Annotated in this window: 60 protein-coding genes, 5 tRNA genes and 2 rRNA genes (2 of these 67 cut by a window edge); 58 read left to right on the forward strand and 9 right to left on the reverse strand. The window is 52.0% G+C overall.

Going from position 1 to position 56324, the window contains the following annotated elements; translation table 11 throughout:
• Together ACJJJB_RS21580 and rrf are read left to right on the forward strand one after the other, a co-directional pair.
• A 23S ribosomal RNA gene (locus ACJJJB_RS21580) occupies positions 1–2348 on the forward strand (it extends 530 nt beyond the left edge of the window).
• Positions 2349–2551: 203 nt separating this feature from the next.
• A 5S ribosomal RNA gene (gene rrf / locus ACJJJB_RS21585) occupies positions 2552–2667 on the forward strand.
• Between the two features lie 909 nt (positions 2668–3576).
• Here rrf and ACJJJB_RS21590 read toward each other — a convergent pair.
• On the reverse strand, positions 3577–4533 hold the full coding sequence (locus ACJJJB_RS21590) for a hypothetical protein (protein WP_444945758.1): 957 nt from the start codon (positions 4531–4533) through the stop codon (positions 3577–3579).
• 189 nt (positions 4534–4722) lie between these two features.
• Here ACJJJB_RS21590 and ACJJJB_RS21595 point away from each other — a divergent pair, with 189 nt between their 5' ends.
• From ACJJJB_RS21595 to tuf (ACJJJB_RS21715), 25 genes are all read left to right on the forward strand, one after another.
• Positions 4723–6147 carry an alpha/beta hydrolase gene (locus ACJJJB_RS21595; protein WP_445365477.1) on the forward strand — a complete coding sequence of 475 codons (1425 nt, stop codon included), beginning with the start codon at positions 4723–4725 and terminating at the stop codon, positions 6145–6147.
• The gene (locus ACJJJB_RS21600) at positions 6140–6892 is read left to right on the forward strand and encodes an ABC transporter ATP-binding protein (protein WP_444945756.1); all 753 of its coding nucleotides are present in this window, start codon (positions 6140–6142) and stop codon (positions 6890–6892) included. The genes ACJJJB_RS21595 and ACJJJB_RS21600 overlap by 8 nt, the downstream gene beginning before the upstream one ends.
• Entirely contained in the window at positions 6889–8082 is a 1194-nt protein-coding gene (locus ACJJJB_RS21605) for an ABC transporter permease (protein ID WP_353377276.1), read from the forward strand. The genes ACJJJB_RS21600 and ACJJJB_RS21605 overlap by 4 nt, the downstream gene beginning before the upstream one ends.
• Before the next feature lie 25 nt (positions 8083–8107).
• The gene (gene alr / locus ACJJJB_RS21610) at positions 8108–9220 is read left to right on the forward strand and encodes an alanine racemase (protein ID WP_445365478.1); all 1113 of its coding nucleotides are present in this window, start codon (positions 8108–8110) and stop codon (positions 9218–9220) included.
• A 5-nt stretch (positions 9221–9225) separates the two neighbouring features.
• Positions 9226–10227 (forward strand): bifunctional biotin--[acetyl-CoA-carboxylase] ligase/biotin operon repressor BirA, encoded by a 1002-nt coding sequence (gene birA / locus ACJJJB_RS21615; protein WP_245556634.1) that lies wholly within the window; start codon positions 9226–9228, stop codon positions 10225–10227.
• Complete coding sequence (locus ACJJJB_RS21620; protein WP_444945755.1) at positions 10224–10973, forward strand: type III pantothenate kinase; 750 nt, start codon at positions 10224–10226, stop codon at positions 10971–10973. Before birA ends, ACJJJB_RS21620 begins: the two co-directional genes overlap by 4 nt.
• 14 nt (positions 10974–10987) lie before the next feature.
• Positions 10988–11677: an SPOR domain-containing protein gene (locus ACJJJB_RS21625; protein ID WP_445365479.1), complete on the forward strand. Its 690-nt coding sequence runs from the start codon at positions 10988–10990 to the stop codon at positions 11675–11677.
• 194 nt (positions 11678–11871) lie between these two features.
• Positions 11872–11947: transfer RNA gene (locus tag ACJJJB_RS21630), tRNA-Thr, on the forward strand.
• Positions 11948–12057: 110 nt separating this feature from the next.
• Positions 12058–12141: transfer RNA gene (locus ACJJJB_RS21635), tRNA-Tyr, on the forward strand.
• Between the two features lie 60 nt (positions 12142–12201).
• Positions 12202–12275: transfer RNA gene (locus ACJJJB_RS21640), tRNA-Gly, on the forward strand.
• A gap of 69 nt (positions 12276–12344) precedes the next feature.
• Positions 12345–12419, forward strand: a tRNA-Thr gene (locus tag ACJJJB_RS21645).
• A gap of 129 nt (positions 12420–12548) precedes the next feature.
• The gene (tuf, locus tag ACJJJB_RS21650; RefSeq protein ID WP_020411101.1) at positions 12549–13742 is read left to right on the forward strand and encodes an elongation factor Tu; all 1194 of its coding nucleotides are present in this window, start codon (positions 12549–12551) and stop codon (positions 13740–13742) included.
• Between the two features lie 101 nt (positions 13743–13843).
• Positions 13844–13919: transfer RNA gene (locus ACJJJB_RS21655), tRNA-Trp, on the forward strand.
• A 117-nt stretch (positions 13920–14036) separates the two neighbouring features.
• The gene (gene secE, locus ACJJJB_RS21660) at positions 14037–14405 is read left to right on the forward strand and encodes a preprotein translocase subunit SecE (RefSeq protein WP_020411128.1); all 369 of its coding nucleotides are present in this window, start codon (positions 14037–14039) and stop codon (positions 14403–14405) included.
• Positions 14406–14415: 10 nt separating this feature from the next.
• The gene (nusG, locus tag ACJJJB_RS21665) at positions 14416–14949 is read left to right on the forward strand and encodes a transcription termination/antitermination protein NusG (protein ID WP_026304859.1); all 534 of its coding nucleotides are present in this window, start codon (positions 14416–14418) and stop codon (positions 14947–14949) included.
• 158 nt (positions 14950–15107) lie between these two features.
• Positions 15108–15539, forward strand: coding sequence for a 50S ribosomal protein L11 (gene rplK, locus ACJJJB_RS21670; RefSeq protein WP_020411126.1), 432 nt, complete (start codon positions 15108–15110; stop codon positions 15537–15539).
• Positions 15540–16235, forward strand: coding sequence for a 50S ribosomal protein L1 (gene rplA / locus ACJJJB_RS21675; RefSeq protein ID WP_020411125.1), 696 nt, complete (start codon positions 15540–15542; stop codon positions 16233–16235).
• 280 nt (positions 16236–16515) lie between these two features.
• Entirely contained in the window at positions 16516–17010 is a 495-nt protein-coding gene (rplJ, locus tag ACJJJB_RS21680; protein ID WP_020411124.1) for a 50S ribosomal protein L10, read from the forward strand.
• Positions 17011–17087: 77 nt separating this feature from the next.
• Positions 17088–17456, forward strand: coding sequence for a 50S ribosomal protein L7/L12 (gene rplL / locus ACJJJB_RS21685; RefSeq protein ID WP_020411123.1), 369 nt, complete (start codon positions 17088–17090; stop codon positions 17454–17456).
• Between the two features lie 297 nt (positions 17457–17753).
• Positions 17754–21827 (forward strand): DNA-directed RNA polymerase subunit beta, encoded by a 4074-nt coding sequence (gene rpoB / locus ACJJJB_RS21690; protein WP_020411122.1) that lies wholly within the window; start codon positions 17754–17756, stop codon positions 21825–21827.
• 131 nt (positions 21828–21958) lie between these two features.
• The gene (rpoC, locus tag ACJJJB_RS21695; protein WP_445365480.1) at positions 21959–26188 is read left to right on the forward strand and encodes a DNA-directed RNA polymerase subunit beta'; all 4230 of its coding nucleotides are present in this window, start codon (positions 21959–21961) and stop codon (positions 26186–26188) included.
• Between the two features lie 249 nt (positions 26189–26437).
• A complete protein-coding gene (gene rpsL, locus ACJJJB_RS21700; protein WP_020411120.1) occupies positions 26438–26812 on the forward strand; it encodes a 30S ribosomal protein S12 in 375 nt (124 codons plus the stop codon).
• Positions 26813–26922: 110 nt separating this feature from the next.
• On the forward strand, positions 26923–27393 hold the full coding sequence (rpsG, locus tag ACJJJB_RS21705; RefSeq protein WP_020411119.1) for a 30S ribosomal protein S7: 471 nt from the start codon (positions 26923–26925) through the stop codon (positions 27391–27393).
• 90 nt (positions 27394–27483) lie between these two features.
• Positions 27484–29589: an elongation factor G gene (gene fusA / locus ACJJJB_RS21710; protein WP_020411118.1), complete on the forward strand. Its 2106-nt coding sequence runs from the start codon at positions 27484–27486 to the stop codon at positions 29587–29589.
• A 75-nt stretch (positions 29590–29664) separates the two neighbouring features.
• Positions 29665–30858 carry an elongation factor Tu gene (gene tuf, locus ACJJJB_RS21715; RefSeq protein ID WP_020411101.1) on the forward strand — a complete coding sequence of 398 codons (1194 nt, stop codon included), beginning with the start codon at positions 29665–29667 and terminating at the stop codon, positions 30856–30858.
• Positions 30859–31005: 147 nt separating this feature from the next.
• Here the strand turns inward: tuf (ACJJJB_RS21715) and ACJJJB_RS21720 are convergent, their stop codons facing one another.
• A complete protein-coding gene (locus ACJJJB_RS21720) occupies positions 31006–31515 on the reverse strand; it encodes an aminoacyl-tRNA deacylase (RefSeq protein ID WP_020411383.1) in 510 nt (169 codons plus the stop codon).
• A gap of 142 nt (positions 31516–31657) precedes the next feature.
• Here ACJJJB_RS21720 and rpsJ point away from each other — a divergent pair, with 142 nt between their 5' ends.
• The 30 genes from rpsJ (at position 31658) to ACJJJB_RS21870 (ending at position 46896) form a co-directional block, all read left to right on the forward strand.
• Positions 31658–31969, forward strand: coding sequence for a 30S ribosomal protein S10 (gene rpsJ / locus ACJJJB_RS21725; protein WP_010133849.1), 312 nt, complete (start codon positions 31658–31660; stop codon positions 31967–31969).
• Positions 31970–32079: 110 nt separating this feature from the next.
• Entirely contained in the window at positions 32080–32715 is a 636-nt protein-coding gene (gene rplC, locus ACJJJB_RS21730) for a 50S ribosomal protein L3 (RefSeq protein WP_353377120.1), read from the forward strand.
• An 18-nt stretch (positions 32716–32733) separates the two neighbouring features.
• On the forward strand, positions 32734–33348 hold the full coding sequence (gene rplD / locus ACJJJB_RS21735; protein ID WP_020411385.1) for a 50S ribosomal protein L4: 615 nt from the start codon (positions 32734–32736) through the stop codon (positions 33346–33348).
• Positions 33345–33641, forward strand: a complete 297-nt coding sequence (gene rplW, locus ACJJJB_RS21740; protein WP_020411386.1) for a 50S ribosomal protein L23 — start codon at positions 33345–33347, stop codon at positions 33639–33641. The genes rplD and rplW overlap by 4 nt, the downstream gene beginning before the upstream one ends.
• Before the next feature lie 14 nt (positions 33642–33655).
• Positions 33656–34480 (forward strand): 50S ribosomal protein L2, encoded by an 825-nt coding sequence (rplB, locus tag ACJJJB_RS21745; protein ID WP_020411387.1) that lies wholly within the window; start codon positions 33656–33658, stop codon positions 34478–34480.
• Positions 34481–34517: 37 nt separating this feature from the next.
• Positions 34518–34796 (forward strand): 30S ribosomal protein S19, encoded by a 279-nt coding sequence (rpsS, locus tag ACJJJB_RS21750; protein ID WP_020411388.1) that lies wholly within the window; start codon positions 34518–34520, stop codon positions 34794–34796.
• Between the two features lie 15 nt (positions 34797–34811).
• Positions 34812–35144 carry a 50S ribosomal protein L22 gene (rplV, locus tag ACJJJB_RS21755; protein ID WP_020411389.1) on the forward strand — a complete coding sequence of 111 codons (333 nt, stop codon included), beginning with the start codon at positions 34812–34814 and terminating at the stop codon, positions 35142–35144.
• Between the two features lie 19 nt (positions 35145–35163).
• The gene (gene rpsC, locus ACJJJB_RS21760) at positions 35164–35844 is read left to right on the forward strand and encodes a 30S ribosomal protein S3 (protein WP_020411390.1); all 681 of its coding nucleotides are present in this window, start codon (positions 35164–35166) and stop codon (positions 35842–35844) included.
• An 11-nt stretch (positions 35845–35855) separates the two neighbouring features.
• Complete coding sequence (gene rplP / locus ACJJJB_RS21765; RefSeq protein WP_020411391.1) at positions 35856–36269, forward strand: 50S ribosomal protein L16; 414 nt, start codon at positions 35856–35858, stop codon at positions 36267–36269.
• Positions 36269–36460, forward strand: coding sequence for a 50S ribosomal protein L29 (rpmC, locus tag ACJJJB_RS21770; protein WP_020411392.1), 192 nt, complete (start codon positions 36269–36271; stop codon positions 36458–36460). Before rplP ends, rpmC begins: the two co-directional genes overlap by 1 nt.
• Positions 36461–36462: 2 nt before the next feature.
• Positions 36463–36726, forward strand: coding sequence for a 30S ribosomal protein S17 (gene rpsQ / locus ACJJJB_RS21775; RefSeq protein WP_020411393.1), 264 nt, complete (start codon positions 36463–36465; stop codon positions 36724–36726).
• 46 nt (positions 36727–36772) lie between these two features.
• Positions 36773–37141 carry a 50S ribosomal protein L14 gene (gene rplN / locus ACJJJB_RS21780; protein ID WP_020411394.1) on the forward strand — a complete coding sequence of 123 codons (369 nt, stop codon included), beginning with the start codon at positions 36773–36775 and terminating at the stop codon, positions 37139–37141.
• Between the two features lie 20 nt (positions 37142–37161).
• Positions 37162–37473 (forward strand): 50S ribosomal protein L24, encoded by a 312-nt coding sequence (gene rplX / locus ACJJJB_RS21785; protein WP_020411395.1) that lies wholly within the window; start codon positions 37162–37164, stop codon positions 37471–37473.
• 31 nt (positions 37474–37504) lie between these two features.
• Complete coding sequence (rplE, locus tag ACJJJB_RS21790) at positions 37505–38044, forward strand: 50S ribosomal protein L5 (protein ID WP_020411396.1); 540 nt, start codon at positions 37505–37507, stop codon at positions 38042–38044.
• A 9-nt stretch (positions 38045–38053) separates the two neighbouring features.
• The gene (gene rpsN, locus ACJJJB_RS21795; RefSeq protein ID WP_020411397.1) at positions 38054–38359 is read left to right on the forward strand and encodes a 30S ribosomal protein S14; all 306 of its coding nucleotides are present in this window, start codon (positions 38054–38056) and stop codon (positions 38357–38359) included.
• 40 nt (positions 38360–38399) lie between these two features.
• Positions 38400–38792 (forward strand): 30S ribosomal protein S8, encoded by a 393-nt coding sequence (rpsH, locus tag ACJJJB_RS21800; RefSeq protein WP_020411398.1) that lies wholly within the window; start codon positions 38400–38402, stop codon positions 38790–38792.
• A gap of 13 nt (positions 38793–38805) precedes the next feature.
• Complete coding sequence (gene rplF / locus ACJJJB_RS21805) at positions 38806–39339, forward strand: 50S ribosomal protein L6 (RefSeq protein ID WP_020411399.1); 534 nt, start codon at positions 38806–38808, stop codon at positions 39337–39339.
• Positions 39340–39352: 13 nt separating this feature from the next.
• Positions 39353–39703 (forward strand): 50S ribosomal protein L18, encoded by a 351-nt coding sequence (rplR, locus tag ACJJJB_RS21810; protein WP_020411400.1) that lies wholly within the window; start codon positions 39353–39355, stop codon positions 39701–39703.
• Between the two features lie 10 nt (positions 39704–39713).
• Positions 39714–40220, forward strand: a complete 507-nt coding sequence (gene rpsE / locus ACJJJB_RS21815; protein WP_020411401.1) for a 30S ribosomal protein S5 — start codon at positions 39714–39716, stop codon at positions 40218–40220.
• Between the two features lie 38 nt (positions 40221–40258).
• Positions 40259–40444, forward strand: a complete 186-nt coding sequence (rpmD, locus tag ACJJJB_RS21820) for a 50S ribosomal protein L30 (protein WP_020411402.1) — start codon at positions 40259–40261, stop codon at positions 40442–40444.
• Position 40445: 1 nt separating this feature from the next.
• A complete protein-coding gene (rplO, locus tag ACJJJB_RS21825; protein ID WP_020411403.1) occupies positions 40446–40880 on the forward strand; it encodes a 50S ribosomal protein L15 in 435 nt (144 codons plus the stop codon).
• Between the two features lie 11 nt (positions 40881–40891).
• Positions 40892–42238 (forward strand): preprotein translocase subunit SecY, encoded by a 1347-nt coding sequence (gene secY / locus ACJJJB_RS21830; protein WP_020411404.1) that lies wholly within the window; start codon positions 40892–40894, stop codon positions 42236–42238.
• Between the two features lie 41 nt (positions 42239–42279).
• Entirely contained in the window at positions 42280–42396 is a 117-nt protein-coding gene (rpmJ, locus tag ACJJJB_RS21835; protein WP_010133825.1) for a 50S ribosomal protein L36, read from the forward strand.
• 341 nt (positions 42397–42737) lie between these two features.
• Positions 42738–43094, forward strand: a complete 357-nt coding sequence (gene rpsM / locus ACJJJB_RS21840; RefSeq protein WP_020411405.1) for a 30S ribosomal protein S13 — start codon at positions 42738–42740, stop codon at positions 43092–43094.
• Positions 43095–43181: 87 nt separating this feature from the next.
• Positions 43182–43571 (forward strand): 30S ribosomal protein S11, encoded by a 390-nt coding sequence (gene rpsK, locus ACJJJB_RS21845; protein WP_020411406.1) that lies wholly within the window; start codon positions 43182–43184, stop codon positions 43569–43571.
• Between the two features lie 15 nt (positions 43572–43586).
• Positions 43587–44207, forward strand: coding sequence for a 30S ribosomal protein S4 (gene rpsD, locus ACJJJB_RS21850; RefSeq protein ID WP_020411407.1), 621 nt, complete (start codon positions 43587–43589; stop codon positions 44205–44207).
• 44 nt (positions 44208–44251) lie between these two features.
• Positions 44252–45256 carry a DNA-directed RNA polymerase subunit alpha gene (locus tag ACJJJB_RS21855; RefSeq protein ID WP_026304886.1) on the forward strand — a complete coding sequence of 335 codons (1005 nt, stop codon included), beginning with the start codon at positions 44252–44254 and terminating at the stop codon, positions 45254–45256.
• A gap of 123 nt (positions 45257–45379) precedes the next feature.
• Positions 45380–45766 (forward strand): 50S ribosomal protein L17, encoded by a 387-nt coding sequence (gene rplQ, locus ACJJJB_RS21860; RefSeq protein WP_020411409.1) that lies wholly within the window; start codon positions 45380–45382, stop codon positions 45764–45766.
• Positions 45767–45840: 74 nt separating this feature from the next.
• Entirely contained in the window at positions 45841–46095 is a 255-nt protein-coding gene (locus tag ACJJJB_RS21865; protein ID WP_353377123.1) for a YeaC family protein, read from the forward strand.
• 165 nt (positions 46096–46260) lie between these two features.
• Positions 46261–46896 carry a hypothetical protein gene (locus ACJJJB_RS21870; protein ID WP_020411411.1) on the forward strand — a complete coding sequence of 212 codons (636 nt, stop codon included), beginning with the start codon at positions 46261–46263 and terminating at the stop codon, positions 46894–46896.
• A 57-nt stretch (positions 46897–46953) separates the two neighbouring features.
• On the opposite strand, the gene ACJJJB_RS21875 is transcribed toward ACJJJB_RS21870, so the two are convergent.
• The 7 genes from ACJJJB_RS21875 to uvrA form a co-directional block, all read right to left on the reverse strand.
• A complete protein-coding gene (locus ACJJJB_RS21875; RefSeq protein WP_020411412.1) occupies positions 46954–48408 on the reverse strand; it encodes a pectin acetylesterase-family hydrolase in 1455 nt (484 codons plus the stop codon).
• A gap of 408 nt (positions 48409–48816) precedes the next feature.
• Positions 48817–49794, reverse strand: a complete 978-nt coding sequence (locus ACJJJB_RS21880) for a 5-oxoprolinase subunit C family protein (RefSeq protein ID WP_445365481.1) — start codon at positions 49792–49794, stop codon at positions 48817–48819.
• Positions 49791–50555 (reverse strand): 5-oxoprolinase subunit PxpB, encoded by a 765-nt coding sequence (gene pxpB / locus ACJJJB_RS21885; RefSeq protein ID WP_282951740.1) that lies wholly within the window; start codon positions 50553–50555, stop codon positions 49791–49793. The genes ACJJJB_RS21880 and pxpB overlap by 4 nt, the downstream gene beginning before the upstream one ends.
• Complete coding sequence (gene pxpA / locus ACJJJB_RS21890) at positions 50552–51301, reverse strand: 5-oxoprolinase subunit PxpA (RefSeq protein WP_020411415.1); 750 nt, start codon at positions 51299–51301, stop codon at positions 50552–50554. Before pxpA ends, pxpB begins: the two co-directional genes overlap by 4 nt.
• Positions 51302–51357: 56 nt before the next feature.
• Positions 51358–51966: a hypothetical protein gene (locus ACJJJB_RS21895; RefSeq protein ID WP_020411416.1), complete on the reverse strand. Its 609-nt coding sequence runs from the start codon at positions 51964–51966 to the stop codon at positions 51358–51360.
• 141 nt (positions 51967–52107) lie between these two features.
• Complete coding sequence (locus tag ACJJJB_RS21900) at positions 52108–52392, reverse strand: hypothetical protein (protein ID WP_445365482.1); 285 nt, start codon at positions 52390–52392, stop codon at positions 52108–52110.
• A 127-nt stretch (positions 52393–52519) separates the two neighbouring features.
• The gene (gene uvrA, locus ACJJJB_RS21905; RefSeq protein WP_353377125.1) at positions 52520–55345 is read right to left on the reverse strand and encodes an excinuclease ABC subunit UvrA; all 2826 of its coding nucleotides are present in this window, start codon (positions 55343–55345) and stop codon (positions 52520–52522) included.
• Between the two features lie 159 nt (positions 55346–55504).
• Between uvrA and ACJJJB_RS21910 the strand changes: the two genes are divergently transcribed.
• On the forward strand, positions 55505–56324 hold the 5' portion of the coding sequence (locus ACJJJB_RS21910; protein ID WP_353056942.1) for a mannose-1-phosphate guanylyltransferase/mannose-6-phosphate isomerase. Its footprint extends 587 nt past the window's final position; only the first 820 of its 1407 coding nucleotides appear in the window; the start codon lies at positions 55505–55507; its stop codon lies off the right edge, out of view.

Consider the following 56324-nt stretch of genomic DNA (forward strand, 5'->3'; position numbering starts at 1 on the left):
TTCGGGGTGACTGCGTACCTTTTGTATAATGGGTCAGCGACTTATTGTCTGTAGCAAGGTTAACCGCTTAGGGGAGCCGTAGAGAAATCGAGTCTTAATAGGGCGTTTAGTTGCAGGCAATAGACCCGAAACCCGGCGATCTATCCATGGGCAGGTTGAAGGTTGAGTAACATCAACTGGAGGACCGAACCCACTAATGTTGAAAAATTAGGGGATGACCTGTGGATCGGAGTGAAAGGCTAATCAAGCCGGGAGATAGCTGGTTCTCCTCGAAAGCTATTTAGGTAGCGCCTCGCGTCTCACCCTCGGGGGTAGAGCACTGTTTGGGCTAGGGGGTCATCCCGACTTACCAACCCCATGCAAACTCCGAATACCGAGGAGTGCAATCGCGGGAGACACACGGCGGGTGCTAACGTCCGTCGTGGAAAGGGAAACAACCCAGACCGCCAGCTAAGGTCCCAAATACCAATTAAGTGGGAAACGATGTGGGAAGGCCCAGACAGCTAGGAGGTTGGCTTAGAAGCAGCCATCCTTTAAAGAAAGCGTAATAGCTCACTAGTCGAGTCGGCCTGCGCGGAAGATATACCGGGGCTAAATTGGTAACCGAAGCTGCGGATGCCTTCGGGCATGGTAGAGGAGCGTTGTGTAAGCCGTTGAAGGTGGATCGGGAGGTCTGCTGGAGGTATCACAAGTGCGAATGCTGACATGAGTAACGATAAGGGAGGTGAAAAACCTCCCCGCCGGAAGACCAAGGGTTCCTGTCCAACGCTAATCGGGACAGGGTTAGTCGGCCCCTAAGGCGAGGGCGAAAGCCGTAGTCGATGGAAAACAGGTTAATATTCCTGTACTCGCTATTGCTGCGATGGAGTGACGGAGAAGGCTAGGCCAGCATGGCGATTGGTTGTCCATGTTTAAGGTTGTAGGCTGGGGACTTAGGCAAATCCGGGTCCCTAAGGCTGAGAACTGATGACGAGTCTCTTTTAGAGACGAAGTGGTTGATGCCCTGCTTCCAGGAAAAACTTCTAAGCTTCAGGCAATAGTGAACCGTACTCTAAACCGACACAGGTGGTCAGGTAGAGAATACCAAGGCGCTTGAGAGAACTCTGGTGAAGGAACTAGGCAAAATGGTACCGTAACTTCGGGAGAAGGTACGCCGGTTTTGGTGATGGGACTTGCTCCCTAAGCTGAGGCCGGTCGAAGTGACCAGGTGGCTGCGACTGTTTATTAAAAACATAGCACTCTGCAAACACGTAAGTGGACGTATAGGGTGTGACGCCTGCCCGGTGCCGGAAGGTTAATTGATGGGGTTAGCTTCGGCGAAGCTCTTGATCGAAGCCCCGGTAAACGGCGGCCGTAACTATAACGGTCCTAAGGTAGCGAAATTCCTTGTCGGGTAAGTTCCGACCTGCACGAATGGCGTAACGATGGCCACGCTGTCTCCACCAGAGACTCAGTGAAATTGAAATCGCTGTTAAGATGCAGTGTACCCGCGGCTAGACGGAAAGACCCCGTGAACCTTTACTACAGCTTTGCACTGAACTTTGAGCCTATTTGTGTAGGATAGGTGGGAGGCTTTGAAGCAGCGACGCTAGTTGTTGTGGAGCCGTCCTTGAAATACCACCCTGGTATGTTTGAGGTTCTAACTCTGGTCCGTTATCCGGATCGAGGACAGTGTATGGTGGGTAGTTTGACTGGGGCGGTCTCCTCCCAAAGAGTAACGGAGGAGTACGAAGGTGCACTCAGCATGGTCGGAAATCATGCAATGAGCATAATGGTATAAGTGCGCTTGACTGCGAGACAGACATGTCGAGCAGGTACGAAAGTAGGTCATAGTGATCCGGCGATTCTGTATGGAAGGGTCGTCGCTCAACGGATAAAAGGTACTCCGGGGATAACAGGCTGATACCGCCCAAGAGTTCACATCGACGGCGGTGTTTGGCACCTCGATGTCGGCTCATCACATCCTGGGGCTGAAGCCGGTCCCAAGGGTATGGCTGTTCGCCATTTAAAGTGGTACGCGAGCTGGGTTTAGAACGTCGTGAGACAGTTCGGTCCCTATCTGCCGTGGGCGTTGGAGATTTGAGAAGAGTTGCTCCTAGTACGAGAGGACCGGAGTGAACGAACCTCTGGTGTTCCGGTTGTCACGCCAGTGGCATTGCCGGGTAGCTATGTTCGGACGGGATAACCGCTGAAAGCATCTAAGCGGGAAGCCTCCTTCAAGATAAGATCTCCCTGGGAACTTGATTCCCCTAAAGGGCCGTGGAAGACTACCACGTTGATAGGCTGGGTGTGGAAGCGTTGTGAGGCGTTGAGCTAACCAGTACTAATTGCCCGTGCGGCTTGACCATACAACAGAGATGGTTACTAACGACTAGCTAAGCTAGCGGATTGTGAGTTAGAGACATACGATCGCTTGCGGTGTATTACTACAGATTGTTTTACCGACTTATTTGGGGTTATCGCCGGTCAACAACATGACCGAGGCAAACAGCGATAACACGGCAGGCCAAGCACATTGCTTATAAGACCAGCGCCAACCCAAGCCAGTTTGCCTGACGACAATAGAGTTGTGGAACCACCTGATCCCTTGCCGAACTCAGAAGTGAAACGCAACATCGCCGATGGTAGTGTGGGGCTTCCCCATGTGAGAGTAGGTCATCGTCAGGCTTCTAATCCGAAAGGGCCACCCAATGGGTGGCCCTTTTTTTATGTGTAAAAAAATACCCGTGAAGAGCCGCAAAGAAGAAAAGCAAAAACTTGGAAGTTAAAAATAAAAAGAAATCAAAAATAAAAAGAAGGCAAAGATGAAACGAAGAAAAATTAAAAAAGAAAAGCTAAAAATAAAAACTAAGAAAATAATGTGACAAAGAAACCCCTTGAAAAATTTAAACAGGAAAAACCCCGCTAAAAAGTCGAACACGTTTACGCGGCTGTAAATAAAGAGTTCTCCTCGCGGCTTTCTCTCCTGAAAAAAATTGAGCGCCCAGCTATTTTTTACTGCAACCTTCCCTGGAATGGCATTCCCAAATAATTTACCGCAGTACTACTAGTAGTCTTCCCGGAAAAAATCTTCCCAATAAAGAAATTATCTCCGCTGTAAAAAAGGGCCTGACAGGGATAAAAGTGACACAAAAATACCAACGAAAAAGCCGGTGATTTTTTGTGCGCTCGCGCAATGTCACACAACTGTAAGGCTGGCAGCGGATATACCACAGTTATACACAAGTCTATCCAGCCATTCTGTTAATAACGGCCGACCTGTGGAAATCACCCTAGAATCAGTGGTGTTTTTTTACCCATTAAAAGACCCCCTATGGAAACAAAGGCCTGAAAGTGGATATCCCGGAGTTATGCACAGGTCTATCCATGGATTCTGTTAGTAACCGTCTCTTCATCCGCTTGTCATCAGTTATAAACAACTACCTGTTTAGACAGAGATGTCAGTTTTATTAAAGGTGGCACGGAAGTCTTTGTGATCGAAAGTTTGGCTTGGGTGGAATAAGAGGGAAATAAAAAAGCCCCTCTGAGTGGGGCTTTTTTATTTAGGTTGTGCTGAAGTATGCAGAAGATAGTTTGCTATGGTTCATAGGCATTTTCTGGGACCAGATCGTAATTCATTTCTTTTAGGCTCAGCTCATCAAGAGGAACCAGCTGTGCGGGAAGAGAAAAGCTACGTAGTGGCTTACCCTGGGCCCAGTCCAGGATAGTAATTGTTTCTGTTTCTTCTTGGAGCTGGTGTAGTAGGCCCTTTAGTGCGATCGCATTAGCTGAAGATAAGAAGTGATACTCATGCTCTCCCTCCAGCTGAACGAAACGGGACTCCTTGTCAGCTTCTTCAATACGAAGCCATGCTGTGCCTTTATCCACACCCTCTTCACCGAGAACCATAGGCCCAAGTGAGTCCTCATAGATCGAGGTTAAGTTGTTAACTATTGGAGGGCGTAATGTGCCAACCCAAACCCAACCAGAGAGACTTATACGACTTAACTGCCATTCACACAGCCAGACTGTCTGATCATCATCGATGCGAAACTCACGATACTCTCGCTGCCCAAGATAGCTGTCAAAACTAACTTCCTCGTTGGGGTTATCCCGACGGAAGCTGTGTAGCTGCTGGGTCATCTCATAATTGACTTCCCAGTGTTTTCTTAAGCGCCACTGCATAGGGTATTGACCCCACTCGACGATATATTCTTCCCGCTCGCGGATAGTTTCTACAACCCGCCAGAAGGCGCCATCAATCAAAATGCAGGTATCGCCAATTTTACAGCCTGGAGCGATGATGCTGCATTCCGGTGACGCCTCTGAAGCGCTGACAATATGTTCAGCGCGCCCTTCGATTACATCGTACCAGGGGAATCCATGGCGCAAGGGCGGAGGGAATGCGAGTGGTGGTCGACCACCGAGTAGGCGACGAAAAAGTACCGACTTCTCAATTTCCAGGTCAGAGAGAGTATAACCTTCCTGTTGGGTGATCTGGCCCCAGGCAAAGGCGGCTCGGATTAGGTGTTTTTCACGGTCTGAAAAGCTCATGGGTGCAGTCATGGGCAAACTAAAACGGAAACCTTACCACTGTGGGGAGGAGGGTGCTAATGCAATTCATTGACATGGGATGGCAAAGGACAGGTTTACTTGAGCTTAGATACACTGGGGTACTCGACAAATAGATTAGGAGAAGCTGTCGTGGTATGGATGCGGAGGTTATATTTCGGTTGTTTAGTAATGGTTTTTTTTATCGCCCATGGTGCTATGGCAGCCGAAGGAAATGGTGGGGCTGACGATTGCTATCTTGATGGATGGCAATACTCATTGCAGTGTTCTCGGATTACAGTTGGGAAAGAGGACACACAAGTTAAACTGGCCGTAATGGTTTCTCCCGCGCTGGATGAAAGCGGAGAAGAGCCTCTCTATCTACTCGCGGGGGGGCCTGGGCAGGCGGCGAGTGATCTTGCAATCCTGCTGAACAAGTTTCGTAAAATAAACCAAACGCGTGCAATCGTATTGGTGGATCGCCGCGGTGCAGGATTATCCCGCCCATTTAGCTGCGGTATTGATCGCAATACGCCAAACGAATTGGAAGTGATCTCAAAATCACTGGCAGATTGCTACCTGCAACAAACAACATTTGCCAATTCACTCAGTAGCCGCCAGACCATTGAAGACCTTGAACTGGTGCGGAAACATTTCGGCCACGAGAAGATTTCCCTGTGGGGTGGTTCCTGGGGAACACGGACAGCTTTACTTTATCAGCAGTGGTATCCGGACAGTTTAACTGCCTTGGTACTAGATGCGGTAGCACCTATAGATACAAAGGTGTTTTTAGGGGCTTCGGCTGCTGAGCATGCCTTGCAAACTTTAGTGAGAGACTGTCAATCCGATTTAGCCTGCTCCCGGTTTGGTGATTGGCGGGGAGAATTGGAACAATTGCTGATTAACTGGGATGACTCCGCTGCGAAAAAATTTCCGGATCCAGTTACGGGGAGAATATCCGAGCAACCCATGTCACTCTGGGCCTTGCAAAGCATGATCCGGGCGGCTTTGTACTCTCCCGAAGCGTCTGCGCAACTGCCATTTGCAATCACTGAAGCAGGCTCAGGTAATTACTTGCCATTGGCCGGTATAGCGGGATTTTTTTCAGATACAACAACGGGAATGTCCCTGGGCCTGACTTTCTCTGTTGCCTGCTCAGAGGAGTTACATCGAATCAGCGAGGAAGAAGTTGCTGCGGATATTGCTGGTGCTTTTATTGGCAGGGCTTTTCTTGAGTTTTTTTCTCGTGGCTGTGATGTATGGCCTGTGCCTAAAAGGCTTTATAGCAAACCTGAACCCCGTCACCATCCAGTATTGTTAATATCGGGTGAAGCGGATCCGATCACGCCGCCAATCTATGCACAAAAGGATCTTGATTATCTCTCCAATAAGCAGCACCTGGTAGTAATGGGGGGAGGACATATTAATTCCATTCGAGGTTGTATTCCTGATTTGATTGATAAATTTCTTACTTCACCTGAAGTGAAGCTGGATCAAGCTTGTGTGAAGGATATTCACAGACCGCCGTTCATGATTGGAGCTTATGGACCAGAGTTGGATCGGAGAGGCGGTTCTGATTCAAAAGGAATGGAACAGGGGGGGAGCGGCAGTGATTAGAGTTAATTCGGTTAGTAAGCAGTTTTCGGGAACCCCTGTACTGAAGAACCTGAACTTTTCTATTGCTGATGGGCAGATAACAGCCTTACTGGGTGCCAATGGTGCGGGCAAAACGACATGTCTTCGCATTATTACCGGTTTACTAAAAGCAGATAGTGGGCATGCTTATGTTGGTGGCCTGGAGGTTTCAAAGTATCCGAAGGAAATACGTCGGCAGTTAGGCGTGGTTGGAGACCGGGAGGGACTTTATGAACGTCTTACCGTAGCGGAGTATTTGTCCTTTTTCGCCAGTGCCCAAGGGTTGGCTGGAGATAAATTAGAATTTGCATTGCAATCTGTGCGAGAAGAGTTAGAGCTATCCAGCCTTTGGAATCGTCGAACAAAAGGGTTTTCTCAAGGGGAGAGAATGAAGGTGTCTCTCGCTCGGGCGCTAGTACATCGGCCCTCCCATCTGATTTTGGATGAGCCCACCCGTGGTTTAGATGTGCTTGCTGCCAGGTTACTGCGTAGAACTCTTTTAAACTTGAGGTCAGAGGGAACAGCAATTTTATTTTCGAGCCATATTATGGCTGAGGTTGTAGAGCTATCCGATACTGTTTTAATCATGGCAAATGGCGCTATTGTCGATAGTGGAACCCCGGGCGAACTCAATACACGTTCAGGTAGTAACAGCCTTGAGGATAGTTTCGTGAAGCTTGCTTATGGTCAAAGGGCAGGGAAGCGTCAGCAGGGAGAGGTAGCATGAGTATTGTCGATAATGTTTTATCACAGCAATTCCAAGCACTGGTTCTAAAGGAGCTTCTTGAAGTTTGGCGTGATCGGCGGGCTTTAATGATTGCATTGGGTTTTACCCTTTTATTTCCAGCAATAATGATTGGAAGTGGTGCCCTATCTTTTAAGGTAGTGTCCGAAACCAATTTAAATATTGCCATTGTAGGTAGTGACTATGCCCCTTTATTAGAGAATCAATTACATGGAACTGGTTTCCGGATTGATCAGTTAAGGGAGGGGATTCCACGTGAACTTCTTGAGGATAAATATGATGCTGTCCTACAAATAGGCAAAGAATTTGAGACAGACTATCGCAATCTCCTGTCTCCCAAAGTCTATTTGTATGTTGATGGTTCAAGTAAATCTGGTGGGCGAGGTATTCAGCTTATACAGGAGCGCCTGGGTACCCTACAGAAAACAATTATGCAGCAGCGTTTATCAGCACGTGGTATTGCGCCTCAGGTTCTTACTCCCTGGCAGTTACAAATAAGGGACGTTAGCACTCCGTCCAGCCGGGGGTTAGCTATTTTAGGAATTATGGTGCCAGTGCTATTGATTATGGCGTTGATGGTATGCAGCGCAGCTCCATCTATCGACACCTCTGCGGGAGAGCGGGAGCGCATGAGTATCGAAACCTTATTGCAGCAACCCTTGAATGGTTGGCAGATTATTGTGGCGAAAGTGCTCGCCGTAACCAGTATCGGTTGGTTTGGGTCACTTCTTTCGCTCGCAGTTTTAACGCTATCATTTACTCTTTTACCACTGGCGGAAATTGGAGTGCAGTTTTCTGCAGGAATAGCCGAGTTGGTGGCTATGAGTTTTTTGTTATTGCCACTGGCATTGCTGGTTGCTGTTCTCCAGATTCTTTTGGCCCTGCGCTCCCAGTCCTTTAAAGATGCACAAATCCAGCTGAGCATTTTGCAGGGATTACCTGTCGCATTGCTGATGATAGTAAATCTATCTGACATTAAATTGGACTCACCCGCTTGGCAACTGACCCCCTTAATCGGGCAGCAACAATGGCTCAGCCTGTTAATGGCAGGTGAGGCGATACCTGTACCCTTGGCTCTTGCTGGCTCCTTGGTCACCCTATCTTTGGTTGGGCTGTGTATATTAGTAGGTGCACGTGCTTTGAGTCGTGAGAGCCTGCTTGGGGCTACCTAGCTGATGAATTGAGAGTTGTATTGGCATGAATGACTTCCGCGAGGGGCTGCTGAGTATTAATTTGCAGTCAATTGCTGATAACTATCTAGATCTGACCGAGAAGTTGGCTGGTGGCGCCCGCTGTGGCGCTGTGGTCAAGGCGGATGCCTATGGCCTAGGTATGACCCAGGTAGCGCCGACCCTCTACCGGCAAGGCTGCCGGGACTTCTTTGTTGCAACCCAAGCGGAAGGGGAGCGTCTTCGTAGAGAGCTGGGGGACGAGGTCCGCATCGTTATTCTAACCGGGGTGCGAAATGGGGCAGAATTAGAGTGTGCCCATGCAGGGTTGATACCAACACTGTTTACCCTGGCGCAATTGCGCAATTGGGTCGAAATATGTGCTCGCGCGGAATTAGTGGCTCCCTGTGCGGTAAAAGTGGATTCGGGTATGACGCGCCTGGGTCTCAGCGAGGAGGAGTTTGAACTACTACTGGGGGACCGGCAATTACTTGGCTCCGCGGATATACGCATCCTTCTCAGCCATCTGGCTTGTGCGGATGAGCCGCTCCATCCACAAAATAGCTTTCAATTGCGCAGTTTTAAAGAAGCTGGTGAGAGGCTGCGTTCACTGTGTCCCGAGGTGCAGCTGAGCCTCGCTAATTCCTCAGGCATTTTCCTCGGTGAGGATTATCACTTTGATATTGCCCGCCCCGGATCTGCTCTCTACGGGATTAACCCGGTTCCCGGTACTCCCAATCCAATGAGGCCCACAGTAGCACTCAGTCTACCGATAGTGCAAAAGCGTTTTGTCAGTCGCGAACAGTCTGTTGGTTATGGAGCGACCCAACAGGCTGCAGCAGGAAGCTGGCTGGCAGTGGCTCGGGGTGGCTATGCAGACGGTATAATCCGGGCTCAGGGTGGCCGGGGTCGCGGCTGGGCCTGCGGTCGCCATCTACCGATAATCGGTCGTATATCTATGGATTCCACTACTTTCGATATCTCTGCGTTATCCGACCAAGACCGGGAATCTCTGCAGTCCATAGATGTTCTCAATAAAGAGCTAACGGTGGATGAGGTGGCAGAATACGCTGGCACTATTGGTTATGAGGTGTTGACCAGCCTCGGACATCGTTATTTTCGTCGCTATATAAAAAGTTGATCACCTTGCAAGACACTATCGCAAAAAGCTCACTGGAACAGTTACGCCCGGTATTGGAATTACTGGCTGATGGTAATCTGCATTCTGGGGAATCTCTCGGTGCAGCCCTTGGAGTAAGCCGCGCTGCAGTGTGGAAGCAATTAAAGAAACTTGAGCATTACGGATTGGCTCTCGAATCGGTTAAAGGGAGGGGTTACCGTTTGCCTGGAGGGTTGGAGTTGCTCTCTTCGGACAAGATTTACGAGGGGCTTGGGGATAATTCCAATGCTCTTTTACGCGAGCTGATTTTATTTGACGAGGTGGGCTCGACGAATACACAGCTCTTAACTCGCATGGAGCAGGGTAGTGGGCATGCTATTGCCATGCTTGCAGAAAGACAGAGTGCTGGTCGAGGGCGTCGCGGTCGAGGCTGGATCAGCCCTTATGGGGTTGGGGTGAGTTTGTCTGTCGGCTGGGAGTTCAGCGGCGGAGTGCAAAGCCTGGAGGGACTGAGCCTCGCGGTAGGGGTGGCGTTGGCGCGGGCATTAGAACGTTTTTCGGTACCGGATATCCGCTTGAAATGGCCCAATGATATCTGGTGCCGTGGCCGGAAGCTTGCAGGGGTTTTGCTTGAGCTCAAGGGGGATCTGACCGATCGCTGTGCTGTGGTTATCGGCATAGGGCTGAATAGTGGCCTGCGCATTGAAACCGCCACTGAAATTGATCAGCCTTGGGCGGATTTGCAGCAGATTTGCCCGGGGATACCGCGTAACCATTTAGTGGCTGCGATATTGGATGAGCTGTTACCGTTATTGCACGAATATCCACAAAGAGGATTTAGTGCTTACCGGGATGCCTGGACCAAGCTGGATCAATTTGCCGGCCAACCGGTCACACTGCAGGCCGGTTCTCAGGTTTGGGCCGGTATCGCCGCCGGGGTAGATGACAAAGGTGCCTTAATTTTAGATATGGATGGAGAGCTGAAACACTTTCATGGAGGGGAAATCTCTTTGCGGGGGCAGGTTTGATTCTGGAACTGGATATTGGTAATACCCGTGGCAAATGGCGCCTGTTAAACGAAGGGCAGGTAGATATGCGCGGGCATTTTGGTACCTCCGACTTGCGTGAAGGTCGTATGCCGGACGGCTGGGATAAGCTGGGCCTGGAGTTGCAGCCCAAGCGGGTTCGCGTGGTAAATGTTGCGGGCCCCGTAGTCGCTGAGTCGTTGTCAGAGCATGTAAGATCCTTGTTTTCTCTGGATGTGGAGTTCTCACAGGTACTCGAAGAATGTGCCGGAGTTACCTGTGGCTATGACAACCACCAGGTGTTAGGTACTGATCGATGGCTGGCGATGCTTGCCGCATATGGCCGGGACCAGAGTGCAGCACTAATTGTGGACTGTGGCAGCGCGGTTACCCTAGATTTGATAGACAATAACGGAGGTCACCTTGGTGGGTATATCGTACCCGGTATAGGTTTAATGCAGCGCTCTCTGCGGCTGGATACTCATGCGGCCAAGAGTGCGCAGGCGTTTACATTGACGACATCGTTAAGTGCTGGGCGCAATACCGATGAGGCCATTAATCGCGGACTATTTCTAATGGTGCTTGGGGCAATCGATCGGGCACTTGATCAACTGCGAAATTATACTGGTGGGGAGCCGTTACTGTGGCTTACCGGTGGAGATGGGGCGCTACTGTCCTCTCTCTATCAAAGTGAGCATCACTTGGTGCCGGAGTTGGTACTGGATGGCTTGGCGTTGAGTAATCCCTAAATATAAAGACTGTTATGCGTTGGATCGCTCTCTTCTTACTGATACTTAATCTGGGGGTGTTTGCCTGGTTTATGGCGGCATCCCCAGCTAATGATGGCACTGTCAGTGTTGACAGCCCAGGTCGGGGCACTGAAATCCAGGAAATTGTCTTGGTTAGTGAAATATCGCCAGAACAGCTGCCCCCAGTGGAAGAGGAGACGGCCCCGTTAGCCACTGAGGTCTCTGGAGAGCAATTGTGTACCTTGATCGGGCCTTTTCCCGAAGAATATCTGGGGAGGGATATAGTGGAGCGTCTCTCCGCCCTCCAGGTTTCTGCCAGTCTTCGCGAAATTCAAATGCAAGGGCAGATGCGTTACTGGGTTTTTTTACCGCCGCTGAACTCTCGTAGAGAGGCATTCAACCGTTTGCGTGAACTGCAGGCCCAGGGTATCGATAGCTATGTAATCCCCAAGGGTGCTCTTGCCGACGGTATATCATTTGGTATTTTCAGTGAACGCGAACGCGCAGAAGGTCTTGCTGAAGAGCTGGCGGAAAAGGGAATTGGGGCGCAGTTCCGTGAAGAGCCTCAGACTCATATGGAGCGTTGGATTATATTGGCACCTGGGCAGGCTGAACGTTTGGCTGGAGAATTCTGGCAACATCTGCAGGAAGAGCACCCCAAGCTGGATCGGCGCAGAAATCTTTGTTCAGAAGTGGCGAGCTGAAAGGCTCTCGACTATAGGTCTTAATCCTCACGGCTTGATATTTAGCGGCTGAATTTTTCTCTATGAGGCAAATGGCGACACAAAAAATTCCGGTTTATCTGTAAAAAGGGTGTTGCTTGTCAGGATAACTTCCCCTAGAATCCCGCCTCCATTGACGAGGCTGACCAATCAACTTCGCCAATGAATGGGATAGTGCTGGCGTAGCTCAGTTGGTAGAGCAGCTGACTTGTAATCAGCCGGTCGGGGGTTCGACTCCTCTCGCCAGCTCCATTTTATCCCGGCATTGTTCAACATTAAATTTCGCAGGTAAGTCTGTGAAATTTAAAGAAAAAAATGTTGACAGTGCAGCGGAAGGTGTAGAGAATGCACCCCGCATTGAGGCAGGGGTTCCCGAGTGGCCAAAGGGATCAGACTGTAAATCTGACGCGAAAGCTTCGGTGGTTCGAATCCACCCCCCTGCACCATTTTTTACACCGTAAGGTGTTGCCGGCGAAACGGATTGTTTCGTTTGGAGGCTCCCGCAAGCGGGCATAGTTCAATGGTAGAACCTCAGCCTTCCAAGCTGATGATGCGGGTTCGATTCCCGCTGCCCGCTCCAGTTATGGGTTCAGCTGGAATACCCTCCGGATTGGCAAGCCTTGTGGTCGCCTGGTTTGGCGAGATATTTGCTCATGTAGCTCAGGGGTAGAGCACACCCTTGGTAAGGGTGAGGTCGGCGGTTCAAATCCGCCCATGAGCTCCATTTTTAATAGCCGCGAGGGTGAGAGCTCTTGCGGTTGTTTGTGTCCGGGGTCGGGGTTTTCCGGGTCGGATGCGCATGTTCTGGACATGGGTGGGATCGTTAACGGTTCACCTATATTAGGAGGCTGCAATGGCAAAAGAAAAGTTTGAACGTTCCAAGCCCCACGTGAACGTGGGCACCATCGGTCACGTTGACCACGGTAAAACCACCCTGACCGCTGCTCTGACCCGCGTATGTGCGGAAGTATGGGGCGGTGACGCTGTAGCTTTCGACGGTATCGACAATGCACCGGAAGAGCGTGAGCGCGGTATCACCATCGCTACCTCTCACGTTGAGTACGAGTCCCCGACTCGCCACTACGCGCACGTAGACTGCCCGGGACACGCCGACTACGTTAAGAACATGATCACCGGTGCTGCTCAGATGGACGGCGCTATCCTGGTATGTTCCGCAGCTGACGGCCCCATGCCGCAGACTCGTGAGCACATCCTGCTTTCCCGTCAGGTAGGTGTACCTTACATCGTTGTGTTCCTGAACAAAGCGGACATGGTAGACGACGAAGAACTGCTCGAGCTGGTAGAGATGGAAGTTCGCGAACTTCTGGACCAGTACGAGTTCCCGGGTGACGACACTCCGATCATCGTTGGTTCTGCTCTGATGGCCCTGAACGGCGAAGACGACAACGAAATGGGTACCACCGCTGTTAAGAAGCTGGTTGAAACCCTGGACGAGTACATTCCTGAGCCGGAGCGCGCTGTAGACCTGCCGTTCCTGATGCCGATCGAAGACGTATTCTCCATCTCCGGCCGTGGTACCGTGGTAACCGGTCGTGTAGAGCGCGGTGTAATCCACACTGGCGACGAGATCGAAATCGTTGGTATCAAAGAGACCACCACTACCACCTGTACTGGTGTTGAGATGTTCCGCAAGCTGCTCGACGAAGGTCGTGCAGGTGAGAACATCGGCGCGCTGCTGCGCGGCACCAAGCGTGACGAAGTGGAGCGTGGTCAGGTACTGGCTAAGCCTGGTTCTATCACTCCGCACACCAAGTTCGAAGCGGAAGTGTACGTACTGTCCAAGGACGAAGGTGGTCGTCACACCCCGTTCTTTAAAGGCTACCGTCCTCAGTTCTACTTCCGTACTACCGACGTAACTGGTGCGGTAGAGCTGCCGGAAGGTACTGAAATGGTAATGCCGGGCGACAACATTCAAATGGTTGTTACCCTGATCGCTCCGATCGCCATGGAAGACGGCCTGCGTTTCGCTATTCGCGAAGGTGGTCGTACCGTAGGTGCGGGCGTTGTTGCTAAGATCATCGAGTAATCTTTGATCTTCGTGCCGCCGAGGTTCCTTGGCGGTGCACCAGATGAGAGGGCAGGCTATAGTCCTCTCCATCTTCGAGTGTTAAAGCACTCGTGATGTACAGGCCAGTAGTTCAATTGGTAGAGCACCGGTCTCCAAAACCGGCTGTTGGGGGTTCGAGTCCCTCCTGGCCTGCCATTTTCAATCACTCCGCTTAGGATAAGCTTAGGGGTGTCGCGAAACCCTGCTTATGAGTGGGGCTTTTGTGTTTTTGAGCACTAGGGGCTTATCTGTAGTGCGCTAAGGGCTTCATATATGAATGCTAAAGCAGAAGCGAAAACCTTTCGTCTTGACGGCCTAAAGTGGCTGCTGATAGTGCTGTTGGTTGGCGGTGCTGTCGCGGGCAACTCTTATTATGCCGAATTCCCCTTGATCTACCGCGTGTTGGCAGTTACTGCCATCTGCTTGGTCGCTCTGGTTGTGGCAGTAAATACCGCCAAAGGCAATGCTCTCTGGCAACTGTTGCGCGAGGCGCAAACCGAGGTCAGGCGCGTGGTTTGGCCGACCCGCCAAGAGGCAACCCAGACCACAGTGATTGTGGTGGTTTTTGTATTGATTATGGCGTTAATTCTCTGGGCGCTGGACTCCGCATTAGGTTGGGCGGCATCCAAACTCATCGGCTAAAGGTTGATACATGTCAAAGCATTGGTATGTGGTCCAGGCTTACTCGGGATATGAGAAGCGTGTTGCCAGCTCCCTAAAAGAGCGAATTGAGCTGCACGAAATGGATCACCTGTTTGGTGAAGTGCTGGTTCCCACCGAAGAAGTGGTGGAGATGCGAGCAGGACAGAAGCGTAAAAGTGAGCGTAAGTTCTTCCCCGGCTATGTTCTGGTGGAAATGGAACTGAATGATGACACCTGGCACCTGGTAAAAGAAACTCCACGTGTGCTCGGTTTTATCGGTGGTAAGGCGGATAGGCCGGCGCCTATTACCGATCGAGAGGCGCAGGCTATCCTGAATCGCATTGATGATTCTGTCGATAAGCCGAAGCCCAAAACACTGTTTGAGCCTGGCGAAATGGTTCGGGTTATCGACGGTCCGTTTAATGATTTCAATGGTGTGGTTGAAGAAGTTAACTACGAGAAGAGCCGCTTGCGCGTAGCAGTGTTGATTTTCGGACGCTCCACCCCGGTTGAGCTGGAATTTAGCCAGGTAGAAAAGACCTGATTCCAGTATATTTTTTTGCCCTCTTTCGCCGCGAGGTGGAAGGGGGTTTTCGCGTCCCCGAAAAATAAGTTTTATTTTTGGGGTTTTGGGGAGCCGGTTCCTTTGATCATAGTGGTTAGTTGGAATGGGCGTTACCACCCATCTAGAGGAGAGCTGTAATGGCTAAGAAAGTAGAAGCTTATATCAAGCTACAAGTTAAGGCCGGTCAGGCCAATCCAAGTCCACCCGTAGGTCCTGCACTGGGTCAGCACGGCGTGAACATCATGGAATTCTGTAAGGCGTTCAATGCCCAGACCCAGAGCCTCGAGCCAGGTCTGCCAGTGCCGGTTGTGATCTCTGTTTACAGTGATCGCTCCTTCACCTTCATTATGAAATCTCCGCCTGCCGCGGTCCTGCTGCGCAAGGCTGCCAAGATCAAGAGCGGTTCCGGTCGTCCTAATACCGACAAGGTGGGCAAGGTTACCCGTGCTCAGCTGGAAGAGATCGTGGAAATGAAGAAAGCCGACCTGACTGCATCCGACATGGACGCGGCCGTGCGCACCATCGCTGGTTCCGCACGCAGTGCCGGTATCGAAGTGGAGGGTCTCTAAGTGGCTAAATTGAGCAAGCGTCAGCGCGCTATCGCTGAGAAAGTGGAAGCTGGCAAGGCTTATGGCATTGAAGAAGCTGTTGCCCTGCTGAAAGAGCTGTCCAACGTTAAGTTTGCAGAGACTGTAGACGCCTCTGTAAACCTGGGCATCGACCCGCGTAAATCCGACCAGGCTGTTCGTGGTGCGACCACTCTGCCGCACGGTACCGGTAAAGAAGTTCGCGTAGCTGTTTTCACCCAGGGTGCAAATGCTGACGCCGCTAAGGAAGCGGGCGCTGACCTGATCGGTATGGATGAGCTGGCTGCCGATGTTAAAGCCGGCAAGATGGACTTCGACGTAGTAATCGCTTCTCCGGATGCGATGCGCGTAGTTGGCCAGCTGGGTCAAATCCTCGGCCCGCGTGGCCTGATGCCGAACCCGAAGACTGGCACTGTAACTCCAGACGTTGCCACTGCTGTTAAGAATGCCAAAGCTGGTCAGGTGCGTTTCCGCGCTGACAAAGGCGGCATCATCCACGGAGGTATCGGCAAGGTAGCTTTCGATGCAAATGCACTGAAAGAAAACCTGGAAGCCCTGGTTGCCGACCTGAAGAAAGCCAAGCCGGCTTCCGCTAAGGGCGTGTACCTGAAGAAGATCACCTTGAGCACCACTATGGGCCCGGGCCTGGTTATCGACCAGTCTTCTCTGACCATCTAATTATGGCAGTGCAGCCCTCTGGGGCTGTATGCCGAAATGAACTTTGGGGTCCACTTGATGCTTCGGCAGAAATGTGGGCCGTCAAAGACCGTAGGTGCCCGGTGCGTTGAGGTTTAACGTGTCTGGCTTAATCCAAACCTCGGCCAGGTTGGTCGCTAAGAGGTTTGAGCCTACGCAGACGGTGTCGCCCAAACCAGTATTTTTTACTGGATTTGAGCTTTATGCACCGGAACGGATCGGACGGTTAAGTCCGATTTTTTTCAAATCCAGGAGTGACACTATGGCTATTGGACTCGAAGACAAGAAAGCGATTGTCGCAGATGTCCAGCAAGCTGCTGAGGGTGCTCTGTCTGCGGTAGTTGCGGATTCCCGCGGCGTAACCGTGAATGACATGACTGCCCTGCGCAAAGAGGCTCGCGAGAACGGCGTTTGGTTAAAAGTCGTCCGCAATACTCTGGCGCGTCGCGCTCTGGCAGGAACCGATTACGAATGTCTGACCGACAAATTCGTAGGTCCCAGCATTATTGCATTTTCCAACGAACACCCGGGTGCCGGTGCGCGCATCCTGAGCCAGTTCGCCAAGGGCAATGACAAGCTGGAACTGAAAGGTGCTGCCTTCGAAGGCGCGATCACCGACGTCGCACTGTTGGCAAGCCTGCCGACATACGACGAGGCGATCGCCAAGCTGATGAGCGTGTTGAAAGAAGCATCTGCTGGCAAGCTGGTTCGCACTATTGCGGCCGTTCGCGACCAAAAAGAGCAGGAAGCTGCATAATTTTTTCGCAAGAGCGAATCGCAGTTTCAAAACGAAATACGAGCAGCTACTGCTCAAACCAATTCAGGTAATGACTCATGTCTCTGACTAAAGAAGATATCATCAACGCTGTTGCTGAAATGTCCGTTAAGGACGTTGTTGAGCTGATCGAAGCGATGGAAGAGAAGTTCGGTGTAACTGCTGCTGCAGCAGTTGTAGCCGGTCCGGCTGGCGGCGAAGCTGCTGCTGAAGAGAAGGACTCTTTCGACGTGATCCTGACCTCTGCAGGCGACAAGAAAGTGAACGTGATTAAAGCTGTTCGCGGCATCACTGGCCTGGGCCTGAAAGAAGCCAAGGCACTGGTTGACGGCGCTCCGAGCCCGCTGAAAGAAGGCGCAACCAAAGACGAAGCTGAAGCCGCTAAGAAAGAGCTGGAAGAAGCTGGCGCAACTGTAGAACTGAAGTAATTCAGTTGTTGCGATTCCCGCTAGCAGTCGCGTAAAGCGGCAGGTAGCGGTAAGGCTGGTGGACTTTGTCCGCCGGCCTTTTTGCCGTTTGCGGTACTGAGGTTTTTAGTGGTGCCGGCGGAAGGAAAAACCGTGGCAAACCTCATTTAACCATAGCGCAGCCATGCTGCCTAAAAGCAAGCGGAGAGGTTTCTGATCAGTACAGCCCAAACTGTGTTGCTCAGAGGCTTCTCGCCCGGAGGAACTCCCGAATGGAGTTCCACGAAGTCTTGTCACTGATCAAGCTGGGGAATTTGAATGGCTTACTCATATACTGAGAAAAAACGTATCCGCAAGGATTTTGGCAAACTGCCTAAGGTCATGGATGTGCCCTTCCTGCTTGCGATACAGCTGGATTCATATCGCAATTTTACACAGGCCGACAAGCGCCCAGATGACCGCCTGGATGTTGGCCTGCAGGCGGCGTTTAAATCTGTATTTCCAATTGTCAGCTATTCCGGCAATGCCGCCCTGGAGTACGTGAGCTATACGCTGGGTAAGCCGGCTTTTGATGTAAAAGAGTGCACCCTGCGCGGTGTCACTTACGCGTGCCCACTGCGCGTGCGAGTACGCCTGATTATTTACGATAAAGAGTCTGCGAATAAGTCCATCAAGGACATCAAAGAGCAGGAAGTGTACATGGGCGAAATCCCGCTCATGACCGACAACGGTACTTTTGTAATCAATGGTACTGAGCGGGTAATCGTATCCCAGTTACACCGTTCCCCGGGTGTATTTTTCGATCACGACAAAGGCAAGACTCACTCCTCCGGTAAGCTGTTGTACGCCGCACGAGTTATCCCTTACCGTGGATCCTGGTTGGATTTCGAGTTCGACCCGAAAGATCTGGTATTCGTACGTATCGACCGTCGCCGCAAACTGCCAGCGACGATTCTGTTGCGTGCACTGGGTTATAGCTCCCAGGAAATGCTGGAGATGTTCTTCGAGACCAGCAGGTTTGAGCTGCACGAGGATCACGTCAGCCTGGAACTGATCCCTTCTCGCTTGCGTGGTGACGTTGCCTCCTTTGATATCAAAGATGACCAGGGCAAGGTGATTGTGGAAGAGGGGCGTCGTATCACTCCGCGCCACATTCGCCAGCTGGAAAAGGCCGGTGTTGAGAAACTGGAAGCACCCCTGGAGTACCTGTTTGGCCGCACCTTGGCCCACGATATTGTCGATGAATCCACCGGCGAAATTGCGGTCGAGTGTAATACCGAGATCACTGCAGAAGTGATCGCGCAGTTGCGTGTGCTGAATATCAAGCAGTTCGATACTCTGTACACCAATGATCTGGACCGGGGACCGTTTATCTCCGATACCCTGCGTGCAGAGCCCTCCCGCACTCAGCTGGAAGCGCTGGTAGAGATCTACCGCATGATGCGCCCGGGCGAGCCACCTACCAAGGAATCTGCGGAGTCCCTGTTCGAGAACCTGTTCTTTACCGACGAGCGCTATGACCTGTCTGCGGTTGGCCGCATGAAGTTCAACCGCCGCCTGGGCCGTGAAGATGAAACAGGCCAGGGCACCCTGAGCAAAGAAGATATCGTTGATGTGCTGAAAATGTTGATCGATATCCGCAACGGCCAGGGTATGGTGGACGATATTGACCACCTGGGTAACCGTCGCGTGCGTTCCGTAGGTGAGATGGCTGAAAACCAGTTCCGCGTTGGACTGGTGCGTGTTGAGCGCGCGGTCAAAGAGCGCCTGTCCATGGCAGAGTCTGAAGGCCTGATGCCGCAAGACCTGATCAACGCCAAGCCGGTAGCAGCTGCCGTTAAAGAGTTCTTCGGTTCCTCACAGCTGTCTCAGTTTATGGACCAGAACAACCCGCTGTCGGAAGTTACCCACAAGCGCCGTGTTTCCGCATTGGGCCCGGGTGGCCTGACGCGCGAGCGCGCCGGCTTTGAGGTACGAGACGTACACCCTACGCACTACGGCCGCGTATGTCCTATTGAAACACCGGAAGGACCGAACATCGGTCTGATTAACTCCCTGGCGACTTACGCCCGTGCCAACCACTATGGCTTCCTTGAGAGTGCCTACCGCAAAGTGGTTGATGGCAAGGTTACCGACGAAATCGAGTACCTGTCTGCGATTAACGAGGCCAACTACGTAATTGCCCAGGCGTCTGCTGCTGTTGATGATGAAGGCAATTTCACCGATGACCTGGTGAGCGTGCGTCACCAAAATGAATTCGCCCTGAAAGCGCCGGGTGAAATTCAGTATATGGATGTATCCGCTAAGCAGGTGGTTTCTGTTGCTGCGGCAATGATTCCTTTCCTTGAGCACGATGACGCCAACCGTGCATTGATGGGATCGAACATGCAACGCCAGGCGGTTCCAACCCTGCGTGCTGAAAAGCCGTTGGTGGGTACCGGTATGGAACGCACTGTGGCGCGTGACTCCGGTGTGTGTGTGGTAGCCAAGCGCGGCGGTGTGATTGAACGTGTAGATTCCAGCCGCGTTGTAGTGCGAGTGGCTGATGCTGAGGTTGAAGCCGGTGATGCAGGTGTGGATATCTACAATCTGACCAAGTACATCCGCTCCAACCAGAATACCTGTATTAACCAACGCCCGATCGTAAGCACCGGTGATCGCGTTGAGCGCGGTGACATTCTTGCCGATGGCCCGTCTGTTGATCTGGGTGAGCTGGCACTGGGCCAGAATATGCGCATCGCATTTATGCCCTGGAATGGCTACAACTTTGAGGACTCCATCCTTATCAGTGAGCGTGTTGTACAGGAAGACCGCTTCACCACCATCCATATTCAGGAGCTGACCTGTATTGCCCGTGATACCAAGTTGGGCAGTGAGGAAATCACCGCGGATATTCCTAACGTGGGTGAGTCTGCGCTGAATAAACTGGATGAATCCGGCATCGTGTATATCGGTGCGGAAGTGGGCCCCGGCGATATTCTGGTGGGCAAGGTAACTCCGAAAGGTGAAGCACAGCTGACTCCGGAAGAGAAGCTGCTGCGCGCAATCTTCGGTGAGAAAGCCTCCGACGTTAAGGACACCTCCCTGCGTGCGCCTAGCGGCACCCGCGGTACCGTGATCGATGTACAGGTGTTTACCCGGGACGGTCTGCAAAAAGACCAGCGTTCCATCGATATCGAGAAAGCCCAGTTGGATGAGGTTCGCAAGGACCTGAACGAAGAATACCGCATTGTTGAAGCCGCTACTTTTGAGCGCTTGCAGAAGGCATTGCAAGGCCAGAAAGCCGCTGGTGGTAAAGGTATCAGCAAAGGTCAGGAACTGACTGCTGAAGTGCTGGGTGCGCTGCCACGCGAAGACTGGTTCAAGCTGCGTATGGAAGAAGAAGGCTTGAATGATCAGCTGGAAAAGGCGGAAGCTCAGTTGAAAGAGCGCCGTAAGCTGCTGGACGAAGCCTTCGAAGACAAGAAGAAGAAACTGGAGTCCGGCGATGACCTGGCTCCAGGCGTATTGAAAATCGTTAAGGTCTACCTGGCGATCAAGCGCCGCATCCAGCCGGGCGACAAGATGGCCGGTCGCCATGGTAACAAGGGTGTGATCTCCGTAATCAAGCCCGTTGAGGATATGCCGTACGACCAAAACGGTGAGCCGGTAGACATCGTTCTGAATCCACTGGGGGTTCCCTCGCGGATGAACGTCGGGCAGGTTCTGGAAATGCACTTGGGCATGGCTGCTAAAGGCCTCGGCGTCAAAGTCGACAAGATGATTAAGGAGCAGCAGGAAATTGCCAAGGTACGCGGTTTCCTGGAAGAGGTTTACAACTCCACCGGTGGTCGCCGTGAGGAGCTGGAAACCCTGTCCGATGAGGAAGTCATGGGAATGGCGCACAACCTGCGTCGCGGTGTGCCTATGGCAACTCCCGTATTCGACGGTGCCGATGAGAGCGAAATCAAGCAATTGCTCCGCCTTGCGGATATCCCAGATTCCGGACAGATTACTCTGCACGACGGCCGTACAGGCGATGCCTTTGAACGTCCTGTGACTGTGGGCTACATGTACATGCTCAAGCTGAACCACCTGGTGGACGACAAGATGCACGCGCGTTCCACTGGTTCCTACAGCCTGGTTACCCAGCAGCCACTCGGCGGTAAGGCCCAGTTCGGTGGTCAGCGTTTCGGGGAGATGGAGGTCTGGGCACTGGAAGCTTACGGTGCGGCTTACACCCTGCAGGAAATGCTCACAGTTAAATCCGATGACGTGGAAGGTCGTACCAAGATGTACAAAAACATCGTGGACTCTGACCACCGTATGGAGCCCGGCATGCCGGAATCCTTCAACGTACTGGTTAAGGAAATCCGTTCTCTCGGTATGAACTTCGAGCTCGAGCACGAGTAAGACCGATTTGTGCAGCAGCCTGTTAGCAGGCGAATTGAGACAAGTGCCGGCGCCCCTGAATGCAGTAGGGCACCGGCCCACCCGGCACAGCTTGTCTGCCGGGTTGACTATCCCCTAGTGGAGGAAAGGCCTTGAAAGATTTATTAAATCTGGTGAAGTCCCAGGAGCACCTGGAAGAGTTTGATGCGATCCGCATCGGTCTGGCCTCGCCGGACATGATTCGCTCCTGGTCCTACGGCGAAGTGAAGAAGCCGGAGACCATTAACTATCGTACCTTCAAGCCAGAGCGCGAAGGTTTGTTCTGTGCCAAGATCTTTGGTCCAGTGAAGGATTACGAGTGCTTGTGCGGTAAGTACAAGCGCATGAAGCATCGCGGCATTATCTGTGAGAAGTGTGGCGTTGAAGTTACCAAGGCCAAAGTGCGCCGTGAGCGTATGGGCCACATTGAGCTGGCTAGCCCGGTTGCGCATATCTGGTTCCTGAAATCCCTGCCGTCCCGTATCGGCCTGCTGCTGGATATGACCCTGCGTGATATCGAGCGTGTGCTGTATTTTGAATCCTACGTGGTAACCGAGCCCGGCATGACCACCCTGGAGCGCGGCCAGCTGCTAAATGACGAGCAGTACTTCGAGGCGATGGAAGAATTCGCCGATGAGTTCGAAGCAAAGATGGGTGCCGAAGCGATCCAGGAGTTGATGAGTGACATCGAATTGCCTGCTGAGATTCAGCGTCTGCGTGAAGAGATCCCGGCTACCAACTCCGAGACCAAGATCAAGAAACTGTCCAAGCGCCTGAAGCTGCTGGAAGCTTTCTACAAGTCCGGCAATAACCCCGAGTGGATGGTAATGCAGGCACTGCCTGTTCTGCCGCCGGATCTGCGCCCACTGGTACCGTTGGATGGTGGCCGCTTTGCGACCTCCGATCTGAACGACCTCTACCGCCGTGTGATTAACCGTAACAACCGCCTGAAGCGCCTGCTCGAGTTGAATGCGCCAGATATTATCGTGCGCAACGAAAAGCGTATGCTGCAGGAATCTGTGGATGCGCTGTTGGATAATGGTCGTCGCGGCCGTGCCATCACTGGCTCTAACAAGCGCCCGCTGAAGTCCCTGGCGGACATGATTAAAGGTAAGCAAGGTCGTTTCCGTCAGAACCTGCTGGGTAAGCGTGTTGACTATTCCGGTCGTTCCGTAATTGTGGTCGGTCCGACCCTGCGCCTGCATCAGTGTGGCCTGCCCAAGAAAATGGCGTTGGAGCTGTTCAAACCGTTTATTTTCGGCAAGCTCGAAGCCCGAGGCCTGGCCACCACCATCAAAGCTGCCAAGAAAATGGTCGAGCGCGAGGAAGCGGTCGTTTGGGATATTCTCGACGAAGTTATCCGCGAGCACCCGGTACTGCTTAACCGTGCCCCGACTCTTCACCGTCTGGGTATCCAGGCGTTTGAGCCGGTACTGATTGAAGGTAAAGCAATCCAGCTGCACCCGCTGGTTTGTGCCGCCTATAACGCCGACTTCGACGGCGACCAGATGGCGGTACACGTACCGCTGACTATTGAAGCGCAGCTGGAATCCCGCGCGCTGATGATGTCCACCAACAATATCCTGTCGCCCGCAAACGGTGAACCGATCATCGTACCTTCCCAGGACGTGGTGCTGGGTCTGTATTGGATGACCCGTGAGCGTGTAAATGATAGAGGCGAGGGCATGTTCTTCTCCGATATCAAGGAAGTGAGCCGCGCCTTCTACGCCAAGCAGGTTGGCTTGCAGGCGAAAGTCAAGGTGCGCATCCGCGAGAAGATTCTTGGTGAGGATGGGGAGAAGCACGAGAGTATCTCTGTACAGGACACCACTGTCGGCCGTGCGCTGCTTTGGAACATCGTACCGGAAGGCCTACCGTTCGAGCTGGTTAACCAGCCGATGAAAAAGAAATCCATTTCTCGTGTGCTTAACGAGTGCTACCGCAAGGTGGGCCTGAAGGCGACAGTTATTTTCGCTGACCAGCTGATGTACACCGGTTTCGATTTCTCTACAAAGTCCGGTTCCTCCATTGGTGTGAATGACTTTGAAATCCCAGCTGCCAAGGCCGACCTGATCGGCGCTGCTGAAGCTGAAGTAAAAGAGATTGAAAGCCAGTTTGCTTCTGGTCTGGTAACCCAGGGTGAGAAGTACAACAAGGTTATCGATGTTTGGTCCCGTACCAACGATAAGGTAACCCAGGCAATGATGGCGGGGATCAAGAAAGAGAAGGTGATCGATCGCGGGGGTAAAGAAGCCGAGCAGGATTCCTTCAACTCTGTATACATGTACGCCGACTCAGGCGCACGGGGTTCTGAGGCGCAGATTCGCCAGCTCGCTGGTATGCGTGGTCTGATGGCTCGTCCAGATGGTTCCATTATTGAGAACGCCATTACCGCGAACTTCCGTGAAGGTCTGACTGTACAGCAGTACTTCATCTCGACCCACGGTGCTCGTAAAGGTCTGGCGGATACCGCACTGAAAACCGCTAACTCCGGTTACCTGACTCGCCGCCTGGTGGATGTTGCTCAAGACGTGGTAATCACTGAAGTGGATTGTGGCACCGATGATGGTCTGACAATGGCGCCGGTAATTGAGGGTGGTGACGTAATCGAGTCTCTCGGTGACCGTATCCTCGGCCGTGTTGTAGCCCGCGATGTCCTCAAGCCTGGTAGCGATGAAATTGCCGTTCCCGCTGGCACTATGATCGACGAGAAGTGGGTAGAGCGCATCGAAGCCATGGGTATCGATGAGGTTCTGGTTCGCTCCCCGATCAGCTGTACCACCGCCCACGGTATTTGTGCCCAGTGTTACGGTCGTGACCTGGCCCGTGGCCACCGCGCCAACCCAGGTGAGTCTGTGGGTGTTGTTGCCGCACAGTCTATCGGTGAGCCGGGCACTCAGCTGACCATGCGTACCTTCCACATTGGTGGTGCTGCGAGCCGTGCTTCTGCAGCGGACAGTATTCAGGTGAAGCTGGGCGGTACCGTACGCCTGCACAATGTGAAGACAGTGAAAACCGAAGCCGGCACTCTGGTAGCGGTTTCCCGCTCCGGTGAGTTGGCTATTGCTGATGGTGCTGGCCGCGAGCGTGAGCGCTATAAGCTGCCTTACGGCGCTGTGATCAGCGTTTACGAAGGTGCTGAGGTAGACGGTGGCCAGATTGTGGCCAAGTGGGATCCGCACACCCACCCGATCATCACCGAGGTTGCCGGTTGGGTGAAGCTGTCCGGTATGGAAGACGGTCTCTCTATTCGCAAGCAGACCGATGATATTACCGGTCTGTCCTCTATTGAGGTAATCGATCCGGCCGAGCGTCCGGCAGCGGGTAAAGACCTGCGTCCTGCAGTAACCCTGGTTGATGAAAATGGCGAAGAGCTGACTCTGGCTAACAGTAATGCGCCGGCGCACTACGCATTGCCGCCGCGCGCCATCCTCAGTCTGGCTGAAGGCAAACAGGTGAACGTGGGTGACGTTATCGCGCGTATTCCGCAGGAATCCGGTGGTACCAAGGATATCACCGGTGGTCTGCCGCGCGTTGCCGACCTGTTCGAGGCCCGTAAGCCGAAAGAGCCGTCTATCCTGGCGGAAATCTCCGGTACTGTTTCCTTCGGTAAAGAGACCAAGGGCAAGGTTCGTCTGCAGATTACTCCGCGCGACGGCAAGCCTCTGGCCAACGGTAAGGATCACTACGAGGTTCTGATTCCGAAGCACCGTCAGCTGACTGTGTTCGAGGGTGAAACCGTAGAAAAGGGTGAGGTTATCTCCGATGGCCCGTCAAACCCGCATGACATCCTGCGCCTGAAAGGTGTGGAAGAGCTGGCACGCTACATCACCAATGAGATCCAGGAAGTTTACCGTCTCCAGGGTGTAGGCATTAACGATAAGCACATCGAGACGATTGTGCGTCAGATGTTGCGTAAAGTGGAGATCACCGAGATGGGTGACTCCGGCTTTATTAAGGGCGATCAGGTTGAATACCAGCGCGTGATAGAAGAGAACGAACAGCTGCGTGCCGAAAACAAGCAGCCTGCGCAATTCGAGCGTCTGTTGCTGGGTATCACTAAAGCCTCTTTGGCCACCGAGTCCTTCCTGTCGGCGGCTTCGTTCCAGGAGACTACTCGCGTTCTAACTGAAGCGGCGGTAACCGGCAAGGAAGACAGCCTGCGCGGTCTGAAAGAGAACGTAGTAGTGGGTCGCCTGATTCCGGCAGGTACTGGTCTGGCCTACCACAGCGAGCGCAAGCGCAAGCGCAGCCTGCAGTTGGAAGAGAGCTTCAGTGAAGGTCCTTCCGCAGCAGAGGTGGAAGCGGCCTTGACCGAGGCCTTGAAGTCCTCTGGCGAATAAGGTGTATTCCCACTCTGCCTTGCCGGCGGAGTGGGGTATATCCAGGCATTTCGGTGCCGAGTGAGATTGGCGACTGTCTGTGATGTAAGCACTTACTTCCGTCGCCGATTGACTAGGCGGGTTGTCGCTTATAGAATGCGGCCCCCGCTGATGTGGGGTGTTTCGTCCGGCCTTCGAGTCGGCGCTACACACAGACGACAGGCCCTCACTGTAAGAGGTGGGGGCATTTTATTTTTGGAGTGATTTTTAATGGCAACGATCAACCAGTTGGTTCGTAAGCCGAGAAAACGCAAAGTCGAAAAAAGCGACGTTCCCGCTCTGCAGGCCAGCCCGCAGCGTCGTGGAGTTTGCACTCGCGTGTACACCACTACACCGAAGAAGCCGAACTCCGCACTGCGCAAAGTTTGCCGTGTGCGTCTCACCAACGGTTTCGAAGTAACTTCGTACATCGGTGGTGAAGGCCACAACCTGCAGGAGCACAGCGTGGTACTGATTCGCGGCGGTCGTGTAAAAGACCTGCCGGGTGTGCGTTACCACACTGTACGCGGTGCACTTGACTGTGCCGGCGTAAACGACCGCAAGCAGGGCCGTTCTAAGTACGGCGCCAAGCGTCCTAAAGGTTAATCTCCTTTAACGATTTGCGTTTCGGTTTCCAACCGGAGTAAGGCTGAGCTCGCCGGATTGTAAGGTTTTACGGCGGCGTCTCAGAATAACCCTGAAGAGAGGCAATACCCATGCCGAGAAGACGAGTAGTCGCCAAGCGCGAAGTACTACCCGATCCCAAGTTCGGGAACGTCACCCTGGCCAAGTTCATGAACCATGTCATGATCAGCGGCAAGAAGTCAGTAGCAGAGCGTATCGTATACGGTGCCCTGGAGACTGTTTCTGAAAAAATGAACAAAGACCCTATCGAAGTATTTGAGGAGTCTTTGGAAAACATCGCGCCTATGGTGGAAGTTAAATCCCGCCGTGTTGGTGGTGCGACCTATCAGGTGCCTGTAGAAGTGCGCCCCTCGCGCCGTATGGCTCTGGCAATGCGTTGGTTGGTGGAGTTCTCCCGCAAGCGCGGCGAGAAGTCCATGGCTCAGCGCCTGGCCAATGAAATGATCGATGCAGCTCAGAACAAGGGCGGTGCGGTCAAGAAGCGTGAAGATGTACACCGCATGGCGGAAGCCAACAAGGCGTTCTCTCACTACCGCTTCTAAGTCTGATGATTACCAACATCGGAAATTAATACCGAAAGGCAGCACGGAAATTTCCAGGCTGCCTTTTGCCGTTATATCGAGGATACAACTGTGGCACGTAAAACGCCTATCGCACGTTACCGCAACATCGGTATCTGTGCCCACGTAGACGCCGGTAAAACCACCACTACTGAGCGCGTACTTTTCTACACTGGTCTGTCCCACAAAATTGGTGAGGTGCACGAAGGCGCCGCAACCATGGACTGGATGGAGCAGGAGCAGGAGCGTGGTATTACCATCACTTCCGCTGCAACCACCTGTTTCTGGGCCGGCATGCAGCAGCAGTTCGACCAGCACCGCGTAAACATCATCGACACCCCGGGACACGTTGACTTCACCATTGAAGTAGAGCGCTCCCTGCGCGTACTCGACGGCGCGGTTGTTGTTCTGTGTGGTTCCTCTGGTGTTCAGCCTCAAACTGAAACCGTTTGGCGCCAGGCGAACAAATACGAAGTACCGCGCATGGTATTCGTCAACAAGATGGACCGCGCCGGTGCGAACTTCCGCAACGTTGTGAGCCAGCTGAAAGACCGTCTGAACGCAAACGCTGTACCGCTGCAAATGACCATCGGTGCTGAGGACGAGTTCAAGGGTGTTGTTGACCTGGTGAAGATGAAAGCCATCATCTGGAACGAAGCAGACCAGGGCATGACCTTTGAATACGCTGACATCCCCGCTGAGCTGCAGGACGAGTGCGACGAAATGCGCGAGTACCTGGTAGAAGCGGCGGCTGAAGCCAGCGAAGAGCTGATGGAGAAATACCTGGAAGAGGGTGAGCTGACCGAAGACGAGATCAAGGCAGCTATCCGCCAGCGTACTCTGGCCAACGAAATCGTTCCGGTTCTGGGCGGCTCCGCCTTCAAGAACAAGGGCGTACAAGCTGTACTGGACGCAGTTATCGAATACCTGCCGGCGCCGACTGAAGTTAAGGCGATCGAAGGTACTCTGGAAGACGGCGAAACCGTTGAGACCCGCGAAGCGGATGACGAGGCTCCGTTCGCCGCTCTGGCGTTCAAAATTGCTACCGATCCCTTCGTTGGCACCCTGACTTTCTTCCGTGTCTACTCCGGTAAGCTGGAGAGCGGTACTGCGGTATACAACTCCGTAAAAATGAAGAAAGAGCGCGTTGGCCGTATGGTGCAGATGCACTCCAACGACCGTCAGGAAATTAAAGAAGTATTGGCTGGCGACATCGCAGCTGCGATCGGTCTGAAGGATGTAACCACTGGTGACACCCTGTGTGCCGAGAGCAACAAGATTGTTCTGGAGCGTATGGAGTTCCCGGAGCCGGTAATTTCTGTTGCGGTTGAGCCCAAGTCCAAGCCGGACCAGGAAAAAATGGGTATTGCCCTCGGCAAGCTGGCCCAGGAAGACCCGTCTTTCCGTGTGAAGACCGACGAGGAAACCGGTCAGACCATCATCTCTGGTATGGGTGAGCTGCACCTGGACATCATCGTCGACCGTATGCGTCGCGAGTTCAACGTTGAAGCGAACATCGGTAAGCCTCAGGTTGCCTACCGTGAAGCGATCCGTAACACCTCTGAGATCGAAGGCAAGTTCGTTCGTCAGTCCGGTGGTCGTGGTCAGTTCGGTCACGTATGGGTGAAATTTGAGCCCGCTGAAGACGAGTCCCAGGAAGGTCTGGAATTTGTTAACGAAATCGTGGGCGGTGTTGTACCTAAGGAATACATCCCGGCGGTATCAAAAGGTATCGAAGAGCAGATGCAAAACGGTGTTCTGGCTGGCTACCCGCTGCTGGGCCTGAAGGCAACTCTGTACGACGGTTCCTACCACGATGTGGACTCCAGTGAAATGGCGTTTAAAATCGCCGGCTCCATGGCGACCAAGAAGCTGTCCTCTGTGGGCGGTGCAGTACTGCTTGAGCCGATGATGAAGGTGGAAGTGGTAACTCCGGAAGAGAACATGGGTGACGTGGTTGGTGACCTCAACCGTCGTCGTGGCCTCATCCAGGGTATGGAAGACAACCCCGCTGGTAAGGTTGTAAACGCGGAAGTACCTCTGGCAGAGATGTTCGGTTACGCAACCGACCTGCGTTCTGCTACTCAGGGCCGTGCTACCTACACCATGGAGTTCCTGAAGTACGCCGAAGCGCCGAAAAATGTTGCCGATGAGATCATCGCAAAGAACAAGGCCTAATTAACTTCTGCTCAAAAGGGCCTCAGTGAATGGCTGAGGCTTCTTTGGCAAACTTTTAGCTAGAGGACATCTAAGATGGCAAAAGAAAAGTTTGAACGTTCCAAGCCCCACGTGAACGTGGGCACCATCGGTCACGTTGACCACGGTAAAACCACCCTGACCGCTGCTCTGACCCGCGTATGTGCGGAAGTATGGGGCGGTGACGCTGTAGCTTTCGACGGTATCGACAATGCACCGGAAGAGCGTGAGCGCGGTATCACCATCGCTACCTCTCACGTTGAGTACGAGTCCCCGACTCGCCACTACGCGCACGTAGACTGCCCGGGACACGCCGACTACGTTAAGAACATGATCACCGGTGCTGCTCAGATGGACGGCGCTATCCTGGTATGTTCCGCAGCTGACGGCCCCATGCCGCAGACTCGTGAGCACATCCTGCTTTCCCGTCAGGTAGGTGTACCTTACATCGTTGTGTTCCTGAACAAAGCGGACATGGTAGACGACGAAGAACTGCTCGAGCTGGTAGAGATGGAAGTTCGCGAACTTCTGGACCAGTACGAGTTCCCGGGTGACGACACTCCGATCATCGTTGGTTCTGCTCTGATGGCCCTGAACGGCGAAGACGACAACGAAATGGGTACCACCGCTGTTAAGAAGCTGGTTGAAACCCTGGACGAGTACATTCCTGAGCCGGAGCGCGCTGTAGACCTGCCGTTCCTGATGCCGATCGAAGACGTATTCTCCATCTCCGGCCGTGGTACCGTGGTAACCGGTCGTGTAGAGCGCGGTGTAATCCACACTGGCGACGAGATCGAAATCGTTGGTATCAAAGAGACCACCACTACCACCTGTACTGGTGTTGAGATGTTCCGCAAGCTGCTCGACGAAGGTCGTGCAGGTGAGAACATCGGCGCGCTGCTGCGCGGCACCAAGCGTGACGAAGTGGAGCGTGGTCAGGTACTGGCTAAGCCTGGTTCTATCACTCCGCACACCAAGTTCGAAGCGGAAGTGTACGTACTGTCCAAGGACGAAGGTGGTCGTCACACCCCGTTCTTTAAAGGCTACCGTCCTCAGTTCTACTTCCGTACTACCGACGTAACTGGTGCGGTAGAGCTGCCGGAAGGTACTGAAATGGTAATGCCGGGCGACAACATTCAAATGGTTGTTACCCTGATCGCTCCGATCGCCATGGAAGACGGCCTGCGTTTCGCTATTCGCGAAGGTGGTCGTACCGTAGGTGCGGGCGTTGTTGCTAAGATCATCGAGTAATCGTTACTCGTGATCTGAAAAAGCCGCGGCGGAAACGCTGCGGCTTTTTTTATGCCCGAAATAGAGATTTGGAGTTAAGGGTTGGCGACATAATTGAAAGCACCCTTAATTACGGTTGGCCAGCGGCCTGGTTGGTCGGGTGGTAATTTACGGCCAATCCTTGCTCAGGTCGGCTGTGTGGCTGCTGATAAAGAGCTTGGTGAATTGTGGTCCGTCCATTTCCACAAGTTCTTCGTGGTCACCGGCCTCGAAATAAATGGTCTCCTGGTGGCTGAGGCTGCTGTCCAGCAGGGTGGTGATGCCATACGCCTGGCCAATTGGGGGGAGGGCGCCCAATTCACAATCCGGGAAGATTGAACCGAGTTCATTCTCCGCAACCATTTCCAGGCCGTTACGACCGGTTTCCATATGTACGGCACGCATATCCAGGCTGCTACTGGCGGGTATTACCACCATTACATAGCCGTCATTGTCCTGCAGCATAATCGCCTTGGCTACCTGGTCCTCTCTGACATGGGCTGCGTGTGCGCTTTCGCGGCTGGTTCGTGTATGTGGGTGTTGAACCAGGTGGTAGTCGACCGACTGGTCATTGAGGTATTGACTCAATTTTGCGGCAATAGTCATTTCTGTACCCTCGTTCCACTTTAGGTACTTCATTGTAGTTTGCGCAGATTGAAATTTGCGCAGGCTGTACAGTTGACAGCCTCCCGCTCTCCCCGTAGAATTCGCGCTCCTTTTCGCCCGCCCTCGGGGCTGCGGAAGAGGACGTTCTTTAGTTCATAAGTTGGAGTTTGATTCCATGCAGGGTCAACGTATCCGTATTCGCCTGAAGGCCTTCGATCACAAGTTGATCGACGCGTCCACTCAGGAGATCGTAGAGACGGCTAAGCGCACTGGCGCACAAGTTCGCGGTCCTATCCCGCTGCCGACTCGCAAAGAGAAGTACACCGTACTGATTTCTCCGCACGTTAATAAAGACGCTCGCGACCAGTACGAAATCCGTACTCACAAGCGTTTGCTGGACATCGTTGAGCCTACCGAGAAAACCGTCGACGCGCTGATGAAGCTCGATCTGGCGGCCGGTGTTGAGGTCCAAATTAGTCTCGGCTAACACTTTTACTAACTACCGAATCCCGGGCGAAAAAGGTCCGGGTAGTGTAACGCTCTGAAACTGGGCGGCCGCAGTGGGTTAAAGCCCCGTGCACTGAGAGGTTAATAAAGATGACTATAGGTATTGTCGGCCGCAAGAGCGGCATGACTCGCATCTTCACTGAAGATGGCGTATCCATTCCGGTAACCGTTGTTGAGGTTGCTCCGAATCGCGTCACCCAGGTGAAAACTCAGGAAACTGATGGCTATACCGCTGTTCAAGTAGCAGTGGGTAACCGCAAAGCTTCCCGTGTCTCCAAGCCCGAAGCGGGCCACTTCGCCAAAGCCAATGTAGAGGCTGGCACTAATCTTTTCGAACTGCGCACTGATGGTTCTGAAGAGACTTTCGAAATCGGTTCTGAAATCACTGTCTCCAGCTTTGAAGCTGGCCAGAAGATCGACGTAACCGGCACTTCCAAAGGTAAAGGCTTCCAGGGCGGCGTTAAGCGCTGGAATTTCCGCACCCAGGACGCAACCCACGGTAACTCCCTGTCTCACCGCGCACCCGGTTCTATCGGTCAGTGTCAGACTCCTGGCCGCGTATGGAAAGGCAAGAAGATGGCTGGCCATATGGGCGCTGAGCGCGTAACCGTGCAAAACCTGGAAGTGGTTCGTGTCGATGCCGAACGCAACCTGCTGTTGGTTAAAGGCGCTGTTCCCGGTGCACCCGGTGGCAACGTTATCGTTCGTCCGGCAGTTAAAGCCTAAGTCTGAGGGGAAATAGATATGGAACTGAATATCGCTACTCCCGAAGGCGCTAAAGGCACAGTAGCTGTCTCTGAAGTGACTTTCGGGCGTGAGTTCAACCAAGATCTGGTGCACCAGGCAGTAGTGGCCTATATGGCCGGCGCTCGCCAGGGTACCAAGGCGCAGAAGAATCGTTCCGACGTTTCTGGTGGTGGCAAGAAGCCATGGCGCCAAAAAGGTACTGGCCGTGCACGTGCCGGTACTATTCGCAGCCCGCTGTGGCGTTCCGGTGGCGTAACTTTCGCCGCTGATCCGCGCGATCACAGCGTTAAGCTGAACAAGAAAATGTACCGCGCTGCACTGCGTTGCATTCTGTCTGAGCTGGCTCGTCAGGAGCGCCTGGTAGTGGTTGAGTCCTTCGACGTGGATGCACCCAAGACCAAGCAGCTGGTAAGCAAACTGGCTCAATTTGACCTGTCCGACGCGCTGATCGTGACTGAAGAGGTTAGCGAAAACCTCTACCTGGCCGCTCGCAACTTGCACAAGATCGACGTCCGCGATGTACAGGCGATCGATCCCGTAAGCCTGATTCGCTTTGATAAGGTCGTGGTTACCGTTTCTGCGCTCAAGAAAATTGAAGAGGTGCTGGGATGAACCAAGAGCGACTCTACAAAGTACTGCTGGGCCCGGTAATTTCCGAAAAAGCTGCTGTGCTGGCCGATAGTGCCAACCAGGTGGTTTTCAAGGTTTCCACCGATGCTGAGAAAGCAGAAATCAAGGCTGCGGTAGAGAAACTGTTTAACGTTTCCGTTGAGCAGGTTCGCACCGTGAACGTAAAAGGTAAAACCAAGCGCACTCGCCACGGCATGGGCCGTCGCAGCGACTGGAAAAAAGCCTACGTTCGCCTGGCTGAAGGCAGCGACATCAACTTTGAAGCTGCTGAGTAAAGGGGACTGTTACAATGGCAATTGTAAAAACAAAACCGACCTCCGCCGGCCGTCGTCACCTGGTTAAGGTTGTTAACCCCGACCTGCACAAAGGTGCTCCTTACGCTCCTCTGCTGGAGAGTAAAAGCAAAAGCGGTGGCCGTAACAACAATGGTCGTATTACCACTCGCCATATCGGCGGTGGTCACAAGCAGCACTACCGCGTTATCGACTTCAAGCGCAACAAAGACGGTATTCCGGCTAAAGTTGAGCGCCTGGAGTACGATCCCAACCGCAGCGCGCACATCGCTCTGGTGTGTTATGCAGATGGTGAGCGTCGTTACATCATTGCACCGAAAGGCCTGAAGGCTGGTGCCACCATTCAGTCCGGCGATGCCGCACCGATTGCTGTGGGTAACACTCTGCCTCTGCGCAACGTTCCGGTAGGTTCTGTAATTCACGGCATTGAGCTGAAGCCTGGTAAAGGCGCTCAGTTAGCCCGCTCTGCAGGTGCCTCTGTACAGCTGGTAGCTCGTGAAGGCCAGTACGCGACTATTCGTCTGCGTTCCGGCGAAATGCGTAAGGTTCTCGCTGAGTGCCGCGCAACCCTGGGTGAAGTGAGCAACTCCGAGCACAGCCTGCGCAAGCTGGGTAAAGCCGGTGCTGCACGCTGGCGTGGTGTTCGTCCTACCGTTCGCGGTGTGGCGATGAACCCGGTAGATCACCCGCACGGTGGTGGTGAAGGTCGTACCTCCGGTGGCCGTCATCCGGTAACTCCGTGGGGCGTTCCGACCAAGGGTAAGAAAACGCGCAAGAACAAGCGCACCGATAAGATGATAGTACGTCGTCGCGGCAAGTAAGCCGCGCGATGTCTGAGCAGCTAGAGAGGAATCGACAGTGCCACGCTCATTAAAGAAAGGTCCCTTTATTGATCTGCATTTGATCAAGAAGGTGGAGGCGGCGATTGAAGCAAACGATCGTCGACCGATTAAAACCTGGTCCCGCCGTTCCATGATTATGCCGGAAATGGTTGGACTGACGATTGCCGTACACAACGGTCGTCAACACGTGCCCGTTTTGGTTAACGAAGAAATGGTTGGCCACAAACTGGGCGAGTTCGCTGCTACCCGCACTTACCGCGGTCATGCTGCGGACAAGAAAGCGAAGAAGCGCTAAGCCGAGGTTAAAAAGATGGAAGTAGCAGCAAAATTACGCGGCGCACGTCTATCGGCGCAAAAGGCGCGACTGGTAGCTGATCAGGTTCGCGGCAAAGGCGTTGAAGAAGCCCTGGATATTCTTGCATTTAGCAATAAAAAGGGTGCGGCGATTGTCAAGAAAGTACTGGAATCGGCCATTGCCAACGCTGAGCACAACGAAGGTGCTGACGTTGACGAGCTGAAAGTTTCCACAATTTTTGTGGACGAAGGTATGACCATGAAGCGCATTAAACCGCGTGCGAAAGGTCGTGCAGATCGCATTCTTAAGCGTACTTGTCACATCACTGTGAAAGTGGCCGAGAAATAAGAGAGCAGGCGAGAAAACCATGGGACAAAAAGTACATCCTACCGGCATTCGTCTGGGTATCGTTAAAAAGCATACCTCTGTTTGGTATGCCGGCAGCGACGAGTACGCAGACAAGCTGTACACGGATCTGAAAGTTCGCGAATACATTCGCAAAAAACTGGCCCACGCTTCCGTGAGCCGTATCGAGATCGAACGTCCGGCAAACACTGCACGTGTGACTATTCACACTGCACGCCCCGGTATCGTAATCGGTAAAAAAGGTGAAGACGTAGAACGTCTGCGCAACGAAGTAAGCGCGCAGATGGGCGTACCTGTGCACATCGATATCGAAGAAGTGCGCAAGCCTGATATGGACGCGGCTCTGGTTGGCCAGAACGTTGCCCAGCAGCTGGAACGCCGTGTTATGTTCCGTCGCGCTATGAAGCGTGCGGTACAGAACGCTATGCGTCAGGGTGCCGAAGGTATCAAGATTCAGGTGAGTGGTCGTCTCGGTGGTGCGGAAATCGCACGTACCGAATGGTACCGCGAAGGTCGTGTGCCCCTGCACACCCTGCGCGCTAACATCGACTACGCCACTGCTGAAGCGATGACAACCTACGGCATCATCGGTATCAAGGTGTGGATCTTTAAAGGCGAAGTTATCGGTGACGAAGTTCCCGATGAGAAGCCGGCTAAGACCCGCAAGAAAGCTGCTAAATAAGGGGTACGCAGATGCTGCAACCAAAGCGTACAAAATTCCGCAAGGTACAGAAGGGTCGCAACCGCGGTCTTTCTCAGCGCGGCTCTAAAGTGAGCTTTGGCGAGTTTGGTCTTAAGGCTATCGGTCGCGGTCGCATTACTGCGCGCCAGATCGAAGCAGCTCGTCGCGCAATGACTCGTCACGTTAAGCGTGGCGGTAAAATCTGGATTCGCGTGTTTCCGGACAAGCCAATTACCAACAAGCCCCTCGAAGTTCGTATGGGTAAAGGTAAAGGTGGCGTTGAATACTGGGTGGCTCAGATCCAGCCGGGCAAAGTTCTCTATGAAATGGAGGGCGTGTCCGAAGAGCTGGCTCGTGAGGCTTTCGCACTTGCTGCGGCCAAGCTGCCTGTAAAGACAACTTTCGTTAAGCGTTCGGTGATGTAATGAAGACTGCAGATCTACGCGAAAAGTCAGTTGAAGAGCTGAACCAGGAACTGCTGAACCAGCTCGAAGCTCAATTTAAGCTTCGTATGCAAAAATCCACCGGTCAGCTGGCACAGACTCATCTGCTGAAGCAGACTCGTCGCGACATTGCTCGCATTAAGACTGTGTTGACCGAGAAGGCAGGTAACTAATCATGGCTGAAGCAAAACTGAAGCGTACTCTGACCGGTAAGGTCGTGAGTGACAAGATGGATAAAACCATCACCGTTTTGATCGAGCGCCGTGTTAAGCACCCGATCTACGGCAAAATTGTGAGCAAGTCCACAAAGCTTAAGGCTCATGACGAGAACAATGATTGCAGCATCGGTGATGTTGTAACCATCGAGGAATCTCGTCCGCTGTCCAAGAGCAAATCCTGGGCCTTGCAGAAAATTGTAGAGCGTGCGGCGAAGGTATAACCCCTAGCGCATTGACTGCCGAATTGAAAGGTTTCGGAGAGAGACAATGATTCAAGCGGAATCCTACTTAGAAGTAGCTGACAACAGTGGGGCTCGCCGCGTCATGTGCATCAAGGTGCTGGGCGGCTCCCATCGTCGTTATGCCGGCGTGGGCGACATTATTAAGGTAACCGTTAAGGAAGCCATTCCCCGCGGTAAAGTAAAGAAAGGTCAGGTAATGAACGCTGTTGTGGTTCGCACCAAAAAAGGTGTACGCCGTAACGACGGATCCCTGATTAAGTTTGACGATAACGCAGCGGTACTGCTGAACCAGCAATTGGCGCCGGTTGGCACCCGTATTTTTGGTCCGGTAACTCGCGAACTGCGCGGTGAGAAGTTCATGAAGATCATCTCGCTCGCCCCCGAAGTTATCTAAGCCTCGAGCGGAGAAGAGTTATGCGCAAGATCAAGCGTGACGATGAAGTGATCGTTATCGCCGGTCGCGACAAAGGCAAGCGTGGTTCAGTACGTAAAGTACTGAACGACGGTCGCCTGATTGTTTCCGGCATACAGATGATCAAGAAACACCAAAAGCCAAATCCCCAGCTGGGCGTTGCTGGCGGCATCGTTGAAAAAGAAGCTGCGATCCAAGCTTCCAACGTAGCCATCTTCAACCCCAACACCCAGAAGGCTGACCGGGTGGGCTTTAAAGTACTGGAAGACGGCACTAAGATTCGCGTCTTCAAATCCAGCGGCGAAGCCATCTAAGGCTCTTGACGCAAAAGCAGGTTGGTAGATCATGGCAAAGCTTAAAGAGCTCTACACTAAGGACCTCGTGGCCAAGCTGAAAGAAGAGCTTGGTCTCGAGAATGTGATGGCAGTGCCGCGCATCACCAAGATCACCATCAACATGGGTGTTGGTGAAGCGATTGGTGATAAGAAGGTGCTGGAGCACGCTGTTAATGATATGACAGCAATTACTGGTCAAAAGCCCATCGTTACTAAAGCGCGCAAATCTATTGCGGGCTTTAAGATTCGTGACGGTTGGCCGATCGGCTGCAAGGTTACTCTGCGCGGTGAGCGCATGTATGAGTTCCTGGAGCGTTTGGTTGACATCGCGATTCCGCGTATCCGTGACTTCCGTGGCATTAGCCCGAAGCAGTTTGACGGCCGCGGTAACTTCTCTATGGGCGTGACCGAGCAAATCATCTTCCCGGAAATTGACTACGACAAAGTAGACAAGCTCCGCGGTCTGGATATTTGTATTACCACTACAGCTGCAAACGACGATCAAGGTCGTGCGCTGCTGAAAGCGTTCAACTTCCCTTTCAAGGGTTAAGAGGATTCCATGGCGAAGAAATCCATGATTGCGCGCGAAAACAAGCGCGCTCGAACCGCAGCTAAGTACGCCGAGAAGCGTCAAGAGCTGAAGGCGATCATCGCCAGTTCCACTGCTTCCGAAGAGGAGCAGTGGGAGGCTCAACTCAAGCTGCAGAAAATGCCGCGCGATGCAAGCCCGGTACGTCAGCAACGCCGCTGTCGTATTACTGGTCGCCCCCACGCTGTATACCGCAAGTTCGGCCTGTGCCGTAACAAGCTTCGTGAAGCTGCGATGCGTGGTGATGTTCCTGGCCTCGTGAAGTCCAGCTGGTAATTACCAGCTGGTTTAAGGCAGATTTGAGGAGTCTCATAAGATGAGTATGCAAGATCCGTTGGCAGATATGCTGACTCGCATCCGCAATGCCCTGGCGCGCGGAAAGGCGGAAGTCACCCTGCCATCATCAAAATTGAAAGTGGCTGTAGCCAAAGTCCTGAAAGACGAAGGTTACGTTACTGACTTGAATGTAAGCGAGGGCGCTAAGCCTGAACTGACTATCGCTCTGAAATACTTCCAGGGCAAGCCGGTTATCGCTGAACTGGACCGCGTTTCCCGTCCGGGTCTGCGCTCTTACACTGGTAAGAAAACTCTGCCTACCGTACGTGGTGGTCTGGGTATCGCGATCGTTTCCACCTCTAAAGGTGTAATGACCGATCGCGCTGCTCGCCAGGCCGGTATCGGTGGCGAAGTGCTCTGCACCGTATTCTAAGCGGGGGGTCATAATGTCTCGAGTAGCAAATAGTCCGGTAGTTATCCCCGCAGGTGTTACCGTTGACCTGAAAGGTCAGAACATCGCTGTTAAGGGCGGTAGCGGTAACTTGGATATGGTTATTCACGGTGAAGTAGAAGTGAGCCAGGCAGACAGCCAGCTGACTTTTGCCGCGCGCAATAGCTCCAAGCAAGCCAGGGCCTTGGCGGGTACTACCCGTGCACTGGTTAATAACATGGTGATAGGCGTAAGCGCTGGCTTCGAGAAGAAGCTGCAGTTGCTGGGTGTTGGTTATCGTGCGAAAGCCGCCGGTAAAACGGTTAACCTGACCCTGGGCTTCTCCCATCCGATCGATTATCAGTTGCCGGAAGGTGTGACTGCGGAAACTCCCTCCCAGACTGAAATCGTACTGAAGAGCAGCAATAAGCAGCTGCTGGGCCAAGTGGCCGCTGAGATCCGTGCGTTCCGTCCGCCGGAGCCCTACAAAGGTAAGGGTGTCCGTTATGCCGATGAGCGCGTGTATCGCAAAGAGGCCAAGAAGAAGTAAATAGGGCATAGATATGAACGTTAAGAAAGCATCTCGCTTGCGTCGTGCACGTCGTGCCCGCGCCAAGATCAGTGAGCTGGGCGCCGTTCGCCTTACCGTGAACCGCACTCCACGTCACATTTACGCACAGATCCTGTCTGCCGAAGGCAATACGGTATTGGCTTCCGCCTCTACCCTGGACAAGGACCTGCGCGCTGGTAAAACCGGTAACGTCGACGCTGCTACCGCGGTTGGCAAGCTGATCGCTGAGCGTGCAAAAGCCGCCGGCGTTGAAGCAGTTGCCTTTGATCGCAGTGGCTTTAAGTACCACGGCCGTGTTAAGGCTCTGGCTGACGCTGCCCGCGAAGCCGGTCTGAAATTCTAAGGGTTGAGTTATGGCTAGAGAGAAAGACAAAAGCAACGACGAAGGCCTGCAGGAGAAGCTGGTCCAGGTCAACCGCGTTGCCAAGACTGTTAAAGGTGGTCGTATCTTCGCCTTTACCGCACTGACTGTCGTTGGTGACGGCAATGGCCGTGTCGGTTTCGGTCGCGGTAAGGCGCGTGAAGTGCCTGTAGCGATTCAGAAGGCGATGGAAGCTGCGCGCCGCAACATGGTCCAGGTAGAACTGAATGGCGATACCATCCAGTACGCTACCAATGGCCGCCATGGTGGTTCCAAGGTTTACATGCAGCCCGCTTCCCAGGGTACCGGTGTAATTGCCGGCGGTGCTATGCGCTCCGTACTGGAAATGGCTGGTGTGCACAACGTATTGGCCAAGTGCTACGGCTCCACCAATCCGGTGAACGTAGTGCGCGCAACCTTCAAAGCTCTGGAGCAAATGCAGAGCCCTGAAGATGTTGCTGCCAAGCGCGGTAAATCAGTCGAAGAGATTCTGGGCTAATCACAGTCCAGATTTAAGGTTATTGGTGGGTTAAGACCATGGCTAAGAAGACCATTAAAGTCACCCAGACCAAAAGTATCAACGGACGCCTGAAAAGCCATCAGGCGTGCGTTGCGGGTCTGGGCCTGCGCCGCATCGGCCACACAGTGGAAGTGGAAGATACTCCTTCCGTGCGCGGCATGATCAACAAAGTAAACTACCTGGTTAAGGTTGAGGGGGAATAACATGCGTTTGAATGACTTATCTCCCGCACAAGGCCACAAGCACAGCGCAAAGCGCGTTGGTCGCGGAATAGGTAGTGGGTTGGGTAAGACCGGTGGCCGTGGCCACAAAGGTCAAAAAGCACGTTCCGGCGGTAGTGTTCGTCCAGGCTTCGAAGGCGGTCAGATGCCTTTGCAGAAGCGTCTGCCTAAGTACGGTTTCACCGCTCGTGTTTCTCGCTTCACCGCGGAAGTACGTCTGGCTGAGCTGGCTAAGGTAGAAAGTGACGTAATCGATTTGGCAGCGCTGAAGAATGCCGATATTATCGGCAGCCATATTAAACGCGCCAAAGTGTTCCTCTCAGGTGAACTGACTAAAGCAGTTACCGTAAAGGGTCTGGGAGTGACCAAAGGTGCAAAGGCGGCTATCGAAGCTGCTGGCGGTAAAATAGAAGACTAATCGAGGCGCCAATGGCACGACCAGGATCCGGTGGAAATCCCCTGGGCAACAGCAAGGGATTGGGCGAGCTTTGGGCTCGCCTTCGTTTTCTGTTTCTAGCGATTCTTGTTTATCGACTGGGGACGCATATTCCGGTGCCCGGTATTGATCCGGAAAAGCTGTCAAACCTGTTTAACCAGAACCAGGGGACCATCCTTGGCCTGTTTAACATGTTCTCTGGCGGCGCCCTGGAAAGGATGAGTATTCTGGCGCTGGGCATCATGCCCTACATCTCCGCGTCCATCATCATGCAGTTGATGAGCGCGGTGACTCCCTCTCTGGAAGCGTTGAAGAAGGAAGGGGAGGCCGGAAGGCGCAAGATCAACCAATATACTCGCTACCTCACGGTAGTGCTGGCCCTGATTCAGGGTATTGGTATGACTTTCGGGCTTGCTGGACAGAATCTGGCTTACTCATCTGAGCCTGCGTTTGGTTTTTACTTTGTGGCGGTAACGTCACTGGTGACCGGTGCCGTATTTATGATGTGGCTCGGTGAGCAGATCACCGAGCGCGGTGTTGGCAATGGCATTTCCATGCTGATTTTCGCCGGTATCGTCGCCGGTTTGCCCGGTGCCATCGGTCAGGCGTTTGAACAGGCACGGCAGGGTGAGCTGCATATCCTTATGCTGCTGATCATCGGCGTAATTGCTCTTGCGGTGGTGTTCTTTGTGGTAGTGATGGAGCGCGGTCAGCGTCGAATCACAATTAACCACGCCCGACGCCAGGCTGGTCGCTATTCTGCCGCACCGGCTGCGCAGGCGAGCCACCTGCCCCTGAAGGTGAATATGGCCGGTGTTATTCCGGTGATCTTCGCCAGTAGTATCCTGCTGTTCCCGGCTACGCTGGCGCAGTGGTTTGGTCAGGGCGGGGAAGGTGTTGGTGCTCAGATTCTGCAGTGGATGGCATTGCAGCTGGGGCCAGGGCAGCCGCTGAACATTATTTTGTTCGCACTGCTGATCGGTTTCTTCTGTTTCTTCTACACGGCGTTGATGTTCAACCCGAATGAAGTAGCAGATAACCTGAAAAAGTCCGGTGCTTATGTGCCAGGTATTCGCCCTGGTGAGCAGACAGCCCGCTATATCGATAGCGTGTTGACCCGACTCACCCTGGTAGGTGCCGTGTATATCGCGCTGGTATCCCTGCTGCCGCAGTTCCTGGTAGTTGGGTTTAACGTTCCCTTCTATCTGGGGGGTACCTCACTACTGATCGTTGTAGTCGTAGTGATGGACTTTATGGCGCAGGTACAGTCGCATCTGCTGTCACACCAGTACGAAGGCTTGATGAAAAAAGCGAACCTGCAAAGCTACGGTCGTCGCTAGTGCGTCACCTGCTCGCAGTTTGATTGAATTGAGGTAAGGTCATGAAAGTACGCGCTTCTGTAAAAAAGATCTGCCGTAACTGCAAAATCGTACGTCGCAAAGGCGTTCTGCGGGTAATCTGCAGCGCTGAGCCACGTCACAAGCAGCGTCAAGGCTAAAAAGGGGCCAGCCCCTTCGGGGTGCGTCCATTGGGCGCCCCTGTAAAAGCTGGAAGAATTCGCTGATCGCTACAGCCCCGTATCGATTGGCAACACCTCAAAATTTTTGGGGTGGGGAGGAGGTGGTAAAGCCTTCTTCCAATTGGGGGCGTTGACTGTCGTCCGCAGCCGTTTCGGGAGGCCGAAACGGTCGTGGGCTATTGCAAATTAGTGTCTGAAAAGCTATTCTTGCGCGCCTTTTTGGTGGCGCCGCCGGTTTTTTAGTCGCTGTCAGCGCCGAAATCAAAGTAGAGCCACATACTTATTTATAGCAGTGGCTCCAATACGTGGAGTACGCCTCTATGGCACGTATTGCTGGTGTCAATGTACCAGACCACAAGCACGCCGTGATCTCCCTGACCCACATTTACGGGGTAGGTCTCACTAAGTCAAAGTCTATTTTGGCAGCGGTTGGTATCGCTGAATCCACCAAAATCCGCGACCTGTCTGAAGAGCAGATCGAAACCATCCGCGGTGAAGTTGCAAAACTCACTGTAGAGGGCGACCTGCGCCGTGAAGTATCCATGAACATCAAACGTTTGATGGACCTTGGATGCTACCGCGGTTTGCGTCACCGCCGCAGCCTTCCGCTGCGTGGTCAGCGCACCAAAACCAATGCTCGCACCCGTAAGGGTCCGCGCAAGCCGATTCGCAAGTAAGCCTGATTAAGGCGCGATATCGCGGTTTAACAAGCCCCTTCCCGGTAGTGAACCGAGGGGATTTGATACAGGATTTAGGATACTGGTATGGCTAAGCCAAAAACTACTGTTCGCAAAAAGGTCAAAAAGACCGTTGTTGACGGTATTGCCCACATCCACGCATCGTTTAACAATACGATCGTGACGATCACTGATCGCCAGGGTAATACCCTCAGCTGGGCCACCGCAGGTGGATCCGGCTTCCGTGGCTCAAGAAAGAGCACCCCGTTTGCAGCCCAGGTTGCCGCTGAGCGCGCAGGTACTGCAGCTCAGGAGTACGGCCTGAAAAACCTCGACGTAGAAGTAAAGGGCCCTGGCCCCGGTCGCGAATCCGCTGTTCGCGCACTGAACAACTGCGGCTACAAGATCACCAACATCACCGACGTGACGCCAATCCCGCATAACGGTTGTCGTCCGCCCAAGAAACGTCGCGTGTAAGAGGGGGCTGATAAAATGGCACGTTATATTGGACCAAAATGTAAACTGTCCCGTCGTGAAGGGACTGACCTGCAGCTGAAGAGCGGCGTTCGTCCGCATGACTCTAAGTGTCGCGCAGAATCCAAGCCCGGCCAGCATGGTGCTGGCCGTGGTCGTCTGTCCGATTACGGTATTCAGCTGCGCGAGAAGCAAAAGGTTCGCCGTATCTATGGCGTACTGGAAAAGCAGTTCCGTAACTACTATAAGGAAGCGGCGCGCCTGAAAGGTGCAACTGGTGAGAACCTGCTGCAACTTCTGGAAAAACGCCTGGACAACGTGGTTTACCGCATGGGCTTCGGCTCAACGCGCTCTGAAGCGCGTCAGCTGGTTTCCCACAAGGCGATTCTGGTAAACGGCACAACTGTTAACATTCCTTCTTATCAAATTAAGGAAGGTGATGTAGTTGCTGTACGTGAAAAAGCTAAGAAGCAGCTGCGTATCCAGAATTCCGTTTCCCTCGCTGCCCAGCGTGGCGATGTCGAGTGGGTAGACGTAAACGCGAGCAAACTGGAAGGCACTTTCAAGCGCACTCCAGATCGTGTCGATCTGCCGGCAGAGATCAACGAAAACCTTATCGTGGAACTGTACTCCAAGTAACAATTAGTCCACTTTAAGGAATGCAACTGTAAACAGGTATGGCTATGCAGACTGCTGTCAACGAGTTTTTGACACCGCGTCGTATTGACGTCACCGAGTACAATCCGAATCACGCCAAAGTGATTTTGGAGCCCCTGGAGCGTGGCTTTGGCCACACTCTTGGCAATGCGCTGCGTCGCATCCTGCTGTCCTCCATGCCGGGCTGCGCCGTCACCGAAGTCGAAATCGACGGTGTCGAGCACGAGTACAGCGCGATTGAAGGTGTGCAGGAAGATGTTATTGAAATCCTGCTCAACCTGAAAGAAATCGCGGTTGTTATGCACGGCAAGGATCAGGCGGTATTGAGCCTGAGCAAGAAGGGCCCAGGTGCGGTAACTGCTGGAGATATCCAGGTAGATCACGATATCGAGATTGTGAATCCTGAGCACGTGATCGCCAATATCACTGGTGATGTGGAACTCAACCTGCGTCTCACCGTAGCGCGCGGTCGTGGCTATCAGCCAGCGGACGCTCGCCGAGACGAGGAAGAGGAAAGCCGCGCGATTGGCCGTCTGCAGCTGGATGCTTCATACAGCCCGGTACGTCGTGTTTCCTACAGTGTGGAAAGTGCACGTGTGGAGCAGCGCACTGACCTGGACAAGCTGGTTCTGGACCTGGAGACCAATGGTACCCTGGACCCAGAAGAGGCAATTCGCCGCGCCGCTACGATTCTGCAGCAGCAGCTTGCAGTTTTTGTAGACCTGGAAGGTGAAAAGGATGCGCAACCGAAAGCTGAAGAGCCCGAAGTTGACCCGGTACTGCTGCGCCCAGTAGACGACCTGGAGCTGACCGTACGTTCGGCCAACTGTCTGAAAGCAGAAAACATTTACTACATCGGTGATCTGATCCAGCGCACCGAAGTTGAGCTGCTGAAGACGCCAAACCTTGGTAAGAAGTCTCTGACAGAAATCAAGGACGTACTCGCTTCCCGTGGTTTATCCCTGGGTATGCGCCTGGAAAACTGGCCGCCGGCCAGTCTGAAAGGCGACAGCAAGTTAAGCCCCCTGTAAGCATTTGGTAGTCGCGGCGGTGCCGCGACTAGTAGAAAGAACCCGAGCGGTGCCACAGCTTAGCGCGACACCGCTCCAGAACGACCTGCTGTGACAGCAACTTAGGTCGTAAGGAATTGAGTCATGCGTCATCGCTATAGTGGCCGTAAATTCAGCCGCACGAGCGCTCACCGCAAGGCCATGTTCAAGAACATGAGCGCCTCTCTGGTGGAGCACGAACTGATCAAAACCACACTGGCCAAAGCCAAAGAACTGCGCCGCGTTGCCGAGCCGCTGATCACTCTGGCTAAGAAAGACAGTGTTGCCAACCGCCGTCTGGCTTTCGCTCGTATCCGTGACAAGGATGCTGTGCGCAAGTTGTTCGACGAGTTGGGTCCTCGTTACGAAGCCCGTCCTGGTGGATATATTCGTATCCTGAAGTGTGGGTTCCGCGCTGGTGACAAAGCACCAATGGCTTATGTTGAGCTGGTAGATCGTCCTCAGGTTGAAGACGAAGCTGCGGAAGCGTAAGCTTGCCAACTAGCCATAGTGCTACGGAAGGCCGGTCATAGACCGGCCTTTTTTATGCGTTTAGAAGGGTTTGTATGTCTTTTGAACAATTACTGAGTAACTTGAACCCCCACATTGTAGCGAGCCTGAGGCGTGCTATTGAGTTGGGTAAATGGCCTAATGGTGTTGTTATTACCCCAGAGCAGCGTAGGCTTTGTGGAGAGGCTGTAGCCAACTGGGAGGTACGGAACCTGCCTAAGGAGCAGCAGGTAGGCTATGTAACTCCGAAGGCCTCAGAAGAACCTTGTGCGGGCAAAAAGGATGATGAGCAGCCATTGAACTGGGTTTAATATCGCACAGATTGAGATCATGGTTTTTGTTTTCAGCAGGCTTTAGAGATATTGGCGCAAATATCTACATCTGGGACGCCCTTTCCATTCATCACTTCAGCTTTCTCTGCTTATATAGTTACCGACATAGAAATATAAAATTTCCAATTTGCTCGGTAACTGATTATGAAAAAACTGATATTGCTTGCCGGCGCAGTAACTCTAGCAGTTGTTGGCATTGATCACTACGATATTGACGTGCAGGCCGGTGTTGCCAAAGTTCGGCAATTTATAACTCCTTTAACCGAAAATAGTGAATTAGCGAAGGATATTGCTGAGCGTATACCGTGGTCACAGCTGGAAAATGCGGAAGTGGAGGAGTTATTGGACCACCCCCGTGTGAAAGCTTACCTGGACCAGGAAAAGGCGAAGAAGGCTTTGCAGAACTATTTTGCAAATCTTGGAAACCTATCCAGTGAGGAGGCCTGGGATACGATAGAACAAGTGGAAAGTGAAAAGCGAGTTACCGGTTACGAGGCGCTGTCCTTAAAGCTCGCCTGGCTGGAAAAAAATAGTATCAACGAAGCTGAGTTCAAGCAGCGCGCGGAAGAGCTGTTTAATATCTACCGTGAGCAGGCCCAATCAGTTATTAGTCACTATGATCCCCATACAGAGGTGCCTGGCTTCTCAACATATAAAGATCTTGAAAGGTCTATTGTTGAAGAAGTGCAGCAAATGACCTCCTTCCCAGATGGAATGAGCAAACATGAGTACCTTCGTAAACGCCTGCAAGAAGCACGGGAAACTGTTTACGGCTCCTAATTAGATAGCAGTGCCGCTAGTAATAAACTAACAGCACTGCTTTCTTTCAGGCTTTACCTACATGAACAAGCCGATCAGGTCGTAAAACCAATTACTATTGTTTTCAAAGTCTGAAACTTTATCCGTTTCGTAGGCGCGAATCATACCCCCACCGTTATGGTTCACAATGTTGTTGAGAAAATCTTTTAACTCCAGTCCATGTTCTGCAATCTCACCATAGTGCAAGTCGATAATGGTAGTGCAATGGCTCTCGTTAAGATTACGGAACATCGGGAAGTAGTAGCCCCAATTACTGGTTTGGTCCAAGAGAGGGATTAGATTCTCATGGGTGTCCTTTTGCCAGCGTTGGCGCAGTTTATTTAAGCGAGAGTTGGCATCTGGATCATTGTAAATATCTTCGTAGAAGCGCTCATAGGAGTATGAAGAAAAATTACCGTCAGCCAGGAAGTGTGTGATACCAAGGCGATCTGTGGGAAATTTATTTGATAATGCACTGTATATCGAAGCCAGCTGATTGCTATCAAACCCAGGAGTAAAGGATTTTATCGCATTAATTGGGTTCTCTTCATTGGGGTCCCCGTCAGTTGTGTAAGTGGTCCAGGAGTGAAGAACTTCGTTATGTAACGGTAACGATGGGTACTCGGTGCTGTTATCACTATCTAAAGGTGCTTTATAAAGCGGGCCGGAGTCATCAATTAAATAACCATAGTCGACATCCATATCCTCGCGAAGTTTTGTATAATTTAACAGAGCCCCTACACTTCCAGCGCTGCATCCAGCAGTCAGCATTTGTTTAGGCTTCTGTAAATTATTTTTTACCCACGAAGTGACAGCCTGGACATTACGTAATCCATTGTGGTGCCAAATTAAATCTGGATTTTGACCGCTGGAATCTTCATAAATCTCTGTTTTATCGCCAACATAAATATCACCGGTACAATAGGGAACATATACTAAATTCCATTCACCAGTCTTGTATTGGTTATAGGGATGGTGGGTGTAGATTAAGGGGGATACGCCGGCAGTCGTCAGGTTATCTAGATTACTGAAATCTAATAAATTTATGTTGCTGAGATAGTCGTCAGGAATGCCATTGGGGTTACGTGCCCCGCGAATGCCCGCCTGCCCTGAACAGCTCTCATAATCCCAGCATGCACCGCCACCCTCAAAATAGAAAACGGTGTTGCTGGTATCGGGCACTCGGTATACGAAGAATTTATAGGGGGAGCCGTTGCCGCACATGGCGCCTGTGTTGGCAGGAACGTCGATTTTTTGCCAGGTGTTGAAATCGCTGGGATCGAAGTCATCGTTAAAGCTGGGATCATCTATTGTTAATGGATACATCCCTTGGGCCTGCTCGGTAGTTACAGGAGCATTAGCACTGGGTGGATTAAATAAATGTTTTAAAGTTGTCCAAAAATTGTAATCTCCGGGCTCTGCTTGAGCATAGGAGGTGATTAGAAATGAGCTGGCAATCAGTGCCGTAATAAAACCACGGAGAATTCTTATCATTATTAATCCCCTTGAGGTAGTTGATATATTCTCTCTGGACCAGGTCGAATTGGGGGCGCTAAGTATAGAGGTCGGTTGTGGCCTCTACTCCTGCAAGTCAATTAGAACACTCGTCCAAATCGCTGCTTCGGTAAAACCCAAAGAGGTTAGTTAATATTGATCTTCTGGTCTAGCAGGAGCCGTATAAAAACTTATTGGTCATTAAGGACTGCTTGGTCCAGGCGGATTTATTGAAGATATTTTATTAATGTTTGAAATTTTTTGATTTTGGGTAAGATGTGTTTCTATTGAAACCGGTGATGCTAGAAGTGACAAGCTTTGGTTTTCAAAATAAAGAGGTATGTAAGGAGTGAGAATATTGTTTGCTCTATGCTCTTAGTTCGGAATTCTAAATAAGAAAAAATACTTTCAGAGAGTAAGTAAACCCCTGGTTTCTGTAGCAATCTCCCTTTGTAGTTTTTCCAAACTTTTCTGCTTTTCGCGTAGAATTATTCTCGCGTTTTCCAAGGTAATTACCTGAAAACTAATTTTATCTAATGCGTTTAGTTGACCCAATCTGTGGAGGTCTGCCCGGATGACATGGGCCAGCCGGGGATAACCACCGATAGTTTGTCCCTCTATAAAAGAAATGATGGGTTCACCATTCTCGGGAATTTGGATGCTCCCCGGATATAGACCGGACGAGATCATTTTCCCTGAAGTTTCAGTAAGAGCTTCACGACTAGGATTAATTGAGGGAGATAGGCGTATCCCCATACGGTTACTCTGAGCGGATACCTGAAAAGAGGTCCCGCTGAACTTTTCCATGATTTCCTGGCTAAAACTACCAGCTTCCGGGCCATGTACCACCCTTATTAGGGGGCGTAATTTATAATTGGGTTGAAGTTCACGTTTTAGTTTTGCAGGCCTAGCTGTCCAAGTATCTACGAAGCCAATTCTATCACCATTTTCAATGGCTCTATCATGATGTCCGCCAAAACCACTGATTAAATGGGTTGCAGTACTGCCTAAAATCATAGGGGTCGATATCTTTGCAGAAATACCTATATAAGCACGCATACCGCTGATAAGTTTAGAAAAATTCAGAATATCTCCACGTTTTACCTGAATAACCTTGTAATACTCAATGGCCCTGTTATTTAAAGATGTTTTGAATTGCGCTCCGGTAATGGCTATTGAGACATCACAAGTGAACTCAATAAGGGGACCGGTCAAGGTAATTTCCAGCACAGGGTTATTTAATGGGTTGCCCAGTAACATGTTTGCGAGTTTCATAGAGAGAGGATCTGCGGCCCCCCCAATGGGAATGCCATAGTGCATTAGGCCGGGACGGCCATAGTCCTGGATGCTAGTTTGTAACCCTGCCCGGATAAAGTGCATGCTCATGGATAGCTTTCCTTAGAGTATTTACACTGTACTTGCGGTGCTATGTCATTAAATTCTGACTCACTGATAGAGTAGAATTCGATGGTATCCAAGGGCTGGGCAATAAAGGGGGATGTACTGTAAGGCTGGAAGAGTTTGATAGGCGTTTGCCCAATAATTTGCCAACCACCTGGTGTGGCCTGTGGGTAGATCCCAGTCTGGCCGCCACCGATACCAACGGCACCTGCGGGAATGTGTAAGCGCGGCGCTTCTTTTCGCGGGCAATGTAGCTTGGGGTCCAGTCCACCCAAATATAAAAAACCGGGAGAAAAACCCAGCATATGCACTAAATAAACGGAAGTGCTATGTAGCTCAATAATTTCTTCAGGTGTTAGGCCTGTGTATTCGCTCACAGTAAGCATGTCTGGGGCAAAAGAATTTTCATAGCATACTGGAATGCGGATTACGCAGGGTTCTCTTTCCAGGAAGTGGGAGTTCGTGGCCTTTAAGAATTTTTTAGTCAGAGTTTTCACTTCCCGTGAAAGCGATTCGTCAAGATATAAAAGTGGATCAAAAGTAATAGTCAGGCACTGGTAAGCGGGAATCAGATCGATAACTTTTAGGTCGTCCTGCTTGAGAATGTACTGTCGCAATCCAATTATATATCGACTAAGGAGTTCACTGGGTTCAGCTGAAAAGCGAATATCCAGCGCGCAATCCCCATTTGCAATGATGTCAAACTCGAGTTTTAGGAAACGCGGCTTTTCTTGGGTAGATATCACGAGCCGATACTCAGCCCATGATGGTGTAGATGGTTGATCAGCCTCTGTGCAATATTAACCGCCTGGGGGTTGTCCCCATGTAAACATATTGTATCGACAGAAAATTTAAGGGGTGTGCCATGATAACTTGCAAATTTCTTTCCCTTAGCTAGCGCAACAGCCCGCTCAAGGCATAAATCTACGTTACTCAGTACGGAACCTGGCAGGGAGCGAGGCGCCAGTTTATCTGGAGTTAAATATTGCCGATCCATAAAGCCCTCTCGATAAAATATGCGGCCTTTCTCCTTGGCTATAACTTCCATTGCGCCATTGGCTAAGCCGATAATTTTCAGAGAGGGATATTCTTCATTGAGTAAGGAGGTAATTTTTCGTGCTAGCACTATATCTGCTTCTGCATCGTTATATAGAGCTCCGTGCAGTTTAATATGATCGAGATGCGCTCCTACTTCCTGAGTAAGGCCTTGCAATAGTTCAAGTTGCTCGTATAAAGAGTCGAGCAACTGATTGATGGAAATTTTTATTGATTTGCGCCCAAAATTTTCCCTATCAGGGTAGCTGGGGTGTGCGCCAACTTGTAACTGGTGTTTTCTTGCATTGATAACGGAGAGGCGCATTATCTCTAGGCTTCCCGCGTGCGCGCCACAGGCGATATTACAGCGGGAGATAAAGGGCATAAGTTGAGCATCCTTTTCACAGCTGGCTAGATCAACACCTTCACCTAGATCGCAGTTGATATCAATATGCACAATGCTTGCCTCTGAAGTCTTAATTGGCGCCGCTTAAACAAATAGGTTCTGTTTTTTTATTTTTTATTATGGGGGCAATGTTTTACTTCAGAGGAAATTTGAACTCCCTTTGATTCGTAACAATCACCCAAGGGTGAGCAAAAGCATGCTTCAACTTCAATATGGTTTCGAAGCATGTCGAGCTTTTCCCAGAGCGGGTCACTTGCCACTGTTCTTTGCAACGTTAAGAATTTTATAGATGCCTGAGCAGGAATGATGGCTTGTTCCAATATCACCGTGTTCAAACCGCTCTGGTTGGCAAGAATACTATCACCTTCTTTTTTAAGTTCACTTATAGCTTCATATAATTTCTTTTTTTCCTTGGCGCAGCAGCCGTCTAGAAAAGTATCTAAGTCAGGGTAGGTTTTATTTTGGTATGTGAACTCTAGGTTCTTTAGGATGGCAGGCCCTGCGCCGGCATTATGCAATGCGAAAATTATAGTTGCTTTTTGAGTTGATCCGTCAAAGTTGCCTTGGTCAAATTTAACGACTGGCATCGTCATTACTCTGACCTGTTTATTAGCTGCTTTAGCTTGAAGATAAGTGGCGTAAAAAGAGGCTATAGAAATAAAGATGGCGCTTAGTGCAATTATTAAGTTGAGCCTTTCCTTATTAAGATATTTCATAATTATGTGCCTACAAGTCAGTCAGAACTGGAGTGCGCTCTGTTTGTTTTCTATAGTGGAAAATCGGCGCCATTTGCTAATAAATATGTTAGCTGTTTTGGTGGTTTTTTACTTTACAGCAAATAATGGCGTGTATAGGTGTTAATCTGTTGGGCAATGATCTACCTCTGCAGACATTTTTAGAGAATTTGATTGATAACAATTTTCAAGTGGAGAGCAAAAATAGGAAGACACAGTAATGTTCCATCTTTCTTTGTTGAGTTTTTCCCATAGCTCAACGGTTTCCTCTCCACGAGAGACTGCAAGAAGCGTGTATTTGTCCTGTGCTGGAATTATAAATTCCCTTCTCTCTCCAGACCATATGGATCCATTCTTGGAGAGAGAATAGGAGGAATTAGATTTAGCCTCTCTAATTTTCTGTCGCACTATCCTGAATTCTTCTTTGCAGCAGGCCTGTAGAAGCTCAAAGTAATTAGAATAGCTATTGCCACTATAATGGTATTCAATGGATTTCAGGATGCCGGTTTTTAGACTGGCACCCTATCTTACTTAACTAACTAAGCATCGGTTTCAGAAAACGTCCGGTATGGGAAACTTTTATTTCAGCAACTTCCTCAGGTGTCCCAGCAGCGATGATCTGCCCACCGCCTGAACCGCCCTCGGGGCCCAGGTCTACGATCCAGTCTGCAGTTTTGATAACGTCTAAATTGTGTTCTATTACAACTATCGTATTACCATGGTCGCGCAGGCGGTGCAGAACATCCAATAACAGTTGGATATCGGCAAAGTGTAGGCCGGTTGTGGGCTCGTCGAGGATATATAAGGTTTGCCCTGTATCTCGCTTGGAGAGTTCGCGGGATAGTTTCACTCGCTGGGCCTCACCGCCGGAGAGCGTGGTGGCTGCCTGGCCGAGCTTGATATAGGAGAGGCCTACATCCATTAGGGTTTGTAATTTTTTGGCGATTACCGGCACGGGATCAAAAAACTCCCGAGCATCTTCTACTGTCATCTCCAGCACTTCGTGGATATTCTTGCCTTTGTAGTGTACTTCCAAGGTTTCACGGTTATAGCGTTTACCATGGCAGGTATCACAGGGTACATAGATATCTGGTAAGAAGTGCATTTCCACCTTGATCACGCCGTCACCCTGACAGGCCTCGCAGCGCCCGCCCTTAACATTAAAGCTGAAACGTCCAGGCTTATAGCCGCGTGAACGAGCTTCTTGGGTGCCGGCAAACAGATCGCGAATTGGAGTGAAGATGCCGGTGTAGGTAGCCGGATTGGACCTTGGGGTACGCCCGATGGGGCTTTGGTCTATATCCACGCACTTGTCGAAGTTTTCCAGCCCATGGACAGCCTTGTAAGGGGAGGCCTTTAGGGTGGTGGCCTTGTTGAGGGCAGTGGCAGCAAGCGGATACAAGGTGGTGTTAATTAACGTGGACTTGCCGGAGCCTGAAACACCCGTGATACAGGTAAATAGCCCAACGGGAATCTCTAAGTCAACATTCTGCAAGTTGTTACCGCTGGCTCCTTCGAGGCGCAGAACATAATCGGGGGCAGGGATGTAACGCTCTTCTGGTACGGCAATTTTCTTTTTCCCTGACAGGTATTGGCCGGTTAGGGATTTCTTGCACCTGGCAATCTTATCAGCGGTGCCAGCCGCGACCACTTCGCCACCATGAACGCCGGCACCGGGGCCGATATCGACAATAAAATCGGCACTGCGAATGGCGTCTTCGTCGTGCTCAACAACGATTACGGTATTACCAATATCACGGAGGTGGGTAAGTGTATTCAGTAAGCGCTCATTATCCCTCTGGTGTAGACCGATGGAGGGCTCGTCGAGGATATACATTACGCCGACAAGGCCGGCACCGATCTGACTGGCGAGGCGGATCCGTTGTGCCTCACCGCCGGATAGGGTTTCTGCACTGCGGTTCAGAGTCAGGTAGTTCAGACCTACATCTACAAGGAAGCGAAAGCGGTCTCGCAGCTCTTTAAGAATCTTATCGGCGATCTCTTTCTGTGCGCCTTTGAAGGTCAGTTCGTGGTCGAAATAATCAAAGGCGTCGCCAACGGGTAACTCGGTAATCTGCGCCAGTGTACGGTTATCCACAAATACATGTCGAGCCTCACGGCGCAAACGGGTGCCGTGACACTCAGGGCACTTTTGTGTGCTCAAGTATTTAGCCAGCTCTTCGCGTACAGACTGGGATTCTGTATCCCTATAGCGGCGCTGGAAGTTGGGGATAATCCCCTCGAAGGTATGCTGGCGCACGGTGACATCACCGCGATCATTGACATAGCTGAAATCGATTTCCTCATCGCCACTACCCTGCAGGATAATTCTGCGATGGGTTTTACGAAGCTTTTTCCAGGGTTTGTCGAGGTCGAATCCGTAATGTTCGGCGAGGGAGTCGAGCATATGGTAGTAATAGATATTGCGTCGGTCCCAGCCGCGAATGGCGCCCTCGGAGATACTGCTTTCCTGGTCGAGAATCACCTTGTCTTCATCGAAGAACTGCTTGACTCCCAGGCCGTCACAGCTGGGACAAGCACCGGCAGGATTGTTAAAGGAGAACAGGCGTGGCTCCAGCTCATCCAGTGAGTAGTCACATACTGGACAGGCATGGCGGGCTGAAAAGAGGCGGTCTTCCTGGTCACCATCCATAAAGCTGATGGAAGCGATACCATCAGTGAGATTTAAAGCGGTCTCGAAGGATTCAGCCAGGCGCAATTGCAGGTCTTCACGTACCTTAAAGCGATCTACCACCACCTCAATGGTGTGCTTGCGGCGCTTATCCAGCTTGGGGGTATCGTCCAGGTCGCAGATAAGCCCATCGATACGTGCACGTACAAATCCGTCTCGACGCAGCTGCTCGAACACATGTTGATGCTCGCCTTTGCGATCGCGAACCACAGGTGCCAATAACATGATCTTGCTGCCCTCTGGCAGGGCTAATACCTGGTCCACCATCTGGCTAACAGTTTGGGCCTGGAGTGGCTCATTGTGCTCCGGGCAGCGAGGCTCACCTACCCGGGCAAATAATAGCCTTAGATAGTCGTAAATTTCAGTGATGGTACCCACTGTAGAGCGCGGATTGTGGGAGGTGGACTTCTGCTCAATGGAGATGGCAGGAGACAGGCCCTCTACGGTATCCACGTCGGGCTTTTCCATCATCGATAGGAACTGACGCGCATAAGTGGAGAGAGACTCAACATAACGGCGCTGGCCCTCTGCGTAGAGAGTATCAAATGCCAGGGAGGATTTACCGGAACCAGACAGTCCGGTTATCACGATCAGCTTGTCGCGGGGAATGTCGAGATCGATATTCTTCAGGTTGTGGGTGCGCGCACCCCTTACATAAATCGTGTCCACGCTCTACCTATCTACTGATAATACTGGGCCGGACTTCGAACTTGTTACGCTCAGGGCGATCACAACTGCGGTGCCGGAAAAACAGCCAAGTATAAACTCGCTATCCGATGTGCCAAAATCGTCTGCCGCAAATATCCAACAGCCAAGCAGATTGAATTGATGATTCCCGTAATTCTCTGTGGCGGCACAGGTTCTCGTCTGTGGCCGCTCTCCCGTGAAGCCTACCCAAAGCAATTTTTACCTTTAATTGGTAGCGAGACCATGTTGCAGGCTACGGTGCGGCGCTTGGAGGGAATACAGCAGCTGCAGGCCCCCATTTTGGTGTGCAATGAGGAGCACCGCTTTGCAGCTGCAGAGCAATTACAGGAGATCGGCCATGGAACTCAGTCTATCCTGCTGGAGCCCTGTGCGCGCAATACGGCGCCGGCTATCGCTCTTGCGGCTTTAGCGGCTCTGGAGGGTGGTGATGACCCGTTGCTATTAGTATTGCCGGCGGATCATGCTGTGGCTGATGTCACGACTTTCCAAGAGGCTGTGCAATCGGCAAGTGCCTTGGCGGAGCAAGGGCACCTGGTAACATTTGGAATTGTGCCAACACGTGCTGAAACGGGATATGGCTATATTCGCCGTGGAGAGCTCTTGACAGCAAAGGCCTGGAAAGTGGCGGAATTTGTCGAGAAGCCTGACTCCCAGGCGGCTGAGTCTTATCTGACAGGAGGTGAGCATTGCTGGAACAGTGGCATGTTCTTATTTCGCGCTTCCCGTTACCTGGAAGAGCTGGGGCAGCACCGTGGAGATATACTCACCGCCTGCCGAGAAGCCTATAAAGGTGCTGTTAGGGATTTAGACTTTACACGTGTGAATAAAGTCGCTTTTGCTGCCTGTGCTGATGAGTCCGTGGATTATGCGGTGATGGAGCTCACTGAATCTGCCGCGGTGGTGCCAATGGATGCGGGCTGGAGCGACGTAGGTTCTTGGC

This window comes from Microbulbifer variabilis (genome assembly GCF_052468405.1).

Excerpts from the sequence above, each read along its gene's own strand:
- ACJJJB_RS21590 (WP_444945758.1), bottom strand. The coding sequence starts at position 4,533 with ATGAGCTTTTCAGACCGTGAAAAACACCTAATCCGAGCCGCCTTTGCC.
- ACJJJB_RS21595 (WP_445365477.1), top strand. The coding sequence starts at position 4,723 with ATGGTTTTTTTTATCGCCCATGGTGCTATGGCAGCCGAAGGAAATGGT.
- ACJJJB_RS21605 (WP_353377276.1), top strand. The coding sequence starts at position 6,889 with ATGAGTATTGTCGATAATGTTTTATCACAGCAATTCCAAGCACTGGTT.
- alr (WP_445365478.1), top strand. The coding sequence starts at position 8,108 with ATGAATGACTTCCGCGAGGGGCTGCTGAGTATTAATTTGCAGTCAATT.
- ACJJJB_RS21625 (WP_445365479.1), top strand. The coding sequence starts at position 10,988 with ATGCGTTGGATCGCTCTCTTCTTACTGATACTTAATCTGGGGGTGTTT.
- tuf (WP_020411101.1), top strand. The coding sequence starts at position 12,549 with ATGGCAAAAGAAAAGTTTGAACGTTCCAAGCCCCACGTGAACGTGGGC.
- secE (WP_020411128.1), top strand. The coding sequence starts at position 14,037 with ATGAATGCTAAAGCAGAAGCGAAAACCTTTCGTCTTGACGGCCTAAAG.
- nusG (WP_026304859.1), top strand. The coding sequence starts at position 14,416 with ATGTCAAAGCATTGGTATGTGGTCCAGGCTTACTCGGGATATGAGAAG.
- rplK (WP_020411126.1), top strand. The coding sequence starts at position 15,108 with ATGGCTAAGAAAGTAGAAGCTTATATCAAGCTACAAGTTAAGGCCGGT.
- rplJ (WP_020411124.1), top strand. The coding sequence starts at position 16,516 with ATGGCTATTGGACTCGAAGACAAGAAAGCGATTGTCGCAGATGTCCAG.
- rplL (WP_020411123.1), top strand. The coding sequence starts at position 17,088 with ATGTCTCTGACTAAAGAAGATATCATCAACGCTGTTGCTGAAATGTCC.
- rpoB (WP_020411122.1), top strand. The coding sequence starts at position 17,754 with ATGGCTTACTCATATACTGAGAAAAAACGTATCCGCAAGGATTTTGGC.
- rpsL (WP_020411120.1), top strand. The coding sequence starts at position 26,438 with ATGGCAACGATCAACCAGTTGGTTCGTAAGCCGAGAAAACGCAAAGTC.
- rpsG (WP_020411119.1), top strand. The coding sequence starts at position 26,923 with ATGCCGAGAAGACGAGTAGTCGCCAAGCGCGAAGTACTACCCGATCCC.
- tuf (WP_020411101.1), top strand. The coding sequence starts at position 29,665 with ATGGCAAAAGAAAAGTTTGAACGTTCCAAGCCCCACGTGAACGTGGGC.
- ACJJJB_RS21720 (WP_020411383.1), bottom strand. The coding sequence starts at position 31,515 with ATGAAGTACCTAAAGTGGAACGAGGGTACAGAAATGACTATTGCCGCA.
- rpsJ (WP_010133849.1), top strand. The coding sequence starts at position 31,658 with ATGCAGGGTCAACGTATCCGTATTCGCCTGAAGGCCTTCGATCACAAG.
- rplC (WP_353377120.1), top strand. The coding sequence starts at position 32,080 with ATGACTATAGGTATTGTCGGCCGCAAGAGCGGCATGACTCGCATCTTC.
- rplD (WP_020411385.1), top strand. The coding sequence starts at position 32,734 with ATGGAACTGAATATCGCTACTCCCGAAGGCGCTAAAGGCACAGTAGCT.
- rplW (WP_020411386.1), top strand. The coding sequence starts at position 33,345 with ATGAACCAAGAGCGACTCTACAAAGTACTGCTGGGCCCGGTAATTTCC.
- rplB (WP_020411387.1), top strand. The coding sequence starts at position 33,656 with ATGGCAATTGTAAAAACAAAACCGACCTCCGCCGGCCGTCGTCACCTG.
- rplV (WP_020411389.1), top strand. The coding sequence starts at position 34,812 with ATGGAAGTAGCAGCAAAATTACGCGGCGCACGTCTATCGGCGCAAAAG.
- rpsC (WP_020411390.1), top strand. The coding sequence starts at position 35,164 with ATGGGACAAAAAGTACATCCTACCGGCATTCGTCTGGGTATCGTTAAA.
- rplP (WP_020411391.1), top strand. The coding sequence starts at position 35,856 with ATGCTGCAACCAAAGCGTACAAAATTCCGCAAGGTACAGAAGGGTCGC.
- rpmC (WP_020411392.1), top strand. The coding sequence starts at position 36,269 with ATGAAGACTGCAGATCTACGCGAAAAGTCAGTTGAAGAGCTGAACCAG.
- rpsQ (WP_020411393.1), top strand. The coding sequence starts at position 36,463 with ATGGCTGAAGCAAAACTGAAGCGTACTCTGACCGGTAAGGTCGTGAGT.
- rplN (WP_020411394.1), top strand. The coding sequence starts at position 36,773 with ATGATTCAAGCGGAATCCTACTTAGAAGTAGCTGACAACAGTGGGGCT.
- rplX (WP_020411395.1), top strand. The coding sequence starts at position 37,162 with ATGCGCAAGATCAAGCGTGACGATGAAGTGATCGTTATCGCCGGTCGC.
- rplE (WP_020411396.1), top strand. The coding sequence starts at position 37,505 with ATGGCAAAGCTTAAAGAGCTCTACACTAAGGACCTCGTGGCCAAGCTG.
- rpsN (WP_020411397.1), top strand. The coding sequence starts at position 38,054 with ATGGCGAAGAAATCCATGATTGCGCGCGAAAACAAGCGCGCTCGAACC.
- rpsH (WP_020411398.1), top strand. The coding sequence starts at position 38,400 with ATGAGTATGCAAGATCCGTTGGCAGATATGCTGACTCGCATCCGCAAT.
- rplF (WP_020411399.1), top strand. The coding sequence starts at position 38,806 with ATGTCTCGAGTAGCAAATAGTCCGGTAGTTATCCCCGCAGGTGTTACC.
- rplR (WP_020411400.1), top strand. The coding sequence starts at position 39,353 with ATGAACGTTAAGAAAGCATCTCGCTTGCGTCGTGCACGTCGTGCCCGC.
- rpsE (WP_020411401.1), top strand. The coding sequence starts at position 39,714 with ATGGCTAGAGAGAAAGACAAAAGCAACGACGAAGGCCTGCAGGAGAAG.
- rpmD (WP_020411402.1), top strand. The coding sequence starts at position 40,259 with ATGGCTAAGAAGACCATTAAAGTCACCCAGACCAAAAGTATCAACGGA.
- rplO (WP_020411403.1), top strand. The coding sequence starts at position 40,446 with ATGCGTTTGAATGACTTATCTCCCGCACAAGGCCACAAGCACAGCGCA.
- secY (WP_020411404.1), top strand. The coding sequence starts at position 40,892 with ATGGCACGACCAGGATCCGGTGGAAATCCCCTGGGCAACAGCAAGGGA.
- rpmJ (WP_010133825.1), top strand. The coding sequence starts at position 42,280 with ATGAAAGTACGCGCTTCTGTAAAAAAGATCTGCCGTAACTGCAAAATC.
- rpsM (WP_020411405.1), top strand. The coding sequence starts at position 42,738 with ATGGCACGTATTGCTGGTGTCAATGTACCAGACCACAAGCACGCCGTG.
- rpsK (WP_020411406.1), top strand. The coding sequence starts at position 43,182 with ATGGCTAAGCCAAAAACTACTGTTCGCAAAAAGGTCAAAAAGACCGTT.
- rpsD (WP_020411407.1), top strand. The coding sequence starts at position 43,587 with ATGGCACGTTATATTGGACCAAAATGTAAACTGTCCCGTCGTGAAGGG.
- ACJJJB_RS21855 (WP_026304886.1), top strand. The coding sequence starts at position 44,252 with ATGCAGACTGCTGTCAACGAGTTTTTGACACCGCGTCGTATTGACGTC.
- rplQ (WP_020411409.1), top strand. The coding sequence starts at position 45,380 with ATGCGTCATCGCTATAGTGGCCGTAAATTCAGCCGCACGAGCGCTCAC.
- ACJJJB_RS21865 (WP_353377123.1), top strand. The coding sequence starts at position 45,841 with ATGTCTTTTGAACAATTACTGAGTAACTTGAACCCCCACATTGTAGCG.
- ACJJJB_RS21870 (WP_020411411.1), top strand. The coding sequence starts at position 46,261 with ATGAAAAAACTGATATTGCTTGCCGGCGCAGTAACTCTAGCAGTTGTT.
- ACJJJB_RS21875 (WP_020411412.1), bottom strand. The coding sequence starts at position 48,408 with ATGATAAGAATTCTCCGTGGTTTTATTACGGCACTGATTGCCAGCTCA.
- ACJJJB_RS21880 (WP_445365481.1), bottom strand. The coding sequence starts at position 49,794 with ATGAGCATGCACTTTATCCGGGCAGGGTTACAAACTAGCATCCAGGAC.
- ACJJJB_RS21895 (WP_020411416.1), bottom strand. The coding sequence starts at position 51,966 with ATGAAATATCTTAATAAGGAAAGGCTCAACTTAATAATTGCACTAAGC.